The sequence below is a fragment of the Novimethylophilus sp. genome, from assembly GCF_036504375.1.
Lineage (GTDB): Bacteria > Pseudomonadota > Gammaproteobacteria > Burkholderiales > Methylophilaceae > Novimethylophilus.
Window position 1 is genome coordinate 1 of sequence record NZ_DASXVH010000084.1, and the last position, 55084, is coordinate 55084.

Below are 55084 nucleotides of genomic sequence, written 5' to 3' on the forward strand. Positions count from 1 at the left end.
AACTGCCCAGCGTGCAGCAGTTGCGCCAGGCGCGCCAGCATGCCCATGGCGTGATCGAGCCCATTCCCGGCAAGGGGTTGTATTTGCGCGTGCTGGCACCGGTCAATACTTTCGATCTGCGCGGTGAATCGCGCATCCTGCAGCTGATGCGGCCTGTACCCAAAACGCTCTCCGACACTGCAGAATCGGTGCAGGCGGTGTACCAGGATTACCAGGAGCTGTCCTACGCCAGGCAATCATTGAAACAAGCCTTCGCGCTGACATTGACGCTGGTGCTGATGCTGGCGATGTTGTCCGCGGTGGCGTTCGCCTTCGTGCTGAGCCGGCGCCTGTCGGCCCCGCTGGGCTTGCTGGCAGAAGGTACGCGCGCAATTGCCAGCGGCGATTACGGCAAAGTGTTGCCAGCACATGGCAAGGACGAACTGGGCATCCTGGTGCGCTCTTTCAATAGCATGACGCGGCAATTGCACGAGGCCACGCAAGCCACGGAACGCCACCGCGCCCAAGTAGAGGCGGCGCGCGGCTATCTCGCGGCCATCCTGTCGCATCTGTCCTCAGGCGTGCTGGCGCTGGACGAGAATTTTTGCTTGCGCACCTGCAATCCGGCTGCGGCACAGATTCTCGGCGTGGACCTGAATGACGCGCTCTCCAAACCGCTGGTGCAGCTAGCCGAGATCCATTCCGGCTTGATGCCGTTGGTACAGGCAGTGCTGGCGCGCTTCCAGGAGCGGGAAACCGGGGAATGGCGGCAGCAGCTGGAACTGACCGGGCGCCAGGGCGCGCAAGTGCTGCTGGTACGCGGTACCCGCCTGCCGGCAGGCAGCGATAGCGGTTATGTCGCGGTGTTCGACGATATTACGCGGCTGATCCAGGCGCAGCGCGATGCTGCCTGGGGCGAAGTGGCACGCCGGCTGGCACACGAAATCAAGAATCCACTGACGCCGATCCAGCTTTCCGCCGAGCGCCTGGAGCGCAAGCTGACCGATAAGTTGCAGGCATCCGATGCCGAGGTGCTGCGCCGAGCAACGCACACCATCGTCAGCCAAGTGACGGCGATGAAAAGCATGGTCAACGAATTTAGCGAATACGCCCGGGCACCGGCGGTCAACCTGACCGAACTCGATTTGAATGTCGTGATGCGCGAGGTGCTGGCGCTGTACGAGCCGCCGGACATCAAGCTGGTGATCGATCTGGTCAAGGAGCCGGTCCAAGTCCGGGGAGATGCTACGATGCTGCGCCAGGTGCTGCATAATCTGCTGCAGAACGCGCAGGATGCGCTGGATGGGCGCCCCGAGCCGGCGATCTACGTGAGCAGTCGGCTGGAAAACGGTATGATACGGTTTGCCGTGTGCGACAACGGCAGCGGATTTCCGGAAGAGCTCATCGCACGCGCTTTCGAACCCTATGTAACTACCAAGCGTCACGGCACCGGACTAGGACTGGCCATCGTCAAGAAAATCGTGGAAGAACACAGAGGCAGCATTATTATCGAAAACCGTGCCGAAGGCGGTGCCTGCGTATCCATCGCACTACCTGTACTGGAGTCGGCAACATGACGGCGCGGCATGTATTGGTCGTCGATGACGAAATCGGCATCCGCGAACTACTGCGCGACATCCTGGAAGACGAGGGCTACCACGTCCAATTGGCGGAGAATGCCGCCCAGGCCCGCCATTTACGCCAGCAGGCACGGCCGGACCTGGTGCTGCTGGATATCTGGATGCCGGATTGCGATGGGGTCACGCTGCTCAAGGAATGGGGAAACGGTGGGTTATTGACGATGCCGGTGGTGATGATGTCCGGCCACGCAACCGTAGATACCGCGGTGGAAGCCACGCGCATCGGCGCCTATGATTTCCTGGAAAAGCCCATAGCGCTGCAGAAGCTGCTCAAGACCGTGGGTTCCGCGCTCAAGCACGGCGAGCGCCAGCCGCGGCAGGCAATGAATCTGATAAGCTTGGGAAAGAGCGCGTCGATTGTCGAATTGCGCCAGCGCCTGGAGCAGGTGGCGCGCTTGAGCTCTCCGCTGTTGCTGGTGGGTACCAAAGGCTGCGGCAGCGAATTGTGCGCCCGTTCGCTGCATAAGCCGGATACTCCCTGGTTGATGCTGGATCAGCCCGAAAAACTGGCGCAGGCCCCGCTCGAATTGCTGGAGCAAATGCGGGAAGGGGTATTGTTCATCGCAGAAGTGGCCGATCTTGGCCGCATCGAACAGAAGGGATTGCTGCTGCTGGTGCAAAGGGCGGAGAAGTACGGAGTGCGCGTGGTATGCGCTACGTCGCGCGCGCTGCCGCAATTGGCAACGGAAGGTCAGTTCGACGAGAGCCTGCTGCATGCGATCGGCAGCGTCACGATCCGCCTGCCCGCGCTCAACGACCATAAGGAAGATATCCCCGAGCTTGTCAGCACGCTGCTCGCGCATGCCAGCGAATGCGGCACGGTGCCGTACCGTGAATTCGACACCGCGGCGTTGAATGCGCTGAGAAACGCCAGTTGGCCCGGCGGCCTGGCCGAGCTTGAAGGGGCGGTGAAGCGCCTGGCCTTGACCAGCCTAGGGGAAACGATAGGCCTGGAGGATGTCGGGCGCTTGCTGCAGGAGTACGAAGGCTTGGAACCGGAAACGGCGCCCGCGGGCCAGATGCCGATTTCGCTCGATCAGCCTATGCGCGAGGCCAGGGATGCTTTCGAGCGCATGTATTTCGAGCACCACATTGCGAAATCGGGCGGCAATATGAGCAAGGTGGCAGAGGTTGTCGGGCTGGAGCGTACGCATTTATACCGCAAGCTGAAACAACTTGGCATCCATAAAAGCCAATAGCATTCACTTGCCGACGCCGTTTTCAGCAGCTATCGCGACAATGCCGGCATGCTTACCGTCATGCGCGTGCCTTGCCCTTGCGGCCCTTCGCTGACCGAAATCTCCGCCAGGTGCGCCTGCGCAATTTCACGCACGATGGCCAGCCCCAATCCGCATCCCTCGCTGGCACTGTCTGCCAGCCGATGAAAACGCTCGAATATCTGGTCGCGTTCATCAGAAGGAATTCCGGGACCGTTGTCTTCCACCATCAGCAATGCCTTCTCTGCTTGCAGAGCAACGGCCACAGTGATTTTTCCGTGCGACGGTGTGTAACGTATGGCATTGTCCAGCAGGTTGGACAGCATTTCGTGCAGCATCAGCGGGTTGCCGCTTATCGAGATGGAAGCGGCGTCCGCTTGGAACCCAAGGTCGATATGCTTGGCAAACGCAGCCGTCACCCATTGCGCGGTGGTTTCGCGCGCCAGCAATACCAGGTCCACTGTCTGCAGTTGTGCTTCCCACCCTGAACCAGGCTCGACCCGTGCCAGCGCCAGCAACTGGCTGAGCAGATGCGACAGCCGCACCGTGCTGGCCCGTATCCAGTCCAGCGCATGGCGTATCTTGGCAGGGTCAGTTTCACGCAGCGCCATTTCGGCCTGCGTCTGCAGCCCGGCGAGAGGCGTGCGCAACTGGTGCGAGGCATCCGCGGTGAAACGCTGCTGGCGTGCGATGCTTTCGCGCAGGCGTTGCAGCAAATCGTTCATCGCGCGCAGCAGGGGCTGGACCTCACGCGGCGCGTCTTCATACGGTACTGCGCTGAGATCGCGGTCGGAACGCTGTTCGACCGCATGCTGTAGCCGGTCGAGCGGCACCAGCCCGCGCCGCACGCCGTAGTGCACGAGAGCACCCGCCAGCAATACGATCAGCAGCTGGGGCACCATCATCGCGGTGATGATTTCTCCCGCGAGATTGTCGCGCTTGGACTTGGTTTCCGCCACCTGCACCAGGGCAATGCCCTGCGCGCTGGTGCCTTGCAGAGGCAGCGAGAACGCTACCACCCTCACCGACTTGTCGCCCAGCATTGCGTCGTAATAAATATGCCCACCGGGCGGCGGCGGGGCTGGCGGCAAGGGCAGTCCGGGTTCGCCGGTGACGATTTCTCCTTGTGGGTCGGTCACACGGTAATAAATCCAGTCGTCCTTATCGTATTCCAGCAGGTCGAGCGCTTTCTGCGGCAGATCCACCAATACCTTACCGCGGATGACGAATACCTGGTCCGCCAAGGCCAGGGCGGCGCGGAACAGCGAACGGTCATAGGCCAGATTGGAAAAATGATAAGCGCGCGAATAGGAGTTGATCCCGCCGATGATCAGCAGCGGGATCAACAGCACCAGCAGCCAGATCAAGAGCTGGCGCCGCAGCGAACGCGCCTTAGTTTTCATTGGTTTCCAGCAGATAACCCAGGCCGCGGATCGTGCGGATACGGGTGCCGGAGGATTCAAGTTTCTTGCGCAGGCGGTGAATGTAAACCTCGATCGCGTTGTCGCCCAAGTCCTCGTCCCAGTTGCACAGCGCTTCCATGATCTGTTCCTTGTTCACCACCTTGCCTTGACGCAGCATGAGCACTTCCAGTACGCCCAGTTCGCGGGATGACAACTCCAGCGGGACGTCCCCGCATGAAGCACGGCGCCCGGAGGGGTCGAACACCAGCCGCCCGCAGTTGAGCGAGGCGTTGCTGCCCAACTGGCCGCGGCGGATCAGCGCACGCACGCGCGCTTCCAGTTCCACCAGGTTGAACGGTTTGGTCAGGTAATCGTCCGCGCCCAGATCCAGCCCCTGCACGCGGTCTTCTACCGCATCGCGTGCTGTCAGGATCAGTACCGGCGTCCGTCCGCCGCGCTGACGCAATCGTCTGAGCACCTCGGTACCGTCGAGCTTGGGCAGCCCCAGATCCAGGATCGCCAGATCGTAGACCGCATCTTTCAGCATGGTGTTAGCCTGTTCGCCGTTGCCTGCGCAATCGACGGCATAACCCAATTGCTCCAGCGAGCGCAGCAGGCCGTCGGCCAGGGCGGGGTCGTCTTCAACGATCAGGATGCGCATTCAACTATTCAACCAGTAAGGTTCGGGTAAGGTTGGCAGGGTATTGTCCTGCTCACGGCAAGCGAGCCGAATGTGTTGTAACGTTTCTCAAGTGTAAGTCTTTTTTTTATTAAAGGAAAACCATGAACAAGTTGTTAGCTGCTCTGATCGCCGGCCTCTTCGCCGTTTCCGTAAACGCTTTCGCTGCTGACGCTGCCAAGGCCGACGCTGCTGCTCCTGCCGCCAAGGTTGAGGCCGCCGCTCCTGCTGCCAAGGCCGACGCTGCTGCTCCTGCCGCCGACGCTGGCAAGGAAAAGCCGGCTGCTCCTGCCAAGAAGGCCAAGAAGGCCAAGAAGGCCAAGGCTGAAAAGAAGGCTGAAGAAGCCAAGCCGGCTGACGCTGCTGCTCCTGCTGCCAAGTAATAACGGCACTGTTAGCGACAAAAAAGCGGGGGTTTCCCCGCTTTTTTGTTGCCTCAACATTTGCATTACAGGTCGTAAATAATTGTCAGCGGCGCGTGGCCGGAGAACCGCTCATCCTTGTAACTGGAGCTGCTCGCCGCCTTGGCAGCGATGCCGGGTGTGACGACCTGGTAGTTACTCGCACAAATTGCCTACTGTCCCGTTCCGGACAGTTGACCTTCTCATAAGAAGGCATCCAAAGTTACACAATAATGGACGAATATCCCTTGACACGACACATACTGCAACTATAATACAAGAACGATCATTCTGAATTACAGTTAATTATGGCGCGTATTCGAGAATTCAACCCTGACGAAGCCCTTGATAAAGCCATGAGAGTTTTTTGGCAAAAGGGTTACGCCAACACCTCTATCGAAGACTTGGTGAGCGCCACTGGTGTAAACCGCTATGGGCTATATGATGAATTTGAAAATAAGCACGGATTGTTTCTTGCAGCCCTTGATCATTACCAAAACGCCGTTGCGGGGGCGCTATTCGAGATAGTAGAACGGCCGGGAGCATCGCTGACAGACATTCGGACTTATTTTGCAAAGCTGGTAGAGCTTTCTTCATCTGAGATGGGGAAATTGGGATGCCTGATGGCGAATAGCGCAAGTGAAGTGGCTCCCCATGACGAACGTGCAGCAAATATGGTTGAGAAGTTCAGGACAAGGTGTCAACACGGTTTCAAGAATGCCCTGTCTAATGCAAAAGTTGCTGGCGAGCTTCCGACTCGGTGTGATGTCGAGGCGATAGCAGATTTCTTGACTGGTGTCATGCAGGGCCTGTCAGTGATGGCAAGGTCGCGTGCAAACTCAAGGATGATGGTAAACGTGGTGGAGGTGGCGCTTTCTCACCTGCAATAATTTTTTTACCAATAACAGAACAATCGTTCTGTTATTGGTGTTTACACAGCAGTAGTTCCAACCTTAATGACAAAGGAGTCCAAAATGAATCAAGTTGCATCGGTCGATAAATGGTTACAGGCAAATTTACCAACAGCACACAATAGTTCGATAACCGGTTCTCTCGCACCGCTTCGGTTTGAAGGTGTCGGCTATTACGACGTGCCGCCAGAGCGGATGTTTGCCGCCATTTCCGATCCTGATGCGATGAGCAAGTGGCTCCCGATGCTCAAATCGCTGCATATAAGCCATGATGCTTCCGAAAACGGACCGGTCGCGTGCGGCGTCGGCTCGGAACGTAGCTGCTCGTTCAGCATGATGGGCAACGTGACCGAGCGAGTGATCTGGTGGAACCCGCCACACGGCTATGCCTTCACCTTCCAGCCGACAAACAAGATGATGGTACCGACGCAGAACCATGCGGTGGTTTTCTTGGTCGAGCCCGATGGCAACGGGGGCAGCAAGTTCATTTTCCGGACGCACTTCGACTGGCTGCCCGGCATGATGCGCTTCATGGCTGCGCGCATGATGCCGATGATGCTCAACATGGGGTTTGCAAATCTGAAGAAGCAACTAGGTGGCAAGGGCGGCAACTTTCGCCGGATCGCATGAGCAATTGATAGCTCGTGACAAGCAAATGAACCAAACTAAGGATACCAACATGACAACCTTAACCGAAGAAATACGCCAATTCACAGCGGGTGCCTATGAGAGACTTCCTGCTGGCTATATCGATTCATTCAGGAACCTGATCGAGCGGCTTATCGAGGAGAGTTTTGCGTCCAATGCTCCAAAGGCCGGGGATGCATTTCCAGATTTTATCCTGCAGGACAACGAGTCGAAAATGATCAAGGCAAGCGAGTACTGGCACGATAAAAATCTCATTGTGAAATTCTATCGAGGAGGCTGGTGTCCGTATTGCCATCTTGAACTTGTTGCACTGGAGAGATATGCGCAGGAATTCGCAGCCGAGAATACCCGGCTGTTCGCGATTGCTCCGGAAAAACCATCATTCCAGCTGGAAACAAAGAAGGCAGCTAACGCAAATTTCAAATTCCTGTGGGACGAAAATAATAGACTTGCCCGGCAACTTGGGATTGCCTTTGCAGTAGATGGGAATGTCAGGAATGTCTACCTGAAGCTGAACCTTGACCTGGATTCGGTTAACGGCGAATGGGTATTGCCAGTCCCTGCAACCTTCATTATCAAGAACGGAATCGTCAGCTACAGCTTCCTCGATGCGGATTACATGAGGAGGCAGGAGCCCGCTGATCTTCTGGCCGCAATCCGCACAATCGGTCACTGAACTCGCACTGCATCCGGAGAGAAAATGATGATTGCAAGCACCAGCGAAATTAAAAAAGGCGATAGCGCTCTGTCGCATGGCGAAAAATCATTTACGAAGTTGGTATCGTTTTACGCCACACCCCATACCGAATACCCGGTTGAGCGGGCAACGCTATTCGGGTTTGACTGTTTGCGGATCAATGGCAAGGTCTTCGCTAAACTGCACAACGGTCATCTTGTCATGAAGCTTCCCGCTAATCGCATCACGGCTTTGGTTGAATCCGGCCAAGCCAGTTCTTACGAGCTGCGGGGCCGTTTGATGAAGGAGTGGGGGGTTATTTCAACAAGCAAAGACATCGTCTCTCTGGCCGAGGAGGCCAGAGCCTTCACTGAGAGCGGAAAATCGTAGGACTAGACAAGTATTTGGACTGAAGACCGTTTAAACCGTCCGTAAAACTTAAGGGAAAATAATCAATGCATTGAGCCAGAGACACGACTGTCCGTTCTTGGCCGCCGATATCAGCCATTGATATTGGCATTACCAAATTCAGGAATTGAAGTCGTAATCGACAATCAACGGGGCGTGGTCTGAAAATCGCTCGGATTTATAAATCTCCGCTTTCTTTACCGTAGCAGCTATTCCACAAGTCGCAATTTGATAGTCGATACGCCACCCCACGTTCTTGGCCCAGGCCTGCCCGCGATTGCTCCACCAGGTATAGCAGGCGTCGGTGGCATCAGGGTAGAGGCTGCGGTAGGTATCCATCCAGCCATCGTTCAGCACCTGCGTCATCCAGGCACGCTCTTCCGGCAGAAAACCCGAATTCTTCTGATTGCCTTTCCAGTTCTTGAGGTCGATGGCTTGGTGGGCAATATTCCAGTCGCCGCAAATGATGGCTTCACGACCGCTGTTGCGCAGTTTCTGCAGGTGCGGGTAAAAGCGCTCCAGAAAGCTGAACTTGACTGCCTGCCGCTCCTCGCCGCTGGAGCCGGAGGGCAGATAGACCGAAACCACGCTTAAATTTCCGAACTGCGCTTCGATATAGCGTCCTTCGGCGTCGATATCCGGGATGCCCAGCCCTTCGATAATGGCATCCGGCTGTTTTTTGCTGTAGATGCCGACCCCGCTGTAACCCTTCTTTTCCGCGTAATGGAAATAGCCGAACAGATTGCCCGGCTGCAGCATTTCGCGCGTCATATCGGGCGCCTGCGCCTTAAGTTCCTGCGTGCAGATGATGTCGGCATCCTGTTTTTCCAGCCACCGGAAGAGCCCTTTGCGGGTGGCGGAGCGGATACCATTGAGGTTAAGGCTGATGATTTTTAGCATATAGTATTTGAGTCTTAGGCTATAGTTTGTTGCAAAGTGGAATAAAATCTCGCCATGGCATTGCTTAGACTTTTAGCGCTGGCGCTGTTTGTACCGTTCACTGCGGCGGCTGTGGATTACGGCCAGTTCGCTGCGTCCTCGTTCCTGATCTTCGCCGATGGCTATCACCACGAGGCGCTGGGTTCCGGCATGCAGCTCGCACCGGGTAAAATCGTCACCAACTGCCATGTGTTCCGCGACGCCAAACAATATACCAAAGACAGCATGCGCGTCGCCAATGTGCAAACGCGCGAAGTTTTTGCGGTGCAGAAATACGCCTACGACGAAGACCACGATATTTGCCTGTTGTATGCGCCGTCGGCCAAGGGCAAATCGGTCGCGCTGGCGGGCAGGTCGGAGCTGGACGCGGCTGCGAGGGCATATTCCATCGGTTTTCCCGCCGGCCGGCTGACGGCCTCGGATGGATTTTTTCTGCGCAAGGCCCCCTTGCACGGCGAGGATGCGTTGTTTACTACCAACTACTGCCAGCCCGGCTCGTCCGGCGGCGGGCTGTTCGACGATCAGGGCCGCCTCATCGGCATCGTTTTCGGTACCGCACCATCCGCGCAAGGGAATGTATGCCTGGCGGTGCCGATCGAAATCGTGCGCAACATCCTCAGTGCACCTACTACCTATATCCGGCTGGTGCGCAACGCCAGCAAATATATTCCAGACAAAGAGTAATCAGGATTTTCATTAGGATTTTTCATGAGCGATTTCAGCAGCGAGTTCATCCGCTTTGCCGTCCAGAAACAAGTGCTTCGCTTCGGCGAATTCAAGACCAAGGCCGGGCGCCTGAGCCCGTATTTTTTCAATGCCGGGCTGTTCAACGACGGCGATAGCCTGCTCAGGCTGGGCGAGTTTTACACTGCCGCGATTCTCGAATCCGGTGTGCAATTCGACATGCTGTTCGGTCCGGCCTACAAGGGCATCGCGCTCGCCGCCAGCATCGCCATTGCGTTGGCGCGCCGGGGCCGCAACGTGCCCTACGCCTACAACCGCAAGGAAGCCAAGGACCACGGCGAAGGCGGCACCATCGTCGGCGCGCCGTTGCAGGGCCGGGTGCTGATCGTGGACGACGTGATTTCGGCCGGCACCTCGGTGCGCGAATCGGTGGAGCTGATCCGCGCCAGCGGTGCCGTGCCCTGCGCCGTCGCCATCGCGCTGGACCGGCAGGAGCGCGGCCAGGGCGCCCTGTCGGCGGTGCAGGAAGTGCAGCAGCAATACGGCATTCCGGTCGTCAACATCGCCGGGTTGGCGGATTTGATCCGCTATCTGGACGGTGCGCCGCAGCTGGCGGAATTCAAGCCCGCGATCGAGCAATACCGCGCCGCCTACGGAGTCTGAGCGCGAAGGCATGATCGTCCGCAGTTTCGCGCCGGTGGCGCGCGCCGACGCCAAGGTGCTGATCCTGGGCTCCATGCCCGGCAAGATCTCGCTCGCCCGGCGGCAATACTACGCCCATCCGCACAACCTGTTCTGGCGCATCATGGGCGAACTGTTCGGCGCCGGCCCCGAGCTGCCTTATGACGCGCGTTTGCTGACGCTGCAGGAAAACGGCGTGGCGTTATGGGACGTGCTGAAAGAGTGCTACCGGGAAAGTGCGCTGGATGCGGATATCGTCGAAGCCTCCATCATTGCTAACGATTTCGCCGGTTTCTTCGCCCGGCATCGGCAAATCAGCCGGGTTTATTTTAACGGCGCCAAAGCCGAACAGGCTTTCCGCAGGTATGCGTTGCCAGGTCTGAGTTTGGGGAGTGTAAATTTACAGGGTGTCGAACTGGCGAGGCTGCCTTCGACCAGCCCGGCCAACGCAGCGATTACGGCCGATAAAAAGCTGGCGGCGTGGCGCAGTATCAGGCCAGTTTCTTCTTGAGAATCTCGTTGACCTGGGCCGGGTTCGCCTTGCCCTTGCTGGCTTTCATCACCTGGCCCACCAGACCGTTGAACGCCTTTTCCTTGCCGGCCTTGTACTCGGCCACCATGGCGGCACTGGCCGCCAGCACCTGGTCGACGATGCTCTCGATGGCGCCGGAATCGGAAATCTGCTTCAAGCCTTTTTGCTCGATGATGCTATCGGTGTCGCCTTCACCCGCCCAGATCGCGTCGAACACTTCCTTGGCAATTTTGCCGGAGATGGTGCCGTCCTGAATGCGCTTGAGCAGCCCGGCCAGTTGATTCGGCGTTAGCGGCGAAGCGGCGATGTCCTCGCCTTCTTCGTTCAGTTTGGCGGCTAGCGTGCCCATCACCCAGTTGGCCACCAGCTTGGCCTCGCCACCGAATGCAGCGGTTGCGGCAACGAAATAATCGGCCATTGCGCGCGAAGCGGTAATCGTGCCGGCGTCATAGGCGGAGAGGCCGTATTCCTGCTCGAAGCGCGCCTTCATTGCTTCCGGTAGTTCCGGCATGGTGCGCTTTACTTCCGCGATGTAATCTTCCGTCACCTCCAGCGGCAGCAGGTCGGGATCCGGAAAGTAGCGGTAGTCGTTGGCTTCTTCCTTGCTGCGCATGGCGCGGGTTTCGCCGGTGTCGGGGTCGAACAGCACGGTGGCCTGCTGGATCGTGCCGCCGTCTTCCAGCGTTTCGATCTGCCAGCGCGTTTCGTATTCAATGGCCTGCTGCAGAAAACGGAAGGAGTTGAGATTCTTGATTTCGCGCCGTGTGCCCAATTTGTCCGAGCCCTTGGGACGCACCGAGACGTTGGCGTCGCAGCGGAACGAGCCCTCCTGCATGTTGCCGTCGCAAATACCTATCCATTGCACCAGTTCGTGCAGTTTCCTGGCATAGGCCACGGCCTCGGCAGCGGAGCGCATATCGGGCTCGGTGACGATTTCCAGGAGCGGCGTGCCGGCGCGATTGAGGTCGATGCCGGTCATGCCGTGGAAATCCTCGTGCAGGGATTTTCCGGCATCTTCTTCCAGATGGGCGCGGGTGATGCGGATAGTTTTTTCGGCATCGCCGACCTGTATGGTCAGCGAGCCCTTACCCACAACCGGCAGCTCGTATTGGCTGATCTGGTAGCCCTTGGGCAGGTCGGGGTAGAAGTAGTTCTTGCGGGCGAACACCGAGCGCGGCGCGATTTCGGCATTGATCGCCAGCCCGAACTTGACGGCGCAGCGCACCGCTTCCTTGTTCAGCACCGGCAGCACTCCGGGCAGTGCGATGCTCACCACGCAGGCTTGGGTATTGGGGGCTGCGCCGAATGCGGTGGAGGCGCCGGAAAAAATCTTGGTATTGGTTTGAAGCTGGGTATGCGTTTCCAGCCCGATGACGACTTCCCACTGCATGTTTTGATTAACCTAATGAGCTATCGGCTCAGCGTAAGTAAGATAAAAATGGAAATTCCCCGCTGGTGCCGTCCGTACCCGTATCCTGAACGCTAGGCGTCAGGGGGTCGCGACCGGAGCACTTCAGGCACGCCCGCTGGGGGCACGCACAACAGCGCTCGAAGTGGCCACAACCGATTGCTTAATATTGGTTCAAGGAATCTGGGCCGTAACGAACACCGCAGGGAAAACTTTGGCGGAATTATTCTCGCCGAAACCTTTAAAACAGCTTTTCCTGATCCAGCAACGCCTGATCAAGCTGTTCCTGCATGGCACCGATTCTACGCTTGAAGTCACCGATGTCAAATCCGCCGCTGCGGGTGGTGAGAAGTTCATGGGCGATATTGAGGGCTGCCATGATGGCGATGCGCTCGACGCCGATCACTTTTCCGGAATCGCGGATCTCGCGCATCTTGCGGTCGAGATACGACACCGAAGCCAGCAGCTCTTCCTGCTCGTCCTCCGGGCACGCCACGCGGAATTCGCGCCCCATGATGGAAACATCCAGGCCTTTGACTTCACTCATAGCGACCCTTCAGGCAATTGCTCGATAATGTTTTGCAATCGATTCTGGGCTTGTGCCATATTGTCCTTCAGCAAACGGGTATCGCTTTGCGCCTGGGCAAGCTCCTGGCGAAGTTGATGATTCTCGCTCTTGAGATGCTGGCAAAGGGCGATAAACTGCGCCAGTTTGCTTTCCAGAGCTTTCAAATCGGTTTCCATGGCGCAACTATAAGTGGGAAAAGCCAGTCAGGTCAACCGTTAACGATAATTTTTGAAAGTATTACAGTACGTTACTGAGGAAGTTTAATTTGCTCTTCAGCCCTGCCTAACTTACAATTCGGTCACGTTGTCAGGTGTCTTAATCTTCGTTCAGAAGAAAAAGATGAAACGGGAAACAGGTTGAATGCCTGTGCTGCCCCCGCAACGGTAAGTGAGTGCGGATTCATCACATGCCACTGGGCTGAAAAAGCTTGGGAAGGCGATGAATCAAAACTCGCGAGCCCGGAGACCGGCCTGCCGACCACGTTGGAAATACCGCGGGGTGACGGTGTTCAGGCCGGGAAGGTGCATGTCAGCCATTTCCTCCCTTGATCCCTTTCCCTTTGGTGTTTCCGTTTTTGATTTGGCATGCGGGGTCGCATGCCCAAAGGGAGTTCCCATGAAAAAAACTACTTTGGTAAGCCTGATCGGCTTGCTGGCATCTTTTCCGCTTTACGCTCACGAAACCATCTATTCCGATGACGTTGTCGTCACCGCCAGTCGCGTTCCGCAATCACGCGAGAGCGTGGTGGCGGATGTTTCGGTGATCGAGCGCGAAGAAATAGAACATGCGGGCCAATCGACGCTGGTCGAGTTGCTGAGCACCATGCCTGGCGTCGAAATCGAATCCAATGGTGGACCGGGCGCCACTGCCAATGTGCATTTGCGCGGCACCAGTTCACAAGCAGTAGTGGTACTGATTGACGGCATGCGCTTAGGATCTGCCACTCTTGGCACCACTGCTTTCAACCAGATTTCTCCGGAACAGATCGAGCGCATCGAAATCGTGCGCGGCGCGGTTTCTAGCCTGTATGGCTCGGATGCCGTGGGTGGCGTGATCCAGATTTTTACCCGGCAAGGGGCAGGCAAGCCGCACCTCAGCGCCTATGCCGGGTATGGCAGTTACAACACGCGAGAAGGAGCGGCCAGTCTGAGCGGGGCCGCTGACAATACCCGCTTCGCACTCAATGTGAGTTCGCTGGCCACGGACGGGATTTCCTCGCTGCGGACCAAAATCGGACGCGATGCGGACGACGATGGTTACCGCAACCTGACGGTTTCCGGCCACCTGACGCAAACATTGGCGCTAGGGCATGAAATCGGACTGCAATTTTTCCGCAGCGACGGCCACAGCGATTTCGACGACAACAATTTCACCGCTTTCCAGGACATGAAGCAGCACAGTTTTGCCGTCACCAGCAAAAATCAGTTTATGGCCGGCTGGTTGAGTCAGCTCAAGCTGGGCGAAAGCATGGATGATCTGGTGAGCGTGGGTAGTTTCGGCACCTCCGCTCTGCGTACCTACCAGCGCCAGTATTCATGGCAGAACGATCTGTCCTTGCCGCTGGGCGTGCTGGCTTTGGCTTATGACCGCCTCGAAGATCATGTGGTCGGCAATACCGCATTTTCCAAGAACCGCCGCCGCAACAACGGTTGGCTAGCGAGCTATTTGCTGGAACAAGGGCCGCACGCGTTCCATGCCGGCATCCGCCGCGATGATAACTCGCAGTTCGGCCGGCACGACACCGGCAATATTGGTTATGGATACAAGTTCAACCAGTTCTGGCGCGTGACGGGTAACTACGGCACAGCTTTCCGCGCGCCGACCTTCAACGACCTGTACTGGCCGTTTCAGGATTTCGGCTTCGGCTTTTCCTATCGGGGCAACCCCAATCTCAAGCCGGAAACCTCGCGCAACAAGGAAATCTCGGTGGTGTTCGATCAGGGCCATCACCGCGTTTCGGCTACCGCTTATCGCAACGAAATCAGCAATCTGCTGGTGTGCTGCCAGGGGTTGCCTGCGGATTTCCCCACCAATGTCGGATCGGCCACCATCCAGGGCTTGACCATAGCTTACGAGGGCTGGTTTGATAGTTATCACCTGCGGGCCAATGTCGACTTTCAGGATCCGAAAGACGATGATACCGGCAAGCAACTGGTGCGCCGGGCACGCCAGCACGCAGCCCTTTGGCTGGGCAAGACCATGGGCCAGGCGGAGGTGGCCGGTGAAGTGGTTGCCAGCGGCAAGCGTTACAACGATGCCGCCAATGCTTTCAAGCTCGACGGATATGCGCTGGTCAATCTCACCGCCGCCTATAAGCTGGGAGACGACTGGTCGATCAATGCCAGACTCAACAACCTGTTCGACCGCAAATACGCACTCGCCACCACCGCCAACAGCTTCGCCCCGAACGCGCCGGATTTCAACACGCCGGGAACCAACCTGTTCGTCGGCCTGCGTTACGCGCCAAAATGATATGATTCATCAATGAACCTTCCCGCCCGGTCAGGGCGGGTTCAATCAAAGGAGAGAGCCCCCATGTTTTACCAAGCCAGAAAACCGCTAGCCATTGCCGCAATACTGCTGATCCTGATGGTGCTCACGCGCGGCAGCCACGTCGACACCGGTTCCAGTCTGCCGGATGCGACATTGGCTTGCATGCTGCTGGGCGGTATTTTCCTGCGGCGGGGCGCCTGGTTTGCGCTGATGATGATGACCGCGGTGGCGGTCGATGCCTATGCCATTGGGGTGGACGGTGTGTCCAGCTATTGCCTGTCGCCCGCTTACTGGGCATTGCTGCCGACCTATGCGACCTTGTGGATGGGTGGACGCTGGCTGGCGAAACGTGCCAATGCCTTTGCGCCGCTGGCATATGCCGGCGTGGCATTCCTGACTACCACGATGGCGTTCCTGATTTCGACCGATAGCTTCTACCTGTTCTCCGGCCGCTACCCGCAAGCTTCGCTGTGGGAAGTCATGCAGCACGGCTGGGAATACTATCCGGCTTATCTTGGCTATACCCTGATGTACCTGGCCGTGGCCTGGGCGGCGCAACATGCGCTGATGCTGATCGCCGGCCAGTATCAAGCGCGCAACGCTTGAGCGGCACCGATCTCAACCGGCGCCATGCTGCCCGCATGGCACGCAAAAAAGCGCTGATCGACAGCAAGATCGAAGCTGCCAATATCGAGCGTGGCCTGTTGCTGGTGAATACCGGCAACGGCAAGGGCAAATCCACCGCCGCCTTCGGGTTGCTGGCCCGTGCGCTGGGGCATGGCATGAAAACCGCCGTGGTGCAGTTCGTCAAAGGCCGCTCCGATACCGGTGAGGAAGCCTTCTTCAAGCAAAACCCCAGCGTCGATTGGCACGTGATGGGCGAAGGTTTTACCTGGGAAACGCAAAACCGCGAGCGCGACATTGCCGCGGCGCAGCAAGGCTGGGAAGTTGCCAGGACGCACTTGCAAGACACGGCGATTGGTCTGGTCGTACTGGACGAACTGAATATCGTCCTGAAATCCAAATACCTGGACCTCGATACCGTGCTGGACGATTTGGTGGCGCGACCGTCCATGCAGCACGTGGTGGTCACCGGGCGGGCGGCGCCGGCGGAGCTGGTTGCGCTGGCGGATACCGTCACCGACATGACGCCTATCAAGCATGCGTTTGAAGCGGGGGTGCAGGCGATGCCCGGAGTGGAATGGTAAAGCTATGAGAGAACTCATTCTCGGAGGCGCCCGCTCCGGCAAAAGCGCTTATGCCGAAAGGCTGGCGATATGCACAGGCCTGCCTGTTACCTATATCGCCACCGCTCAGGTGTGGGATGATGAAATGGCCGCGCGGGTACGGCATCATCAGGAACGCCGCCCGGACCACTGGCGCATTGTCGAGGAGCCCTTTCACCTGGCCGATACTCTCAAAGCACATGCCAAGTCCGGCCAATGCGTGGTCGTCGATTGCCTCACGCTGTGGCTGGCGCAATGGATATGCCCGGACTGCAAATCGCCGCAGGAAGGAAGCTGGACGGCGGAGCGGGCTTTGCTGCTGGAACTGTTGCCGACCTTTGCCGGGAAAATTGTCCTGGTGAGCAATGAAGTCGGCATGGGCATCGTGCCGCTGGGGGAAATCAACCGCCGCTTCCAGGATGAGCAGGGCCGGTTGAATCAGGCCGTGGCTGCTGCGTGCGAGCATGTGACCTTTATCGCTGCAGGCTTGCCGCTACAGCTCAAAGGCTAAGCAACTGCAGAATGCGGGGCATGTCGAGGTGCGTTTCCACTGCCTGCGCCAGACGATCCAGTTCATCCAGTCTATGCTGCCGGTAATCCGTGCTTTCGGCCTCGGCCAATCCTGCCCAGCGCAACAAGCCCCGGCAGGCTTCGGGGTGGTCGAACAAGCCGTGCAGATAGGTGCCGATAATCTGCTCATCTTCAGACACTGCGCCGTCGCAGCCATGCTCCAAATGTACCAGAGGCCGTTCCAGCGCCGGACCTTCGCTCACGCCCAGATGAATCTCGTAGCCTTCCACCGTTTCCCCGCCGGGCTGCAACATGCCCTGCACGCGCCGCAGCTGTTTTTCCGGCATCAAGGTGGTTTGCATGTCCAGCCAGCCCAGCCCGGCTGTCGTGCCGGGCGAATTTTCCAGCCCTTGCGGATCGTGCAGTTGCACGCCCAGCATCTGGAAGCCACCGCAAATCCCCAGCAGTTTTCCGCCATAGCGCAAATGGCGCTGAATGGCGATATCCCAGCCCTGTTCGCGCAGGAAGGCCAGATCGGCCTGTACATTTTTACTGCCGGGCAGGATGATGAGATCGGCCTCCGACATGGCTGCGCCGGGACCGACAAAGCGCAGGCCCACCTGCGGATGCAGGCGCAGCGCATCGAAATCGGTATGGTTGCTGATGCGCGGCCATACCGGCACGGCAATTTTCAGCGCGGCCTGCGGCTTGGCGAGATTGGGCCCGGCAGCGATGGCGTCTTCGGCTTCAAGATGCAAGCCATGCAGGTACGGCAGCACGCCCAGCACCGGCTTGCCGGTATAGGCTTCCAGCCAGTCGAGGCCGGGCTGCAGCAAAGCGATGTCGCCGCGAAAGCGGTTGATGACGAAACCCTTGATCCGCGCCTGTTCCGACTCGGACAGCAACGCCAAGGTGCCCACCAAGTGCGCGAATACGCCGCCGCGGTCGATGTCCGCGACGAGGATGACCGGACAGTCGGCCACTTCGGCAAAGCCCATGTTGGCGATGTCGCCCTCGCGCAGGTTGATTTCGGCCGGGCTGCCCGCACCTTCCACCAGCAGGCAATCGTATCGCGCCGTCAGCCGCTGCCAGGAATCTATTACCGCCCGCATCGCCAGCGGTTTGTAGTCGAGGTAAGCGCCCGCTTCCAGATTGCAGGCAACGCGGCCTTGCAGGATAATCTGTGCGCCGGTGTCGCTGCTGGGCTTCAGCAGTACCGGGTTCATGTCGGAATGCGGCTCGAGGCCGCAAGCCATCGCCTGTACCGCCTGCGCCCGGCCGATTTCGCCGCCATCGGCGGTGACCGCGGAATTCAGCGCCATGTTCTGCGGCTTGAACGGCGCCACCCGCACGCCGCGCCGGTACAGCGCCCGGCACAGGCCCGCTACCAGCGTACTTTTGCCGGCATCGGAGGTGGTGCCTTGCACCATCAGGCTCGCGTATGTCATTGAGCAATTATCCCACAGCCCCGCTGGTCCTGTTTGCCGCCGTCATGCTGGATTTCTGGCTGGGCGAGCCGCGCCGTTTTCATCCACTGGTTGGCTTCGGCAATATCGTCAACCGCATGGAAGTCGGGCTTAACCCGCCATCCAGGCAGGCGCACCGCTTGCAACGCATCACCGGCTTGCTCGCCGTTGCCATGCTATTGCTGCCGGCAGTCCTGTTCGCCGCCTGGCTGGGAAAGCAGCCATTGCTTGGACCGGTGACGGATATGCTGTTGCTTTATTTCGCCATCGGCCATAAGAGCCTGCATGATCATGCCAACGCCGTTGCCAAAGCGCTGGCTGCGGGCGACGAGGCCGGCGCGCGCCACCGCGCCAGCATGATGGTGAGCCGCGACTCCGCCGCAATCGACCCGGTGCCCGCCGCTACCGAATCGGTACTGGAGAATGGCAACGACGGCGTATTCGGCGCCATTTTCTGGTTTCTCGTCGCCGGCGGCGCAGGCGCATTGATGTTCCGGCTGGCCAACACGCTGGACGCGATGTGGGGCTACCGCACGCCGCGCTTGCTGTATTTCGGCTGGGCGGCAGCGCGCTTCGACGATGCGTTGAACTACGTTCCGGCGCGGCTGACCGCACTGACCTATGCCTTGCTGGGCGAGACCCGTCTTGCGCTCACTTGCTGGCGGCGGCAGGCGCCGGCCTGGGACAGCCCCAACGCCGGGCCGGTGATGGCAGCGGGGGCCGGAGCGCTTGGCGTGCGCTTGGGCGGTGCGGCGCGCTATCAGGGTGAATGGCACGAACGGCCGGTGCTGGGCGCCGGACCAGCGCCGATTGCGGACGATATCGGTCGAGCCTTGCGTCTGGTTCGCCATGGCGTATGGCTGTGGCTTGCGCTGGCCTTGCTGGCAGGAGGGCTGCTGTATGCTTGAGCACGGCGGGCGGCTGATCGCCGCAGCGCAAACATACGGTATTCCGCCGGCGGACTGGCTCGATCTTTCCACCGGCATCAATCCCCAAGGCTGGCCGGTGCCCGGCTTGCCGCTGGACGTCTGGCGCCAATTGCCGGAAGACGAAGACGGCCTGCTGCCGGCCGCCGTTGCCTACTACGGCGCGGCCGGCCTGATTGCGACAGCGGGTTCGCAACAGGCGATTCAGGCTTTGCCGTATTTGCGCCCGCCGGGCCGCGTCGGTTTGCTTACCCCGACCTATGCCGAGCACGGCCGGGCGTGGCAGCGTGCCGGCCATGCCATCGTGGAACTGGATGGTGGCATGCTTACTGATGATGTCGGCAGCGATGTCGATGTCGTCGTGCTGGTCAACCCCAACAATCCCACCGGTAGGCTGTTTCCGGCCGCTACGCTGATGTCGTGGCATGTCGCTTTGGCGGCGCGCGGCGGCTGGCTGGTGGTGGACGAGGCATTCGTGGATGTCGCGCCGGAACATAGCCTGGCGGGGCAGGCCGGATTGCCGGGGCTGGTGATTCTGCGTTCGCTGGGCAAGTTCTTCGGGCTGGCCGGCATACGCGCCGGGTTTGTGCTGGCCTGGCCCGGTCTGATGCAATCGCTGCAAACCGCACTGGGCCCCTGGCCGTTGGCCAACCCCAGCCGCTGGGCCGCCCGCGAGGCATTGCAAGACCGGGCATGGCAGCAGCGGGCACGTTTCCAGCTCAAGCAAAGCTCGACGCGGTTGGCCGCGTTGTTGGGCCGGCATGGCCTGCAACCCGCGGGCGGCACCGCCCTGTTTCAGTATGTTCCCGCTGCCGGCGCGGCAAAAATACACGCACAGTTCGCCCGGCAGGGCGTACTTGTCCGGCTGTTCACCGCCCCGGCAGCGCTGCGTTTCGGCCTGCCAGGCACCGAGCCCGAATGGGTGCGGCTGGCAGCGGCACTTTCTCAACTGGAACTCAAGCCCAACTGAAATTCAAACCATGGCTATTACCTACCCTGAACGCATCGTCTGCCTTACCGAAGAAACCACCGAAACGCTGTATCTGCTGGGCGAGCAGGATCGCATCGTCGGCATCTCCGGTTTCACCGTGCGGCCGCCACAGGCACGCAAGGAAAAGCCCAAAGTCTCCGCGTTCACCAGCGCGAAGATTGATGCCATCCTCGATCTTGAGCCGGACCTGGTGCTGGGTTTTTCCAATCTGCAGGCCGACATTGCCCGCGATCTGGTCAAGGCGGGTGTCGAGGTCTATGTGTTCAACCATCGTGGCGTGGACGGCATCCTGCGCATGGTGGCGACGCTAGGTGCGCTGGTGGGCGAGCCGGAAAAAGGTCGGCAATTGGCGCAACAGCTGGCAGAGCGCGTGGGGGCGATAAAAACAGCCTCTGCCAAATTGCCGCGCAGGCCAAAAGTGTATTTCGAGGAATGGGACGAACCGATGATTTCCGCCATTCGCTGGGTGTCGGAATTAATCGCGATCGCCGGCGGCGAAGATTGTTTCGCCGAACTCGCGCAACGGCCGCTGGCCGGCGACCGCATCATTGCCGACCCGCAGGAAGTGGTGAGGCGCCAGCCGGATATCATCGTCGGTTCCTGGTGCGGCAAGAAATTCCAGCCCCGGCAGGTTGCGGCAAGACCGGGCTGGGAGGCTATCCCGGCGGTGAAAAACGGGCAGGTGTTCGAGGTGAAGTCGCCGCTGATACTGCAGCCCGGCCCGGCGGCGCTGACGGATGGCCTGGATACGCTGGTTAAAATTATCCGCGAGTGGTGGTAAGTTACTTTTCTTCCACGCCGCTCCAGCCGTTCTCCGACACCATCGCCTGCAATGGCTTGCGCTGCGCCCAGCCTTCCTGTTCCAGCATCGGGCGCGGATAAAAAGCTTCCACGTGGCCGATGCAGAGCACGGCGCATGGCTTGGCATCGGGCGGCATATGCAGCAATGCGGCCAGTCGCTGCGGATCGAACAGCGAGACCCAGCCCGCCCCCAGCCCTTCGGCGCGCGCCGCGAGCCATAAATTCTGGATCGCGCAGGCCATCGAGGCCAGATCCATTTCCGGCAGCGTGCGGCGCCCGAAGATGTGCTGTTCGCGCTGGTCCGGCAGCGCCGCAACGAGCAGCTCGCCGCAATCAAGTATGCCTTCCACCTTGAGACGCATGAATTCGTCTTCGCGCTCGGCCAGCGCCTGTGCGGTGGCGATGCGTTCTTCTTCAACCAGCGCGTGGATCCGGTGTCGCAAAGCGCTGTCGGTGATGCGAATGAAGCGCCACGGCTGCATCAGACCCACGCTGGGAGCCATGTGCGCGGCGGCGAGCAGGCGTTGCAGCACGCTGGCATCTATCGGATCGGGCTTGAAGTGGCGCATGTCGCGGCGTTCGGCGATGACGCGGTAGATAGCGGCTTTGTCGTTGTCGCTGAAATCGCTCATGGTAGGAACAGCGCGGCCGCGGCTTGGGGGTTGGAGGGCCAGTAAGTGTGCAGGTAAGACGCCGTCAGGCGGCCACGGCGATACACCGCTTCGCCCTCGGTACCGGATTGTTTAACGGCGGTGACGAGCGGAGCCAGGGACGTTTCAGTCGTCGAATAATGGAAGGTATGGCCGCGCAGCGTCCCCTCCGGCAGGCCGATACTTTGCAGGCCCAAGCCGCCCAAGCGCGCCTGCATTTTGACTTCGCCGGGCAGCAAGCCCCATGCCGGCCTGCGACGCCCTTCGATATCGGTAATCGCGTCGAACAGCGCCATCATGCCGCCGCATTCGGCCAGGATGGGCTTGCCTGTGGCATGGGCGGCACGCAGGTTGTCTCGCAGGCCGGTGTTTGCTGACAAACCATCCAGATGCAGCTCCGGATAACCGCCGGGAAAATAGTAGGCATCGGCTTGCGGCAGCCGGCTGTCCGCCAGCGGCGAAAAGAATTCCAGCGTCGCACCCAGCGCGCTCAGCAGGTCGAGGTTGGCGCGGTAGATAAAAGCGAAGGCTTGATCGCGCGCAATCGCGATATGCCTGCCTTGCAGCAGCAACGGCGGGGCAGCGATATCCGGGACGGCGAATCTTGCCGGCGCAGGCTGCAGTGCGTCATCCAGCACCAGTGCGCCGGCCAGTTGGTCAAGCTTGGCGTTGAGATCGTGCTGTTCATCCGCCAGCACCAGCCCAAGATGGCGCTCGGGCAAACCGGCTTCGCGCTCATGTGGCATCCAGCCCAACCATTGGATGGTGCCCGGCAGGCTGGTTTTCAGCATGTCGGCATGGCCGGGGCCGCCGACGCGGTTCGCCAGCACGCCGGCGAAAGGCAGCCCGGAGCGGTAGCTCGCCAGGCCCCAGGCCAGGGCGCCGAAAGTCTGCGCCTGGGCGGAAGCGTCGATCACCGCCAGCACCGGGATGCCGAAATGTGCTGCCAGATCGGCGCTGCTCGGCGTGCCGTCGAACAGGCCCATCGCGCCCTCGATCAGGATCAGGTCGGCTGCGCGCGCGGCTGCGGCCAACAGCCGCCGGCATTCCATCTCGCCCACCATCCATAAATCAAGCTGGTACACCGGCGCGCCGCTGGCGCATTCGAGAATGCCTGGGTCGATGAAGTCCGGCCCGGTCTTGAACACCCGTACGCGCTTGCCTTGATGTGCAAAATGCCGCGCCAGAGCGGCGGTGACGCTGGTTTTGCCTGAGCCGGAGGAGGGCGCGGCGACCAGCAGCGCGGGGCAATCAACGGTTGACATAGGCGACTTTGATGTAGGGGGCGGACATCATCAGCTTGGTGACGCCGCCGAAATCCAGGTGAAAGTTGGGCACGTGCTGCAACGGCAGGTTGAGCGCATGTGCCAGCAGCGAGCGGATGACGCCGGCATGGGTCACGGCCACCACCGGCCCGCGATGCCGGGCGGCGCACTCGGCAAAAAAGGCGCTGGCGCGGCGGTAGAGGTCGTTGAACGATTCGCCGCCGGGCGGCGCCTCTTCCACGAAACGGCTGCCCCAGCGGTCGAGCGCAGCGCGCGGTATCGCATCCCAAGGCTGCATTTCCCATTCGCCGAAATGCATTTCCTTGAGCCGGTCGTCGGCTTGCGGCTCGCCGAACGCCAGCGCTTCGGCCAGTTTTCGGCAGCGCAGTTGTGGGCTGGTGTAAAACGCGGTCGGCGCAAGGCCCGCCAATTTGCCGCGCACTGCTTCGGCCTCGCGCTGAAAACCGGCGCACACATCGAGTTCCGCATGGCCGTAACAGATGCCTGTGACAACATCCGGCGTGGTGTGGCGCACCAGGTAGAGTTCCATCAGGCGCTCAACCCCAGCAGCCCCAGATAAAAAGCCAGCTCGCACAACTGTTGCATCGCGCCCAGGCAATCGCCGGTATAGCCGCCCAGCCGTCGTTGCAGTAATCTGCCAAACCATACCCAGACCAGCAACACCGGCACCAATGCCCACCACAGGTACGGCGGCAGCAAGGCCAGCGGCAGCGTGCCGCAGATGGCGGCCAGCGCCAATTCGCCAATCGACAGCTTTGTCGCCAGCGGCTTGGCCTTGCCGTGGCTGCGCACATACGACTGTGTGGAAATCACCAATACCGCGCACAAGCGGCTCAAAGCGTGGCCGGCGATCAAGGCCGCGGGAACCAGCGCGGGGGCGAGATGGATCAGGGTTTCGTATTTGGTCAGCAAGCCCATGAACAGGGCCACCGCGCCAAAGCTGCCGAGGCGCGAATCCTGCATGATGGTGAGCGCCTGCTGTTGCGTCCAGCCTCCGCCCAGGCCGTCTGCGGCATCGGCCAGACCGTCTTCGTGAAAGGCGCCGGTGAGCCATAAGGTGGCGGCCATCGCGGCGATCACGGCCAGTTCCTGCGGCCATGCCAGCCGTGCGGCGAGATAGGCCCCCGCTGCGGCAAGGCCCATGACCACCCCTACCAGCGGAAAATAGCGCGCGGCATGGTTGAGGTCTTCCGCCCCCTGGCCTGCCCATGCCGTGCAGGGAATACGCGTGAAAAAGCTCAGCGCGGTAAAAAACAGGCGCAGCTCGCGTTTCATGCCTGGCTGCGCTCGCTGACTCCGGCCGACTCGAACGAGGCCATTTCATTGAGGAAGTTGGCCGCGGCCAGCACGATGGGGTAGGCCAGCGCGGCGCCGGTGCCTTCTCCCAGGCGCAGGCCGAGGTCGAGCAGCGGTGCGGCCTGCAGTTCATCCAGCAGCCTGGCATGGCCCGCCTCGCCGGAGCGGTGCGAAAATACGCAGTAGTCGAGGATCGCCGGATACATGCGGCAGGCTACCAGCAGCGCGGAGGTCGTGATGAATCCGTCGATCAGCAGCAAGGCGCCGCGCTCGGCCGCGCCCAGCATCGCGCCCACCATCATCGCGATCTCGAAGCCGCCCAGCGCCGCCAGCACCCGCAGCGGGTCGGTCGCATCCAGACGATGGAAGGCTAGCGCCTGCTCCAGCACTTGGCGCTTGCGTTCTACACCGGCGGCGTCCAGGCCGGTGCCGCGCCCGGTGCTCAATCCGGGCGCGAGTCCGCACAGCGCGCTCATCAGCGCCGCGGCGCTGGTGGTATTGCCTATGCCCATTTCGCCGAAACCCAGCACATTGCTGCCGGCGGCGATTTCGGCGGCGGCCAGCTCTGCACCGCGGGCGATGGCCGCATGGCATTGCGCATCGCTCATCGCCGCGCCGCGCAGGAAATTGGCGGTGCCGTGCGCGATTTTCGCATCGACCAGATCCGGGTGGGTGGCAAATTCGCCCTTCACCCCGGCATCCACCACCCTGAGCAGCATGCCGTTCTGGCGCGCAAACACGTTGATCGCCGCGCCGCCGGCGAGGAAGTTCAACACCATTTGATACGTGACTTCCTGCGGAAACAGGCTGACGCCTTCTTCCACGATGCCGTGATCGCCGGCAAATACCAGGATGGCCGGGCGCGTCAGCCGGGGGGAGAGCGATTGCTGGATGGCGCCGATTTTTACGGCCAGCGCTTCCAGCTGGCCGAGTGCGCCATGCGGTTTGGTCTTGGTGTCGACTTTGGACTGCAATAATGTTGTTATTGCCTGGTCAGGCGCGTCGATGCGAAAGAAAGGGTGGGGTGACATAAGGGTTCGTAAAAAATGAAATTTATTTGCCGATGCTAATTTTAACGCGACGTTGCACTACGCCGGTGCCGTGCGGGTCAAATACTTAACAAAAAAAGTGATGTTGAAAATGCGGGAGCTTTGCTATAATGCCCCGCTTTCGGCAGCCGTGTCCGGTTGTCGCGGTTGGCTAGGTAGCTCAGTTGGTAGAGCAGCGGATTGAAAATCCGCGTGTCGGCAGTTCGATTCTGCCCCTGGCCACCATCTCCTTCTTCCCAAGAGCTATCCGCACGATTACCATAACGTCATGGCCGGATACAAAGAAATCGACCCTTCCGAATTGCAGGCAATGCTCGCGCAAGGCCAGATACTGCTGGTGGACGTCCGCAACGGCGACGAGGTGGCGCGCGGTATGATCGGCGGCGCGCGGCATATTCCATTGCCCATGCTGCCGGCGATGCAGAACGAACTGGCCGATGACCTCGCGGTGGTGTTTTATTGCCACAGCGGCATACGCTCAGCCCACGCCTGCGCGTTCATAGCCAATCAGGGGCGCGACAATTTATTCAATCTTCGCGGTGGCGTCATGGCCTGGGGCAATGCGGGTTATCCGTTTGCCGCCAGGAATTGATGGGACAACAGCATGGAATTCGATAAGGAACTGAATGCGCGCGGGCTCAATTGCCCATTGCCTATTCTTCGCTGCAAGAAAGCGCTGGCCGAAATCAATGGCGGCCAGGTGCTGAAGGTGGTAGCTACCGACGCCGGATCGGTCAAGGATTTTCAGGCGTTCTGCAAGCAGACCGGTAACGATTTGCTGTCCTTCAATGAAGGCGAAGGCGAGTACACGTTCTTTATCCGCAAGCGCACCTGATTTTCTGCCGACATCCGACGTTGGCCTGTTCGTGTAGTCGCCTTCAACTGATTTTCGCACCCAGGAAATTGCCGATAAAATAAGTGGCTGCTCCCGCCAGGCTGCCGATCAACAGCATCCTCAAACCTCCCCACAGCGCGTCTCTGCCGGTGAATAGCGACAAGGTCGCGCCGACGACGAACAGGGCTATGCAAGACAGCGTAACGGCGATCAGCAGAGGGTGGCGCTCAAGTTCGAGCAAGAACGGCAGCAGCGGAATCAGCCCGCCGAAGATGAAGGAAAAGAACGAGAACACCGCCGCCTGCCAGGGCGAGCCGAGTTCGTCCGGGTTCAAGCCCAGCTCTTCGCGCGCCAGCGTGTCCAGCCCCAGCTCCGGGTCGGCGATCATGCGTTTGGCCATAGCGTAGGCTTCTTCCCGGTTCATGCCGCGCGCCTGGTAGATCAGCGCCAGTTCCTCGGTTTCCTCGGCGGGATATTGCGCCAGCTCGTCCCGTTCCAGCCCGATCTGGTATTCGAACATTTCCCGCTGCGAACGCATCGATATCCATTCGCCGGCGGCCATCGAGATCGCGCCCGCCAAGAGCCCGGCTACACCGGTAAGCAGAATCGTCGCGCTCGCGCTGGTGGCGCCGGCTATCCCCATGATCAATAACGCGATGGAAACCAGGCCGTCGTTGACGCCGAATACCGCTGCGCGCAGTCCGCCGGAGGTGCCTTTGCCGCGGTGACTCGCGCCGACATCGTCTACGGACAGCGGCATCGGATGGTTCATCGGCCGTCGGCTGGAATAAACGGCCATGCCACGGATTTTCATCGCCGCCAGCACCGGTTTGATGCGGCGCGGCCCCAGCCTGCGTATCAGCCAGGCTACGGTTTTGACGCGCCTGCCGGGAATATAGCGTGCCGGCACCGCATGGCCTGACTTGCGTATTTCCTTGGCCCATAGCTCCGACTGCTCATCTGCCTCATGCGCCAACTCCAGGAACAGCAACTGACGTGCGGTGCCGGATTCGCTATCCGACAGGATGCGATACAGGTAAGCCGAGTTTTTTTCTTCCTTCCAGCTTTCGAGTTCGTGCATGATCTGCTCCCGAATGGATGGAGTCGATGCCGACTAGCTGTTTTTGTCAAAGCGCCGATATTGCACGGCTTCCGCGATATGCGCCGCGCTGATGCCGTCTGCCCCCGCAATATCGGCGATGGTGCGGCCGACTTTCAGGATGCGATGGTAGGCGCGCGCAGACAGGTCCAGCCTGGTGATGGCCTGCTTGAGCAAGGCTTCTCCGGCCGCGTCAGTGGTGCAATATGCCTCGATTTCCTTGGTGGAAAGTTGCGCGTTGGGCTGGTTCTGGCGCTGCATTTGCCGCTGTCGTGCGTTTTCCACGCGGATGCGAATCACTGCGCTCGATTCGCCATTTGCCGCCGCGGTCAACTCGGATTCGGGCAGCGCGGGCACTTCGATTTGCAGGTCTATGCGATCCAGCAGCGGGCCGGAAATCCTGGAGCGGTAACGCGCGACCTGGTCCGGCGTGCAGCGGCACTTGGCATTATGGTGGCCGAGGTAGCCGCAGGGGCAGGGATTCATCGCTGCGATCAATTGAAACCGCGCCGGAAAATCCTCCTGGCGCGCAGCACGCGAGATCGTGATGCGGCCGGATTCCAGCGGCTCGCGCAGCACTTCCAGCACGGAGCGGGAAAACTCCGGCAGCTCGTCCAGAAACAGCACGCCGTGATGCGCCAGCGATATCTCCCCCGGCCGTGGATTACTGCCGCCGCCGACCAGGGCTACGCCGGATGCGGTGTGGTGCGGGGCGCGATAGGGGCGGCGCTTCCAATGCTCCAGCCGGAAGCCGCCAGTGAGCGAAGCGATGGCCGCAGACTCCAACGCCTCATCGTCTGTCATTTCCGGTAGGATGCCGGAGAAGCGTGCAGCCAGCATGGATTTTCCGGTACCGGGCGGCCCGGACATCAATACGCTGTGGTTGCCGGCGGCGGCGATTTCCAGTGCGCGCTTGGCTTGCGCCTGCCCCTTCACCTCGCTGAAATCCGGGTAATGCCGGAAACCACTCTCCGGTTCCACCGTGTGGCGCGCCAACAACTGCTGTCCGGCCAGGTGCGCGCAAACTTCGAGCAGCGTTGCCGCCGGATAGATCGCGGCATTCTGCACCAGCGCTGCCTCGGACGCACTGTTTTGGGGTAGCACGAATGCCCGACCGTCGCGACAGGCCTTCAGCGTCATCGCCAGTGCGCCGCGAACCGGCCGCAGTTCTCCGGTGAGCGCGAGTTCGCCGGCAAATTCGTAGCTTGAAAGCTGGTCGGAGGGAATCTGCCCGGAAGCGGCGAGGATGCCCAGCGCAATGGGCAGATCAAAGCGGCCGCTCTCCTTGGGCAGGTCGGCAGGGGCCAGGTTGACGGTGATGCGTCGTGCCGGGAATTCGTAGTGGGCGTTCTGCAACGCGGCGCGCACGCGGTCCTTGCTTTCCTTTACCTCGGCTTCGGGCAGGCCGACGATGGTGAAGTTAGGCAGGCCGTTGGCCAGGTGCACTTCCACCGTCACCGGCGGCGCATCCATTCCGGCCAGCCCGCGGCTGTGCAGTACGGCAAGCCCCATCGCAGGCTAATCCTTACCAGCCAGCCTTGCTTCCAACTCTTTCACCTTGAGCTCCAGAGCACTGAGCTGCTCACGCGCCCGCAGCAGCACTTGGGACTGGGCGTCGAATTCCTCTCGGGTGACCAGGTCCAGCCTGAAAAACAGGCTTTGCAGTAACGAACGCAGGTTCTTTTCCAGGTCGCCGGCGGGAGTTTCGGAGACCAGCTTGTTGATCCTGCCGCCGATCTCATCAAGGATTTTCGTATCCAGCATGCTGTTCCTCCAAAAAGGCCAGTTTATCAGAGTTGCTTTCCCCTTAATGTATAAAGAGGTACTTCCACGCCTATCCACCGTCACGCCTGTCGCCATTGCACGCACCATCGGAGACTATCAAGCTCCAAAGCGGTGCGGGATTCATGCTTGCAGCAAGGGCAGATTCAGGCAGGTAAGTTTGTAACAAATTGATTTGATAATAAAAGATTTCATGGCATAGCGATTGCTTACAGTATTACCGGAATTATTTTCAGTAATACCATTGAAAGGAGATGTGTCATGGCTTTTACCGGTAAGCGTGGTTTTTTCAAACAAGTGTTGATCGCTGCCTCCTTGCCGCTGGCGCTATTGTCCGCCAGCGCCGCGTGGGCAGGCGCACCCCTTAGATCGGTTATAGCGACTGGCCAGGCTGGGTGGCCTGGCAGGTGGCGATCGAGAAGGGCTGGTTCAAGGAAGCGGGTGTTGACGTGCAGTTCGACTGGTTCGACTACTCGGCCTCCATGGACGCCTTTTCTGCCGGGAAGATTGACGCCGTGACCGTCACCAACGGCGACGCGCTGGTGATGGCTTCAGGCGGCGCCAAGAACGTGATGATCATGCTCACCGATTATTCCAACGGCAACGACATGATCGTCGGCAAGCCGGGCATCAAGAGCCTGAAAGACCTGAAAGGCAAGAAGGTTGGCCTGGAAACCGGTCTGGTGGAGCACCTGCTGCTGCTGAACGGTCTGGAAAAGGCCGGCCTGAAGGAATCCGACCTTATCATCGTCAACACCAAGACCAACGAAACGCCGCAAACCCTGGCAGCCGGCGACCTGGCGGCGATCGGCGCCTGGCAGCCGAACTCCGGCGAGGCCATGAAGCGCGTGCCCGGCGCCAAGCCGGTCTACACCTCCGCCGACGAACCGGGGCTGATCTACGACGTGCTGACCGTGAACCCGTCCAGCCTGTCCGGCCTGTCCGGCCTGTCCGGCCGTCGCGCCGACTGGCAGAAGGTGGTGAAGGTGTGGGGCAAGGTAGTGAGCTACATCAACGACCCCAGGACGCAGCCGGATGCCGTCAAGATCATGGCTACCCGGGTCGGACTCAAGCCAGAGGCCTATCTGCTCCTGCTCAAGGGTACCAGGCTGTTGAGTCTGGAAGAAGGCAAGAAGGTATTCGCCAAGGCCGATGGTTTCAAATCGCTGTACGGCTCCAGCAAGATCGCCGACAGCTTCAACGTCAAGTATGGCGTTTACAAGCAGCCGCAGGATCTGACCAAGGCCATCGATCCTTCCCTGGCCGCCAAGTAAGCGGCACAACGGAAAGGCGCGGGAATGAACCTGTCATCATGGTTTGCGGTGCGCAGGGAACTGTCGCCGCGCAAGAAGACCATGCTGGGCATCGGTTCGTTCCTGCTGCCTTTGCTGATCTGGTGCCTGGTCAGTTATGTGCCCTTCGTCTGGCACCCGATGATGCTGGTCAGCCAGCCGGGCGATGTGGATTATTTCCAGGCCGGCATGCTGGTAGACAAGGCCGTTTACCGGGAGGAACTAGCCAACATGCAGGCCCAGGGCAAGGTTGCGCCGCAAGGCAAGCCGGCCAACCCCATCTACCTGCCCGCCCCACATGAAGTAGCGAAAGCGTTTTATACCGCCTTCACCACTCCCCCGGAACAACGCGATGGCCAATGGCTGCACCAGAGCCTGTGGCACAGTATCCGGATCATCTTCTGGGGCTTCGTGCTGTCCTCGCTGATCGGCGTGCCGCTGGGCATCCTGTGCGGCACCTATAGCGCGATTTCGCGCCTCAACGAGCCGTTCGTCGAGTTTTTCCGCTACCTGCCGGCACCGGCTTTCGGTGCGCTGGCGGTGGCGATCCTGGGAATTTACGACGGCCCCAAGATCAGCATCATCGTCATCGGTACGCTGTTCCAGCAGGTGCTGATCATCGCCAACACCACGCGCAAGCTCGATTACGCGTTGCTGGAAGCTGCCCTGACGCTGGGCACCAGGCGTTTCAAGCTGCTGTTCCACGTCATCATTCCGGGCATCCTGCCGGAACTGTACCGCGACCAGCGCATCCTGCTGGGCTGGGCGTGGACTTACCTGATCGTCGCCGAACTGATCGGCACCTCTTCCGGCATCACCTGGTTCATCACCCAGCAGGCGCGCTACCAGCATTTTGATAACGTTTACGCTGCCATCATCATCATCGGCCTGCTGGGCTTGGGCGGCGATATGCTGCTGGCCGCGTTGGGACGACGGCTGTTTCCCTGGGATCGCCCCGCCAACAAGGAATAGCAAGGAATGGATGTGAACAACCCCATCAGCCTGCCGAGCTACCTCACGCAATCCGAAGCTGTCAGGAGCCGCTTCGAGCGACTGAAAGCGCGCGAGGTCATCCTGGAGGTGAAGCAGCTCGGCAAGGTCTACAAAACCACCAAGGGTGATGTTACGGCGCTGCGGGACATCAATTTCAGGACTCACCGCCGCGAGTTCGTCTGCGTTATCGGCCCGTCCGGCTGCGGCAAGTCCACCCTGATTCGCATCCTGGCCGGGCTGGAATCACACACTTCCGGCGACGTGCTGCTGGACGGCAAGCCGGTCACCGGCCCCGGCCGCGATCGCGGCATGGTGTTCCAGGGCTATACGCTGTTCCCTTGGCTGACGGTGAAGAAAAACGTCATGTTTGGCCTGGAAATGAACAACATGGGGGCCTCCGAAGCGGCGCGCGAAGCCGAGCTGTGGCTGGAACTGATCGGGCTGGAAAAGTTCGCCAATGCCTATCCGCACGAGTTGTCGGGCGGCATGAAGCAGCGCGTGGCGATTGCCCGGGCGCTGGTCAACCAGCCGCGCATTTTGTTGATGGACGAACCGTTCGGCGCGCTGGATGCGCAATCGCGCGCCAGGATGCAGGCGCACCTGCTGGAAATCTGGCGCAACATCGACATTACCGTCGTGTTCATCACGCACGACCTGGACGAGGCCATCTTCTTGGCCGACCGCATCCTGGTGCTGAAGGCGCATCCCGGCGAGGTGCAGGAGTTGATCGAAGTGCCGGCACCGCGTCCGCGCAGCGCCGGGCAATTTACCAGCCCGGAATTCCTGGCGACCAAGGCGCGGCTGGAGGCACTGATCCACCCGCCGCAACCGGTGGCGGAAGAGGAAGAAGAAGTGAAACCGCACATGATCCGCTTCGTCAATGTGGCGGATAACGTCGAATAGAAAATCGTCCATGTCAGCGAACCGATCCGGCGCGGCCTACGGGAAAAACCACCGCTGCCGCACTCTTGGTTTTGAAGTCTGTTAAGAGAAGAACCCGATGAAAACAAACGAAGAAATTGCCACCATGATGCCCAAGCCGTTCGCCGACAAGACCGGCAGCAACCTGTTTGCCTGCGATCCCGCCGCCGACCCGCGCGGCTTTGGCCTGACCCAACCCGGCTACCAGTTCATCGCCGGCATCCTCAGGCACGGCCCGGCGTTGTGCGTCGCCTTCGCGCCCAGCGTGGATAACCTGCATGCGATCAAAGCATGAACCAGAAACAGAAAAACCGGCCGGTCAATCGCATCAGTATTTCGCTGCCGGACGATTTGCAGGCCGATGTGGATGAGATGGTGGCGAGGCGCGGCTTCGACAGCCGCTCGCAGGCCATCAACGACATGCTGCACCAGCATGTTGCCGAACATCAACAAAAAATCGGCGACGAGGTCATGGTCGGGACGATCACCATTCTCTACAACAATGCCACGTGCGGCTTGCAGAAAACCCTGGCGGATATGCAGTACAAACATCTGGATGAGGTCATCAGCTCGCTGCACGTGCACTTGATGAACAACCAGACCATGGAAGTGATCCTGGTGCAGGGACCGGCGCAAAAAGTGCAGGCCATCGCCGACGAAATCGTCACCCTGCGCGGCGTCATCACCGGCAAGTTGCAGCTGATGGCGGCGGTCATTCCGCCGGTGCACCCAGCAACGGGCAAACAAGATCAAGGAGCTGATACATGAACAACATCCTGTGGGAAGAAACCGTCCCCGGCGGCAACCACTGGTCCGGCGTGCTGCGGCGCGACACCGCGCTGCGCCTGACCGACCTGGAAGGCGGTGCCAACGTCGCGGCGCTGTTCTACAACCGCGAGGAAAAGCTGGAGCGCTACAACATGCCGGACACGCTGAAGGCGCAGCACACCGCTTTCCTCACCGCCGGCAACGTGTGCTACTCCGACATGGGGCGCGTGCTGTGCTCCATCATCGGCGACAGTGTGGGCTGGCACGACACCCTGAGCGGCGTGTCGGATGCTGCGCTGGTGGCGGAAAAGTACGGCACGGTCAATTTCCAGACCCACCGCAACGATATGGTCCGCAGCGGCAGGGACGGCCTGCTGATTGAGCTGGGCAAGTGGGGCCTGGGCAAGCGCGACCTAGTGGCCAACGTCAATTTCTTCAGCAAGGTGACGGCCGATGCCGACGGCAACCTGCACTTCCAGCCCCGCCACAGCAAGGCCGGCGACACCGTCGAACTGCGTTTCGACATGGACGTGCTGGTGGTGCTTTCCACCGCGCCGCACCCGCTCGATCCCGTATCGCAATACAAACCGGCGGCCGTCAAGCTTACTGCTTGGCATGCCGGAACTGCCGCAGTCGACGACGTGTGCCGCAACGCCTGTCCGCAAAACCAGCGCGGCTTCATCAACACCGAACGTTTTTACGCGGGCTCGGGGAGGAGATCATGCTGACGACAAGCAACCTGATTCCGGGCAACGCCGTGCTGGACGAGATTTGCGCCGCCGGCGAGCCGTGGATGGGCATGGTAAAACAAGGCCAGATATTCCGCATCCTCGATCTGGAAGGCAACCAGGCGGTGGATACGCTGTTCTACAACGCCGCCGACCCCGAGGAGCGCTATAGCGCGGTGGATACCATCCGGCGGCAGGGTAATCTGTACCTGACCACGGGTTCGGTGCTCTATAGCGGCGAGGGGCGCCCGATGTTGAAAATCATTGCCGACACCTGCGGCCGCCACGACACGCTGGGTGGTGCCTGCGCAGCGGAAAGCAACACCGTCAGATACGCATTGGAAAAACGTCCCATGCACAGCTGCCGCGACAACTTCATGCATGCGTTGGCGCATTGCGACTGTGCCCGCCACCGCCACATGACCAAGCGCGATATCACCGCCAACGTCAATTTCTTCATGAACGTGCCGGTGACGCCGGAAGGCGGGCTGACTTTCGCCGACGGCATTTCGGCACCGGGCAAGTACGTCGAGATGCGCGCCGAGATGGACGTGGTGGTGTTGATCTCCAACTGCCCGCAGCTCAACAACCCGTGCAACGCTTACAACCCGACGCCGATCCGGTTGCTGGTGTGGGATGCACATCGCTAAGCATTGTGCCGGGACGGCCCGGCGCGAAGCGCAACGAGACGGGACGACCCGCCCACGGATTTTCGGGAGAATCAGATGTTCAATAAGGTATTGATCGCCAACCGTGGCGAAATCGCCTGCCGCATCATGCGCACCCTCAAGCAGATGGGAGTGGGTTCGGTCGCCGTCCATTCCGAGGCGGACGCCAACGCCCGCCACGTGCTGGAAGCGGACGAGGCGGTATGCGTCGGTCCGGCGCCGGCGGCGGAAAGCTACCTCGATGTCGAGCGCATCCTGGCTGTCGCCAGGCAGACCGGCGCGCAGGCCATCCATCCGGGCTATGGCTTCCTGTCGGAGAACCCGGCCTTCGCCGAGGCCTGCGAGGCGGCCGGCATCACCTTCATCGGGCCGACCCCCGAACAAATGCGCGGCTTCGGCCTCAAACATGCCGCGCGCGAACTGGCCGAGGCCAATGGCGTGCCGCTGCTGCCGGGTACCGGCCTGCTGGCCGACGCGGTGCACGCACAGGCCGAAGCCGCGCGCATCGGCTATCCGGTGATGCTGAAGAGCACGGCGGGCGGCGGCGGCATCGGCATGCAGCTGCTCTGGAGCGCCGACCAGCTGGCGGCGGCGTTCGAAACGGTGCAGCGCCTGTCGCGCGCCAATTTCAAGGAGAGCGGCATCTACCTGGAGAAATACGTGCAGGCGGCACGCCACATCGAGGTGCAGATTTTCGGCGACGGCAGGGGGCACGTCATCGCCCTGGGCGAGCGTGATTGCTCGGTACAGCGCCGCAACCAGAAGGTGATCGAGGAAACGCCGGCGCCAAACATTTCCGACAGCGTGCGCAGCCGCCTGTGGCAGACTGCCGAAAAGCTGGGGCGTGCCATTGCCTACCGTTCCGCCGGCACCGTGGAATTCGTCTACGACAACGACAGCGGCGAGTTTTATTTTCTTGAGGTCAATACCCGCCTGCAGGTAGAGCACGGCGTCACCGAGCTGGTGAGCGGCATCGACCTGGTGGAGTGGATGGTGCGGCTGGCCGCCGGCGAAACGCCGCCGCTGGCGGGCTACACCCACCAGCCGCAAGGCCACGCCATCCAGGTGCGCGTGTATGCCGAAGACCCCAACAAGAATTTCCAGCCGTGCAGCGGCGTGCTGACCGAGGTGCGGTTTCCCGGCGACGCGCGCATCGACACCTGGGTGGAGAGGGGTAGCGAGGTTTCGCCGTTCTACGACCCGCTGGTGGCCAAGGTGCTGGTGCATGCCGCCGACCGGGACAAGGCGGTGGCCAAGCTGCGCGGTGTGCTGGCCGAGGCCCGGCTGGCCGGCATCGAAACCAACCTGGAATATCTGCGCCAGGTGCTGGCCGACAGCGTGTTCCCGGCCGGCAGGCAGGTCACGCGCTATCTCAATAGCTTCCATTACCACCCGGCGACTGTCGATGTCCTTGAACCCGGCGTGCAGAGCACGGTGCAGGATTACCCCGGACGTCTCGGCTACTGGGCGGTGGGCGTACCGCCTTCCGGCCCGATGGACCACCTGGCGTTTCGCCTCGCCAACCGGCTGGCCGGCAACGAGGAAGGCACGGCTGCGCTGGAATTGACGCTGATCGGCCCCACCCTCAAATTCAACTGCGACGCGGTGATCGCGCTGGCCGGCGCGCCCATGCAGGCCGAGTTGGATGGTCAGCCGCTGGCGTTGTGGCAATCGCACCACGTCAAGGCGGGCAGCCTGCTCAAGTTGGGCAGCATTCAGGGCGCCGGCTGCCGCAGCTACCTGGCGGTGCAGGGCGGCTTTGACGTGCCGGATTACCTCGGGAGTCGTTCTACATTTACCCTCGGCCAGTTCGGTGGACATGGCGGACGCACGCTGCGGGTAGGCGACGTACTGCACCTCAACCGCGGCGAGCCGGCGGACCTGGCGCAGAAAACCCTGCCTGCGGCGCTGGTGCCAGATTACAGCCATGTCTGGGAAATCGGCGTGCTGTACGGCCCGCACGGCGCACCGGATTTCTTCACCGGGTCCGACATCGCCATGTTCTTCGCTACCGACTGGGAGGTGCACTACAACTCCAACCGCACCGGCGTGCGCCTGATCGGGCCCAAGCCGGAATGGGCGCGCAAGGACGGCGGCGAGGCCGGGCTGCATCCTTCCAACATCCACGACAATGCCTACGCCATCGGCACCGTCGATTTTACCGGCGACATGCCGGTCATCCTCGGCCCGGACGGCCCCAGTCTGGGAGGCTTCGTCTGCCCGGCGACCATCGTGCAGGCCGAACTGTGGAAAATGGGGCAGTTCAAGCCGGGCGACACGGTGCGCTTCAAGCGCCTGACGCAGGCGGAGGCAAAAGTTTTCGAGCAACGGCAGGACAGCCGGATCGCCAGCCTGCAGGCGAGCATAGCGCCCGCCCCGGACTTCGCGGCTTATGCCGACACGCCGTTGCTGGACCGAATCGCCGCCAGCAACAGCCGGATTGCCGTCGCCTACCGGCAGGCCGGCGACAGGAATGTGCTGGTGGAATACGGCCCGCTGGTGCTCGACCTCAACTTGCGCTTCCGCGTCCATGCCTTGATGCAGTGGCTGGAGAAGCAGGCCATTCCCGGCATCCTCGACCTGACGCCCGGCATCCGCTCGCTGCAGGTGCATTACGACAGCCGCCGGCTGCCGGTGGAGCGTTTGCTCGACATCCTGGCGCAGGCCGAGCGCGAACTGCCGGCCTGCGCGGACATGGAAGTGCCGACCCGCATCGTGCATCTGCCGCTGTCCTGGGACGACGCGGCGACGCAGCTGGCCATCGAAAAATACATGCAGTCGGTGCGCAAGGAGGCGCCGTGGTGCCCGAGCAATATCGAGTTCATTCGCCGCATCAACGGCCTGGAAAGCATTGAGCACGTGAAGCGTATCGTGTTCGACGCCAGTTATTTAACCTTGGGCCTGGGCGACGTCTATCTGGGTGCGCCGGTGGCTACGCCGGTCGATCCGCGCCACCGCCTGGTCACCACCAAATACAACCCGGCGCGCACCTGGACGCCGGAGAACGCGGTCGGCATCGGCGGCGCCTATATGTGCGTATACGGCATGGAAGGCCCCGGCGGCTACCAGTTCGTCGGCCGCACCGTACAGATGTGGAACCGCTGGCGCCAGACTGCCGACTTCACCGACGGCAAGCCCTGGCTGCTGCGTTTCTTCGACCAGGTCTGCTTCTATCCGGTGTCCGCCGAAGATCTGCTGCAAATGCGCGAGGATTTCCCGCGCGGCAAGTTCAAGCTCAGGATCGAGGAGAAAACTTTCAGGCTCAAGGACTACAACGCTTTCCTCAGCGACAACGCCGCTTCCATCGCCGCCTTCAAGACCGCGCAGCAGGCCGCGTTCGAGGCCGAGCGCGAGCGCTGGGTAGCCAGCGGGCAGGCACACTACTCCAGCGATCAGGATGTGGCGGAAGCCGCAACCGACAGCGAACTGGACCTGCCGCCCAACAGCCGCGCCGTCGCTTCTCATGTCTCCGGCAACCTGTGGCAAATCAAGGCCAAGGTAGGCGACACGGTAAAACAAGGCGAAGCGGTGGTCATCGTCGAATCCATGAAGATGGAAATCAGCGTCGCCGCGCCAACTGACGGAAAAATTACCCACGTGTTCTGCCAGGAAGGCAGCCAGGTCGCTGCCGGGCAGGATTTATTGGTCATTCAAACGGAACAATGACATGAAGCTCCCAACAAAACTGGATATTGCCATCCTGCGCCGGCAGTACCTTGGCGGCAGCCTGACCCCGAGCGCGCTGGTCGAACAACTGGACATTCGTATCGGCACGGAAGACCCGCGCCACATCTGGATCTGTCGTCTGACGCGCGATGAGATGCTGGCGTATGCGCAGAAACTGGAAGGCCACGATCCGGCCAGCCTGCCTTTGTACGGTATCCCGTTCGCCATCAAGGACAACATAGACCTGGCTGGCATCCCCACCACCGCAGCCTGTCCGGACTATGCCTATACGCCGGAGAAAAGCGCCGCCGTGGTGCAGAAGCTGATAGACGCCGGGGCGATTCCGGTGGGCAAAACCAACCTTGACCAGTTCGCTACCGGACTGGTAGGTGCTCGCTCGCCTTACGGGGCAGGTCGCAATGCATTTAACCCGGATTACATTTCCGGCGGTTCCAGTGCCGGCTCTGCGGTGTCGGTCGCGCTGGGCATGGCAAGCTTCAGCCTGGGCACGGATACCGCCGGCTCCGGGCGGGTGCCGGCGGCATTCAACAATCTGGTCGGCCACAAGCCCACCTGCGGCCTGCTCAGCACATCCGGCGTGGTGCCCGCCTGCCGCACGCTGGATTGCGTTTCCATTTTCGCGCTCAGCGCAGATGATGCGGCCAGTGTGCTGGAAGCAGCGCAGGGCTATGATGGCGGCGATCCCTACTCGCGCCGCCCCGCTGCGGGGCGGGCGGTATTGGGCGGCAGTTTCAGCTTTGGTGTGCCGCGCGACGACCAGCTCGAATTTTTCGGCAACCCGGACACGCCGCAGTTGTTCCGCGCTGCGGTGCAGCGCTTGCGATTGCTGGGCGGCCAGCCGGTCACCATCGACTTTGCGCCGTTCCTGGAAACCGCGTGCCTGCTGTACGAGGGACCGTGGGTGGCTGAGCGCTATGCCGCCATCCGCCAGTTCATCGAAACCAAGCCCGATGCCCTGTTCCCGGTGACGCGCCAGATCATCGGCGGCGCCACGCGCTTTTCCGCTGCCGATACCTATGCCGCACTGTATCGCCTCAAGGCGTTGCAGCGGCAGAGTGAAGCAATATGGGACGACATCGAGGTGCTGCTCACCCCCACTGCCGGCACCATCTACACCGTGGCGGAAGTGGAGGCCGAGCCGGTGCGCTGCAACAACAGTCTGGGCTATTACACCAACTTCATGAACCTGCTCGATCTTTCCGCCATTGCGGTGCCCGCCGGCTTCCAGTCGGACCGGCTGCCGTTCGGCGTGACTTTGTGCGCACCGGCATTCAGCGACGCCATGCTGCTCAATCTTGGTGCGCGCATGCAACGCAATCTTGAATCATGACCACGGATGGAATGGTAAAAGTCGCGGTATGCGGCGCGCACATGAGCGGCCTGCCGCTGAATGGACAACTGATCGTCCTAGGCGGCAAGCTGCTCAAGCAGACCACCACCACTCCACACTACCGGCTCTACCAACTGCAGGATTTTGTGCCGCCGCGTCCTGGTCTGGTGCGGATGGCCGAAGGCGGCGCCAAAATCGAGGTAGAGGTATGGGAGCTGCCCTTGCGCCACTACGGTACCTTCGTCGCCGCCATCCCCGCCCCGCTCGGCATCGGTACCCTGGAGCTTGTTGACCACGAATCGGTGCAAGGCTTTTTATGCGAGGCCTATGCCACGACCCAGGCACTCGACATTTCGGCTTATGGCGGCTGGCGCAACTACGTAACCTCCATTTCTTGAGCAGGGATAGTCAAAAAAAGCGCATTGTCGCAATGTGTTTTATAACATTTACGAACATTTACGCAGCCCATGATTTTTTCATTAAATTTCTATCCTGGTTTGTTCTGGCGTGGCAAATGCGCCCTGTAATAGTGCGTACCCACATACCACTTACCAAGTGCTATCGAATATTTCAATATATTGATTTTAATGGATATGGTGGCGATTTCTCATGTCATGGCCGCTATTTTCTCTAGCCAGTCCCATTTTCGCGGCGATTTCTTTTTAAAAATGGCACCACCAGGGTGCAGAAAACCCATAGTGCACTATTTTGAAACCATAAATCATGCAGATTGCTATGTGAAAAAACTTTCCATAACATCATAACCACATGATTTTTATGTTGATATTATTTTGGCATGGGTGTTGCTTATAACTGGATGCTCATTTAGTTTTTTATTAAGAAAGGAAATGCAAATGCGCAAATTTCTAATGATTACCGGTTTGCTTGGCGCGGGATTCACCCTGTCGGCAACCGTCATGGCGGAAGATGCTGCCAAGGCCGCTCCGGCCGAAGCTGCTCCCGCTGCGGCCGCGCCGGCACCGAACTGGACTTTCCCGGGTTCGATTTCCGTAGTGAGCGACTATATCTGGCGCGGCCAAACCCAAACCTGGGGCAAGCCGGCGGCCCAATTGGGTATTGAAGCCGATCATGCTTCCGGCGCCTATGCCGGTTTCTGGGGGTCCAATGTTTCCAGCCATTGGCTGCCGAACGCCAATGTGGAAATGGACTTCTACGGCGGTATCCGCAATTCGTTCGCCACCGATTTCAAGTATGACGTGGGTTTGATTTATGTTTATTACCCGGATGCCAACTTTGACAAGGCTCCGGCATTCCAGCCGCCGCTAGGGAAATATAAGTCTTCCAAGCTCAACACCGCCGAGCTGTACGGTAGCCTGGGCTGGAAATGGTTCTCGGTAAAAGCCGGAACCACGCTGACCAAGTTTTATGGCTGGAATGTTGATAACTCAGGCAGTGCGACCGCGGTAGGTGTGGGCAATGCACCTAGCTTTTTCGGTTCTAGGGCAGGCGTCGATACTAAGGGTAGTACGCGTTATTCCACCTATGTTCAGGGCAATGTCAGCTATGACGTCGCACCGGGGTGGAATGTTGCTGGTGAAATTGGCCATCAAATGATTGCTGACAGTACCGGACTGGATTGGACCTGGTACAAGGTTGGCGCCACCAAAAGCTGGGATGGCGGTTGGTCGGTCAACGGCGCGGTTTCCGGTACTTCCGGTTCAAACGCTTACAGTAACTTTGCATCATTTGACAACGCGAATAACCACAAGGAAATTGACAAGACCAAGTTCCTTCTGACGCTCACCAAGAGCTTCTAAGGGATCGTCGGGTTATTTGAAGTAGCGTACTATCCGGCGGGCTGGACGAGCAACCCGGCCTATCGGTTTCCAAACACCCAAACCAGGAGACATTCATGAAATTCGTCACTGCCATCATCAAGCCGTTCAAGCTTGACGAGGTGCGTGAGGCTCTCTCCGCCATCGGCGTGCAGGGCATTACTGTTACCGAAGTCAAGGGGTTCGGCCGGCAAAAGGGGCACACGGAACTTTATCGTGGCGCGGAGTATGTCGTCGACTTTCTGCCTAAAGTTAAGCTGGAAGCGGCTATTGACGACAATATGCTGGACCAGGTTATCGAAACCATCGAAAAGGCTGCCAGCACAGGGAAGATCGGCGACGGCAAGGTTTTCGTTTTCGATCTAGAACAAGTTTTCCGCATCCGCACCGGTGAATCCGGTTCGGACGCGTTATAAGGGGCACGCCATGAAGCGCTTTCTTTCTGCTCTCTTGATCGCAGGTACATTAGGTTTTGGTGGTATGTCATTTGCTGAGGATGCCGCCCCTGCTGCGGCACCCGCAGCGACTGGAGCAGCGGCTTCTGCTGCGGCTGCACCAGCCGCGATGCCTGCGGCTCCTGCCGTCGCGCCAACTGCAGCGGCTCCGGCGCCTGTGCCGAACAAGGGCGACACTGCCTGGATGATCGTCGCCACCGTGCTGGTGCTGATGATGTGCGTCCCTGGCCTGGGTCTGTTTTACGGCGGCATGGTGCGCAGCAAAAACATGCTGTCGGTGCTGATGCAGACGTTCATGATCACCTGTGTGCTCGGCGTGCTGTGGGCGATTTACGGTTACAGCGTCGCCTTCACGCAAGGCAGCACGCCGTTCTTCGGTGGATTTGACCGCTTGTTCCTGCACGGGATGACGCCGGATTCGACGGCGGCTACCTTCAGCAAGGGCGTCGTCATTCCGGAATATATCTATATGGTGTTCCAGCTGACTTTCGCCGTCATCACCCCGGCGCTCATCGTCGGTGCATTCGCCGAGCGCATGAAGTTTTCCGCCATGCTGCTGTTCATGATCCTGTGGTTCACTTTCTCCTATCTGCCGGTTGCGCACATGGTTTGGTTCTGGGCGGGTCCGGATGCTTATACCGATGGCAAGGCTGCGGAAGCCGCAAATGCACTGGCTGGGTTTGTGTTCCAGAAAGGTGCGCTGGACTTCGCGGGCGGGACCGTGGTGCATATCAATGCGGGTATTGCCGGCCTGGTTGGCGCTCTTGTGCTCGGCAAGCGTATCGGCTACGGCAAGGAAGCCATGGCGCCGCACAGCGTTACCATGACCATGATCGGCGCTTCGCTGCTGTGGGTGGGCTGGTTCGGCTTTAACGTCGGTTCCAACCTGGAAGCCAATGGCGCTGCCAGCCTGGTGTTTGCCAATACGCTGTTGGCCACCTGCGCCGCAGCCGCTTCCTGGATGTTCACGGAATGGGCGATCAAGGGCAAGCCATCCATGCTGGGCGCCGCTTCCGGGGCAATTGCCGGCTTGGTGGCGATTACCCCGGCTTGCGGCTTCGTCGGTCCGATGGGCGCTATCGTGCAAGGCCTGATCGTTTCACCGCTGTGCTTCACGTTCGTGACCTGGGTCAAGGGTAAGCTGGGCTATGACGACTCGCTGGACGTATTCGGCGTGCACTGCATCGGCGGTATCTTCGGCGCACTTTCCACCGGCGTGCTGGTCAGTCCGGCACTGGGCGGCACCGGCGTGTACGACTACGTGGCCAACAAGGTCGGCGACTTCGACATGATGGCGCAACTCACCAGCCAGGCTTGGGGCGTAGGCACCACGCTGGTATGGTCTGGCGTGGTCGCCTTCATCGCCTACAAGGTCGTTGACCTGGTGATCGGCCTGCGCGTGAGCGAAGAAGTCGAGCGCGAAGGTCTGGATACCACGGAGCATGGCGAACGCGCTTACCACTACTAATCCTCCGGAATAGTAACGGTATACGGGCACGAAAGTGCCCGTTTTTTTATCGTCCAACACTAAGCTGGCTTACAGAAATATCCTGCGCGCGGCCAGCCGGCTGCTCTCCCAGCCCAGATGGCCGTAGTAGCGAAGCGCTGGCGCATTATCCAGATCAACCAGCAACTGGGCGCGGGTTGCACCCCTGTCCCTGGCCCAATCAAGCGCTGCGGCAAGCAAAACACGACCGATTCCCCGCGTGCGCCAACTCCGGCTCACTACCATGTCCTCGACCCACGCCGAAGGCGCGCCTTCGGCCGTGGAAATCACCAACTGTGCGCTGACCATGCCGATGACATCGCCTGCCTGGGTGCGCGCGACCTTGATGACGCCGCGATCCGGCGCCGCCATCAGCAATCGCAGGCCACGCGCTTGCTTATCGGTATCCGGCTGAAAATCCTGTTCGATGCTGAATAACTCGGCCAATAAAGAAACCAGCGTAGGCACGTCTTTTTCTGCGGCGTCGGAAATGGAAATACTTTCAGGGTTCATTCAGCGGCCTCGACCGGATTTGATGCAATGGATAAGTGCTGTAGTGAATAATGCCATACCGATAATAGGAATTGCTTTTTTCAGATGGCAGCCGGAGCGTGATTTTCAGGCAGGCAAAATACTTGCCAACACCTATTGAGCGTTCATCCACCGATGGAGGCATGCGCCTGAAATCGGGGACGGCCGATGCGGTGCATCGCGCCCGGCATCAGTGCGTCTTTTAAGCATGTCGGTACCGAATTTCGCTGCAAGAGACTGTATTTAAAAACATTTCTATGGTTGGCACGGACGGTGCTTAAAGAAAAGCGACAGCAGTAACGATTTTTAATGCTCTTGCCCCGATTAATCTCCTCCCTCCGCGGGCCCAACGGCCCGCTTTTTTTTTGCCTAAATGTTGCGTGTTACAATCGCACGCTATGGTACCTCATCTCACTACAGCCCAAACTGGCCCTCTCCTGGCTCTCGAACAGCACATCCTGGATGCCATGCCACGCATCGAGCACTGGCTGCGCCAGCAATGGCTGGAGCATGGCGCACCGTTCTATGCTTCGGTGGATTTGCGCAATAGCGGCTTCAAGCTGGCGCCGGTCGATACCAATCTGTTCCCCGGTGGATTCAATAACCTGAGCCCGGATTTCCTGCCGCTTTGCGTGCAGGCAGCGATGGCTGCCGTAGAGAAAATCTGCCCGGAAGCGCAGCGCTTTATGCTGATTCCGGAGAATCACACGCGCAATACCTTCTATTTGCAGAACGTCGCCGCATTGGCAATCATTTTGCGCCAGGCGGGACTCGATGTCCGTATCGGCAGTTTATTGCCGGATTTGGCGGAGCCCATGACGCTGGAACTGCCGAACGGCGGCAACCTGACGCTGGAGCCGGTACGGCGCCAAGGCAATCGTCTGGTACTCGATGGTTTCAATCCGTGTGCTATCGTGCTGAACAACGACCTTTCCGGCGGTATACCGGATATCCTCAAGAATCTTGAGCAATCGGTTATACCCCCCTTGCACGCAGGTTGGGCAGTGCGTAGAAAATCCAATCATTTCGCCGCCTACAACCAGGTGGCCGACAATTTCGCCGATCTGCTGGGCATCGATCAATGGCTGCTTAATCCCTATTTTTCCACTTGCGGGGAAATCAATTTCCATGAACGCACAGGCGAGGAGTGCCTGGTGGCCAAAGTGGATGACCTGCTGACGCGCATCCGTGCCAAATACCGCGAATACGATATCGAACATGAGCCGTTTGTCATCGTTAAAGCGGATGCGGGAACCTATGGCATGGGCATTATGACGGTCAAAAGCCCGGACGATGTGCGCGGCCTGAACCGCAAGCAGCGCAACAAGATGTCGGTGGTGAAAGAGGGCCTGGAAGTCAATGAAGTCATGATTCAGGAAGGCATTTACACCTTCGAGAATATCAATGAGGCCGTAGCCGAACCAGTGGTATATATGATCGATCACTACGTAGTGGGCGGTTTTTATCGGGTTCATACCGGACGCGGAGTTGACGAAAATCTCAACGCGCCGGGCATGCATTTCGAACCGCTGGCGTTCGAGACGCCCTGCTCGCTGCCTGACTGTGCCGGCAAGCCGGATGCGTTGCCCAACCGGTTCTATGCCTATGGCGTAGTAGCACGCCTGGCCTTGCTGGCGGCCGCTATCGAGCTGGAGGCGGAGGAAGCAACAGCTTGAAGATCGCGCTGATCCTCGATCCGCTGGACGAGCTGAAGCCTTATAAAGACTCTTCGATCGCAATAATGCGTGAGGCTGCTCGGCGCGGACATGTGCTGTTCGTGCTGGAGCAGAGCGACATCCGGCTGCGCGAGCACGGAATCAGATTAAATGCGCAGCGCCTTAAGTTCCGGGATGGTGCGCCATGGTATGAGGCGGAAAATAAGCAAGAATATGCGGCCGAGGATTTTGACGCGATATTGATGCGCAAGGACCCGCCGTTCGACATGGAATATGTCTATAGCACATACCTGTTGGAACTGGCCGAGCAGCAGGGCGCACTGGTGCTGAATCGCCCGCAGGCCATCCGGGACTTTAATGAAAAACTATCGGTAGCGCGCTTTCCGCAATTTGCCCCGCCATTCCTGGTGACGCGGCAAATGGCCTTGATCCGGGAGTTTCTCGCCGAGCATGGCGATATTGTCGTCAAGCCGCTGGATGGCATGGGCGGCAGCGGTATATTCCGGCTGCATCGCGAAGACCACAATATTGGCGTGATTCTCGAAACCATCACGCACTATGAACGTCGCACGGTGATGGCGCAGCGCTATTTGCCCGCCATCAGGCAGGGCGACAAGCGCATACTGTTGATCGATGGGGTGCCGCTGCCTTATGCACTGGCGCGTATTCCGCAGCAAGGTGAAACGCGCGGCAACCTTGCTGCCGGTGGCACGGGCGTGGCACAGCCGCTTTCCGTACGTGACAGGGAAATTGCCGAAACAGTCGGCAACGAACTCCGCAAACTGGGGCTATTCCTGGTCGGGCTGGATGTAATCGGCGATTACCTTACCGAAATTAACGTAACCAGCCCCACCTGCATGGTCGAGATTGCGGCACAGACCGATTGCAATCCGGCGGCGTTATTCATTGATGCCCTGGAACGGCGGGTTTAGCCACAAGACTGCCGGCAGCACACAGGAAAACCATTCATGACGCGCCATTCCCTATGGACTCTGCTCATTCTCTGGCTGTTGGCTTTCCTCGTTACCGGTTGCGGCCGCGAGCCGTTGTATCAAAATCAGGCTTATGTGTTCGGCACCCTGGTAGACATCAGCATCTACGGGGAAAACGAGGCTCGTGCCCAGCAGTTGTCTGCACATGTTCTGCAGGAATTCCAGCGGCTGCATGACAGTCTGCACGCATGGAAGCCGGGCAGCGAACTCGACCGGCTAAACATGGCAATTGCCGCCGGCAAACAGGTTCGGATAACGCCGGAATTAGCCGGCATCCTGACCGATGCGGCAAAATTGTCTGCCCAATCCGATGGCTTGTTCAATCCTGCCATTGGGCATCTCATCGGTTTGTGGGGATTCCAGCGCGATGAGTTTACCCCGGTGCATCCCGCCCCTGCCGAAATACGAAAATGGGTCGAAGCCAATCCCCGCATGGCCGATATCACTGTAACCCGGCAATATGCCAGCAGCCGTAACCCATCCGTCAAACTGGACTTGGGCGGCTATGCCAAAGGTTATGCGCTGGATCTTGCCAGCAATTATCTACGCAACGAGAAGGTAAAAGGGGCGCTGGTCAATATCGGCGGCAATATCATCGCCATCGGTGCGCACGGCGAACGGCCATGGCGGGTAGGCATCCAGCATCCGCGCCAGGCCGGGCCGATCGCCACACTGGATCTGCCCGACGGCTGGGCCATAGGCACATCGGGCGATTACCAGCGGTATTTCGAGATTGACGGCAAACGTTATTGCCATATTATCGATCCGCGTACAGGTTTTCCTTCCGCGGCCATGCAGGCGGTCACTGTGCTGATACCGCCTGTGCCCCATGCCGGCACGTTGTCGGATGTCGCTTCCAAGCCCTTGTTCATTTCGGGCGTTGCAGGATGGCAGGAGGCGGCGCGCAAAATGAACATAGAAAATGCGCTGATGATAGATCCGTCGGGAGCGGTGCATCTCACGCCCGGCATGCGACAGCGCCTGCGCTTCGAAGACAAGGGTGTGAAGATTGAAGAGTAGGCTGCTGCCGGGAGACCTGCTGACGTTCGTGTTGGGTGCGGTCCTGGTCGGATGGCTGTTCGCTGCTTTTTGGCAGGGCGGGTCGGCCGGCAAGGTGCGCATACGCACCGGCGATACGGTTTTTGCCACTTTCAGCCTGAATCAGGAGCGCACGATAGAAGTGCCTGGCCCGCTGGGCATCAGCCGCATCGTCATCCACAACCACCAGGCACGTTTCCAGAGTTCGCCTTGTCGCAATCAATACTGCGTGCATCAAGGTTGGCTGGCCCATGCCGGACAGGTTGCAGTTTGCCTGCCCAACCGCGTCAGTCTGGAACTGGTCGGCGACAAGGGCTATGACTCCCTTAACTATTAAGACCACGCTACGCGACCACCAGGTGGCCCGTCTGGCGGCGTTTGCCATCGTGCTGCATCTGGCGGAGGCGGTGATGCCCGCCCCGCTGCCGGGGGTGAAGCCGGGGATTGCCAATATCATTACGCTGTATGTATTACACCGCTACGACTTCGCCACTGCCGCGTGGGTGTCGTTGCTGCGGGTATTTGCCGTCAGCCTGCTGTTTGGCAGCTTCTTGACGCCGACATTCGCGCTAAGTCTTACCGGTGCCTTGGCAAGCCTGTTCACCCTTGCGCTTGCCATGCATTTGCCTAAACGCCTGTTTGGCCCGGTCAGCCACAGCATATTCGCCGCGTTTGCGCATATTGCCGGACAACTGCTGGTGGTGCGCCTTTGGCTCATTCCCCATGCAGGCCTGGCCTACCTGGTGCCGGTATTCGCCGTGTTTGCGTTGTTGTTCGGCACACTTAATGGTTTGATTGCGGCAAAATTGCTCGCAGCGGATTTAAAAGAGGAAAAGGGATGAGAAAAATAGTATGGCTGCTCGTCATGCTGATCAGTCAGCCTATATACGCCGCCGAATGGGCGCTGCTGCCGGATGCGGGCTTGGCAGACCAGTATTTTTACGACAAAAGCAAACTTGTCATCAAGGATGAGGAAGTCACCTACTGGAAAAAAGTCCTGTTTAAAACACCTCAGTCGATAAAAGGCAAAGAAGCCGTTTCCGGCATGCTGCGCGAGCGCATCCATTGCGGAGAACATACAGCCAAGCTGCTCAGCTATTTGTATTACGCCGGCAACGGAGAAACTCTGGATTACGTTGCACAGGATGACTCGGCATCAGTGCCTATCATTCCCGACACGGTAGGCGATGCTTTCGACCGTGTACTGTGCCCCCTGGTATGGCGCAAGCAGGAGGAGCAGCGTATCAAGGCCGAGCAGGCCGGGGTAGAGGCGGAATTGAAACAGGCAGTGAAAAAAAAGGAAGAACCAAAGCCCGCGCCGGCCATGGCAACGCCTTCCATCCCGGCCCCGACCAAACCTGTTCCCCCGCAATTGCCCAATGTCCGGCTACCGGAAAAACAGCCGGCTGTACCTCAATTGCCGATGCCGCAGATCATGGAACAGCTGTATTGATCGGATAATAAAATGGATGGCAACTAATGCCATGATGAGCTTTTATATGACCAGGAACAAAGTTTCGATATATCGCATCCTGGTAGCATTGATACTCTCATCAGTATTGCATGGGCTGCTTCTGACCTATTTAAGCCCATTGTCCCAGCATCGCCCTGGTAATAGGGTATTAGAGGTTCGATTACCCCCTTACTCTCTGACGCAAGAAAAAATAATAGAGAATTCGCATTCATTCGTTGAAGCCAGCAACAGCGCGCCATCTAGTGCAATATTAACTACTCAAGCGCAGCGCTGGCAGCAAGCACCAACCCGCTCTCAACAACTTGCAATTAACCGACAAGCCGCAGCGGATATCTCAGTGTCGAATAAATCTGAGACTGAAAATCGTATATCTGTGCCGGCCCCAGCCATTTCCCAAAGCACTGATCAGCGATCTTTGGATGCACTGCCGGCACAATCAGAAACGATTAATTTGGTAGAAGTCGAGTTTCAGATATTTGCCGGTGAAAAAAGGACATTACTAGGCTCGGCCATACAGCGCTACGAAGCTGATATGTCTGAAGGGTATCTCTTGAGTTACAGGGGACGGCTGGAAAGGCCGGGGAAGCCGGATCCAGAGAATGAATGGCAACTGCAAATCGAAGGACAAATTACTCGTAATGGCCTGATGCCGCTTACGTTTCAGCAACAAGGTAATATGGCCCGGCAGCTTATGACCTTGAGCGATGCTGAGATTGAAAATAAGTCGTCACAGAATGGCTATCGTAGCGGTCGAATGCCGGATGGCATTTTAGATAGGTTTAGCATGCTTTATCAGTTTATGAGGTCACCGCCTAAAGATGATGGTGGTACCTTATGGTTATCGGATGGAGAAAATCTGAGCGAATTCGCCTATCACATGGCGGGGATAGAGTCCGTGGAAATTAACCCGCTTGGCGTACTGAAAGCCGTGCACATAACAATATTGTCCACAAATGACAATTCGGAAACGACAGAGTTATGGCTAGTGCCGGATTTGCATTATCTACCAGTAAAAATATCCCACCGAGACATGCATGGAAACACGATTGAGCAAGTAGCGGTTTCTTTTAATATCCAATAGGCTCTAAGTGCCCTAAGCTGCATATCAGGTGTGTGACAACTCGATACATACCTCGAGTTATCACACCAGCGATCTTATTCCGATATTAATTCGCGCCATGAAACACGTCTGGTAGCTCCCGCTGCGTTTCCGATGGGGACGTTGGAGGTCACAGTCGTACCATCCGACAGCCGAGTCAGTTCGACGATCGTATTGTTTGGCAAGCGCACATACACTGGCCGGGTGGCAAGGGCATTGCCCAATTTCGCGGCTACCACCTTTGTTGTGGAGGTAGAAACAGCGGCACCTGTCCGGTAATCAAGAAAATATCTGTAGCTATAACCGCCTACCGTACATGCGCTTGAATTGGGAACATTCGTTGTGAAGCCCAACGTGCCCAGTCCTAGCGTAGGATCGGTATTGGCGCGTTCTCCGCTATCCGGTAAATCGAGGAACCAGCCGTTATCACTGGCAAAATTTACTACGTTACTGCTGCTGGTACGCACCAATTGGCCAGTGATGCAGATTGAAGGGGGTGAACCGGCTGGGCAGACTGTATTAGTCTGGGTTTGCTGGACAAAGCCACCAAACGTTCGAGGAACGCCATAGATCGCCGTGCTTGGAGTCGAGGTCGCAGGCAGGGTATCTTTGAGGGCGTAAATCGATTGCATGCTTGTGTCGGTCAGATCGGCAGTCCCTAAGTAACTACCCGTACCCACGTAAATTACGAGATTCCCGCTTACATCGCCGACCTGCGGTTTGGCCGTAATTGGCTGAACATTGGAAGCGGGGCTCGGGCCTCTGAACGTCGCCAGCAACTGGGCATCATAACCGCTGGCTCCCAGGTCGCCATTGACATCGAACCGCCACAGATTGCCATACAGATCACCGCCATAGATCATTCGAACCGTATTGTCTGACGAAGTCGAGATCACGGGAGCGGCGATACGCGCCAGCCCGCTTGGACATGCGGCTGGAGCAGCCGTGGTGGCAGTGCATACGGTGGTTCCGTCAGCTGCCACCACTGAACTGGTTGAGCCGGCGGGTTTTCCTACGCCAGTAGCAATCGATCTGATAAGCGCACCGGTATTAGCGTTAAGTACATACAGGCGGCCTTGGCCATCACCGGGGGAAACATTATTGTAGCCGGAGGTCACAAACACTGCCCATGTGCCATCCTTGAGCTTGCCGATTTTGGGATTGCCGTAGGTAAACCCCATGTTGGTATCGGTAAATTCCCACAGCGCCTTAGGCGAGGCAGGGTTGGTTATGTCGAGTGCATAATAGCCGCGCCCACCGCCATTTAATCCACCAACAAGAATTGTTTTCCAGACGGCTGCGGGAGCGCTGCTGATAGTAGTGGCGCAATCGCTGACACAAATTTCTCCGACGATGGGCGTACCATCTACAAAATACTGATGCAGACTCGAATAATTCTTGTCAGCAAGCTTATTAAGCTTTGGCAAGATTATTGATGGGATATAAGCCCACGCCTCGTTCCCGCCGACTACACCCGTAGTCGAATTTGAAGCCGCATAGAATGCATGCAGCATGCCGTCGTTAGCCGCCGCATAGACCATGCCTTGGCGTGTTGCGTTAGCCGTTTTGAAATCGCTGTATCCTCTGTCTGCAAAGTTAAACAAGGAAGCTTTCACATATACTGCTTCGGCATTCACAATGTCGCCGAGCACATGTAGGCGCAGGTGGTAATACTTGGAAGTATCGGTCGGCGTCCCCTCATTGCTGCGATCGCCTCGCAAGAAGTTCACCAGATTGGCACCGACTGCATTAGCTTGATTCGTGGCGCTCAGACAAGTAACGCCGGTCGTGCAGAACTGCGACAGGGTCACATAGGGGCTACTGAAATAGGCCTGTTCCGTGCTCGTCAAATCGGTCCATGTAAACGGTTTTAGCTTGGAAACGGTCGTGGAATCAAATGTATATATGGTGCGGGTGGTATATCCGGTTCCGGCAACTTTGGTGTCCAGACTGCTTTGTGCCGCCCAATCAATGGTAGACGAGGTTATGCCGGTCGTCAGGTCAAGCTGCTGCCGCACCAGCTCCCCATCCCATTCCTGAGTAGTGAAGGTGGAGCTGAACACGAAGTTATCGCCTGATGTTACGTTCGGGTTGCTGGTGGTCGCTGCCGCCGATGAGCCGGTACGGGCGGAGACCCCTGCAAGCGCGCTGGATAAGCCGCTGGAAAGAGAGGCTGGGTTGGTGGCGCTAAAATAAGTGCCGCGGCCATTCACCGCCGTGTGCCAAAGATCGTCGATGGTAGTCTGAGTATTGCTCACGGGTATTGGCCAGTTGCAGATGCCACTGGCTTGCCAGGAACAGATGCCTGTGTTAGCTGCGGTACCGTTTTTCACATCGAAGAAATCGCCGCTGGAGGCGGTCACATAATTAGGCGAATATTGCATATAACCAGAAGCGCCTAATCCTAGGGTGAAAGTCGTCATATGCTGCCAGCTGGCGCCATCCAGACCGCTAGTGGGCACGTTGTTATATGGATCGGGGCTGGCAGAAGAGCAAAGCGTATTACCGGTCGTTGCCGGCGGGACTACTGAGCCGGTGCAATTGCCGAGGGCCGTCGTTCGTAGATCGTTGGCATAGTAATACTCCGATACGTCCGCCAATGTATTGGAGGTGCCGTTACCGTCGAGCATCGGTCTTGGCTCTGCTGAATCCTGATTGCCGATGGCGGTAGTGCCATCCAGTTGATAGCCGCCGGGATTGGCTTCGTTCCAATAACCGTCGGTAGAGAGAATGGTGAAATTCTGCTGACAGGAATACTGTATTGGGTCAGCCACTGTGCTGCCGTTCAAAGTCGTGCCATTGAGTTTCCCTGCATACAGTCGCCCAGCCTTGGTCAGTGCTGTGCGCAATGGCGTCGAGCTGCCCGGAATGGCACTGGTGATTTTAGTGTACCAGGTATTTTTTTGAGTACCGTCAAATTTGCCGATATTCAGAAAATCAGAACTGGTGTTGTTGTTGATGCTCAAGTAGCCCACGCGGTAATTTATGTCTACCGGCGCAAAGGCAATACTGGCCGAGGTTTTCATCATTTGCATGCGAGTGTGGTAATAAGCCCACCAGTTCGCATAATTGGTCATTTCTTCTGTATAGGTACAGGTAGTGCCGACGCAATCGGTGCGTGCGGATGCCTTGGTGATGGAGCCGGGATATGGGTAGCTATTGATTGCAGAAACAATATCCGTGCGTTGATTGACGCCAGGAATACTACCGGCGCCGAAGGCCGTGGCAGTGACAGTCATGGTGCCAGATTTGGTTACAACGGGCGTGTAGCTGATGGCCCCGGGTGCCGAAATCGTGACAGTGCTTCCGGAGAGGGTTGCGCTATAACCCACAGCTTGGCAAGCGCCGGTAAGTCCTGTTGTACAGCTGTTTATATTCGTCCGAATGCTGGACGCGACCGTGCTGGAGGTCGTGGATGCGGTAGTTGCCGCAGAGAGAATTTCTAGGCCGTTGACTTTGATGCTGGTAATCGATGTACTGGATGACCCGCTAACGCTAATAGTGGCGGTGCGTGGCGAAGGATAGCGTGCATTGAGGTAAGTTGTTGTTCCTGTCTCGATTCTGACGGCTTGGCATGTGGTCAATGCAGAACTGGTGCACCAGCGTAATGTTGCTGGATAAGGATAGCTCGTGGACGGGGCGGACGCCGCAGTACAGGTTCTCAGACTGGGCTCAGCACAGTATTCGCCTGGCGCAAACGTATAAAAGTACGCATTGCCTTCCAGGTTGCTATTGGATGTGGATTGGACGCCATAGGCGTCAATAGGAACATTCGTCCAGCGCGGTGTGGCTGTGCTGCCGACGGTGCCGCCCCCCGTTGCAGCGGAAGTGCCGGTCATGCTGGGGTATCTGGTTGTATTGAGTGTGCCGTCGCTGTTATAAGAGGTTGGGGGAGTATAGGTAATCGATGGATTGTAAGCGACGCCGTTGTAACCGGCATTGCGAATTAGTGCCTGGTTGCTGCTATTCGCCCAGTCCGGCAGAAAATTCCAGCCCATGCTACCTGAGTCGTCCAGTACGAATATGATGTTGGGCAACACCGATGATGTGGATGAAGTCACCAGCGGAACTGAGGCAAGATCGGTAGTGGCAGCCTGTGAACTGGAGGCAATGGTAAGGAAAATGGCAGCGTGTCCAATGTTCCTGAGCATATTGTTAGTGATCATGACAACCCCCTGTTTTTTTACAAGGCAACAATGGTTTGAACATAACTGACGGTATTGCGAGGGCCGGCTATGCGAGAGGTAATTCGGTAATAGATTTGACTGCTGTATAACAGATCGACTGAGCCGGCATCCAGGCTGTTGCTTGCCGAGCTGGTGGACGCCGGCGAAGCGGCGCAACCCGTGCCGGGAGTAATTGGATCTCCGGGAGTGAGGCAGAGCCGTTGAATGGCATAAGCCACAGTATTGCCAGCAACATCTGTTGCCAGGGTCACCGACTGGGCGGCGAGTACCAATGACCAAAAGTTGTCCCATGATTGGCCGGGCCCCGGATCCTGGCGTCGCGCCGTATAACCACTGCCAAAATTGTCCACATGTAAAGTGGTGCCGGTATTGTTTGCTTCCAGCCATTGAATCGCCGTTTCGGTTCCAGTGTCGCCCGAGTGAATTGCCGCCTGCTGAAATGCCATGTTGCCGGCGATGACGTTGGTGGTGTCCACCGATCTTACTAGTGCAATTCCTGCCAGTGTCATCGCTACCAGCATGATCAATGCGATTAACAGAACAACCCCGCGTTGCCGAGATCGCATGTTTTTACTAACGGTAAAAGATGGATATTTCATCAGCATCCTGCCTGTACCCCCAACCATGTCACGTTTCGCAACGGTACTACAGTCTGGAAGACCCTGTAGCGATAGTTCTGCCAATTGGTGAGGCCCGTTAGCACAATAGGGTTGGCTGAAGTCCCTGCCCATGTAGGGGCCGCTGCGGTAACTGTTGCAGGATCACGCTGCGCACTGCGG

At 59.0% G+C, this 55084-nt stretch carries 58 protein-coding genes, 1 tRNA gene, 1 other RNA gene, 1 pseudogene and 1 riboswitch (1 of these 62 cut by a window edge); of the genes and pseudogenes, 40 read left to right on the plus strand and 21 right to left on the minus strand.

The genetic code is table 11. From position 1 onward, the window contains the following. Both VGK14_RS12015 and VGK14_RS12020 read left to right on the plus strand, forming a co-directional pair. Positions 1-1556, plus strand: a 1556-nt coding sequence (locus VGK14_RS12015) for a sensor histidine kinase (RefSeq protein ID WP_331509328.1), incomplete at its 5' end; no start/stop codon positions are given. After that, on the plus strand, positions 1553-2818 hold the full coding sequence (locus tag VGK14_RS12020) for a sigma-54 dependent transcriptional regulator (RefSeq protein ID WP_331509329.1): 1266 nt from the start codon (positions 1553-1555) through the stop codon (positions 2816-2818). The genes VGK14_RS12015 and VGK14_RS12020, both read left to right, overlap by 4 nt. Before the next feature lie 29 nt (positions 2819-2847). Here the strand turns inward: VGK14_RS12020 and VGK14_RS12025 are convergent, their stop codons facing one another. After that, positions 2848-4239, minus strand: coding sequence for a sensor histidine kinase (locus VGK14_RS12025; protein WP_331509330.1), 1392 nt, complete (start codon positions 4237-4239; stop codon positions 2848-2850). Beyond that, positions 4229-4900 (minus strand): response regulator, encoded by a 672-nt coding sequence (locus VGK14_RS12030; protein ID WP_331509331.1) that lies wholly within the window; start codon positions 4898-4900, stop codon positions 4229-4231. Before VGK14_RS12030 ends, VGK14_RS12025 begins: the two co-directional genes overlap by 11 nt. A 122-nt stretch (positions 4901-5022) precedes the next feature. On the opposite strand from VGK14_RS12030, the gene VGK14_RS12035 reads away from it, so the two are divergent. From VGK14_RS12035 to VGK14_RS12060, 5 genes are all read left to right on the plus strand, one after another. After that, positions 5023-5301 (plus strand): hypothetical protein, encoded by a 279-nt coding sequence (locus VGK14_RS12035; protein ID WP_331509332.1) that lies wholly within the window; start codon positions 5023-5025, stop codon positions 5299-5301. Between the two features lie 326 nt (positions 5302-5627). Then, positions 5628-6209: a helix-turn-helix domain-containing protein gene (locus VGK14_RS12045; RefSeq protein ID WP_331509333.1), complete on the plus strand. Its 582-nt coding sequence runs from the start codon at positions 5628-5630 to the stop codon at positions 6207-6209. 84 nt (positions 6210-6293) lie between these two features. Continuing rightward, positions 6294-6860, plus strand: coding sequence for an SRPBCC family protein (locus VGK14_RS12050; protein WP_331509334.1), 567 nt, complete (start codon positions 6294-6296; stop codon positions 6858-6860). A gap of 49 nt (positions 6861-6909) precedes the next feature. Continuing rightward, the gene (locus VGK14_RS12055; RefSeq protein ID WP_331509335.1) at positions 6910-7554 is read left to right on the plus strand and encodes a peroxiredoxin-like family protein; all 645 of its coding nucleotides are present in this window, start codon (positions 6910-6912) and stop codon (positions 7552-7554) included. A gap of 24 nt (positions 7555-7578) precedes the next feature. Beyond that, the gene (locus tag VGK14_RS12060; protein WP_331509336.1) at positions 7579-7944 is read left to right on the plus strand and encodes a hypothetical protein; all 366 of its coding nucleotides are present in this window, start codon (positions 7579-7581) and stop codon (positions 7942-7944) included. A 138-nt stretch (positions 7945-8082) separates the two neighbouring features. Here VGK14_RS12060 and VGK14_RS12065 read toward each other — a convergent pair whose 3' ends face one another. Beyond that, a complete protein-coding gene (locus VGK14_RS12065; protein WP_331509337.1) occupies positions 8083-8862 on the minus strand; it encodes an exodeoxyribonuclease III in 780 nt (259 codons plus the stop codon). A 54-nt stretch (positions 8863-8916) separates the two neighbouring features. Between VGK14_RS12065 and VGK14_RS12070 the strand changes: the two genes are divergently transcribed. From VGK14_RS12070 to VGK14_RS12080, 3 genes are read left to right on the plus strand one after another with little or no spacing between them, the layout of a single operon-like run. Next, positions 8917-9585 (plus strand): serine protease, encoded by a 669-nt coding sequence (locus VGK14_RS12070; protein ID WP_331509338.1) that lies wholly within the window; start codon positions 8917-8919, stop codon positions 9583-9585. A gap of 24 nt (positions 9586-9609) precedes the next feature. Next, complete coding sequence (gene pyrE / locus VGK14_RS12075; protein WP_331509339.1) at positions 9610-10248, plus strand: orotate phosphoribosyltransferase; 639 nt, start codon at positions 9610-9612, stop codon at positions 10246-10248. 10 nt (positions 10249-10258) lie between these two features. Then, complete coding sequence (locus VGK14_RS12080; RefSeq protein ID WP_331509340.1) at positions 10259-10777, plus strand: DNA-deoxyinosine glycosylase; 519 nt, start codon at positions 10259-10261, stop codon at positions 10775-10777. Here the strand turns inward: VGK14_RS12080 and gatB are convergent. From gatB to VGK14_RS12100, 4 genes are all read right to left on the minus strand, one after another. After that, on the minus strand, positions 10758-12188 hold the full coding sequence (gene gatB / locus VGK14_RS12085) for an Asp-tRNA(Asn)/Glu-tRNA(Gln) amidotransferase subunit GatB (RefSeq protein WP_331509341.1): 1431 nt from the start codon (positions 12186-12188) through the stop codon (positions 10758-10760). The two genes, VGK14_RS12080 and gatB, sit on opposite strands and share 20 nt — an antisense overlap. Before the next feature lie 52 nt (positions 12189-12240). Next, positions 12241-12418, minus strand: a non-coding RNA gene (gene ssrS, locus VGK14_RS12090) — 6S RNA. Between the two features lie 29 nt (positions 12419-12447). Beyond that, on the minus strand, positions 12448-12753 hold the full coding sequence (locus tag VGK14_RS12095; protein WP_331509342.1) for a cell division protein ZapA: 306 nt from the start codon (positions 12751-12753) through the stop codon (positions 12448-12450). Next, the gene (locus tag VGK14_RS12100) at positions 12750-12950 is read right to left on the minus strand and encodes a hypothetical protein (RefSeq protein ID WP_331509343.1); all 201 of its coding nucleotides are present in this window, start codon (positions 12948-12950) and stop codon (positions 12750-12752) included. The genes VGK14_RS12095 and VGK14_RS12100 overlap by 4 nt, the downstream gene beginning before the upstream one ends. A 115-nt stretch (positions 12951-13065) precedes the next feature. Next, a riboswitch (cobalamin riboswitch) is annotated at positions 13066-13262 on the plus strand. A gap of 127 nt (positions 13263-13389) precedes the next feature. Between VGK14_RS12100 and VGK14_RS12105 the strand changes: the two genes are divergently transcribed. The 4 genes from VGK14_RS12105 to cobU all read left to right on the plus strand — a co-directional run bounded on the left by VGK14_RS12105 (position 13390) and on the right by cobU (position 17004). Further along, entirely contained in the window at positions 13390-15246 is a 1857-nt protein-coding gene (locus VGK14_RS12105; RefSeq protein ID WP_331509344.1) for a TonB-dependent receptor domain-containing protein, read from the plus strand. Between the two features lie 63 nt (positions 15247-15309). Next, positions 15310-15873, plus strand: coding sequence for a hypothetical protein (locus VGK14_RS12110; protein ID WP_331509345.1), 564 nt, complete (start codon positions 15310-15312; stop codon positions 15871-15873). After that, entirely contained in the window at positions 15870-16475 is a 606-nt protein-coding gene (gene cobO / locus VGK14_RS12115; RefSeq protein ID WP_331509346.1) for a cob(I)yrinic acid a,c-diamide adenosyltransferase, read from the plus strand. The genes VGK14_RS12110 and cobO overlap by 4 nt, the downstream gene beginning before the upstream one ends. A 4-nt stretch (positions 16476-16479) precedes the next feature. Further along, entirely contained in the window at positions 16480-17004 is a 525-nt protein-coding gene (cobU, locus tag VGK14_RS12120) for a bifunctional adenosylcobinamide kinase/adenosylcobinamide-phosphate guanylyltransferase (protein WP_331509347.1), read from the plus strand. Here cobU and VGK14_RS12125 read toward each other — a convergent pair. Then, the gene (locus VGK14_RS12125; RefSeq protein WP_331509348.1) at positions 16994-18451 is read right to left on the minus strand and encodes a cobyric acid synthase; all 1458 of its coding nucleotides are present in this window, start codon (positions 18449-18451) and stop codon (positions 16994-16996) included. The genes cobU and VGK14_RS12125 overlap by 11 nt on opposite strands. Here VGK14_RS12125 and cbiB point away from each other — a divergent pair. Genes cbiB through VGK14_RS12140 form a run of 3 tightly spaced genes read left to right on the plus strand, consistent with a single transcriptional unit; the run spans position 18445 to position 21167 of the window. Next, a complete protein-coding gene (gene cbiB, locus VGK14_RS12130; RefSeq protein WP_331509349.1) occupies positions 18445-19377 on the plus strand; it encodes an adenosylcobinamide-phosphate synthase CbiB in 933 nt (310 codons plus the stop codon). The two genes, VGK14_RS12125 and cbiB, sit on opposite strands and share 7 nt — an antisense overlap. Continuing rightward, positions 19370-20365, plus strand: coding sequence for a threonine-phosphate decarboxylase CobD (gene cobD / locus VGK14_RS12135; RefSeq protein ID WP_331509350.1), 996 nt, complete (start codon positions 19370-19372; stop codon positions 20363-20365). The genes cbiB and cobD overlap by 8 nt, the downstream gene beginning before the upstream one ends. Positions 20366-20375: 10 nt before the next feature. Further along, complete coding sequence (locus tag VGK14_RS12140; protein ID WP_331509351.1) at positions 20376-21167, plus strand: cobalamin-binding protein; 792 nt, start codon at positions 20376-20378, stop codon at positions 21165-21167. 1 nt (position 21168) lies between these two features. Here VGK14_RS12140 and bluB read toward each other — a convergent pair whose 3' ends face one another. Genes bluB through cobT form a run of 5 tightly spaced genes read right to left on the minus strand, consistent with a single transcriptional unit; the run spans position 21169 to position 25450 of the window. Continuing rightward, the gene (gene bluB, locus VGK14_RS12145) at positions 21169-21819 is read right to left on the minus strand and encodes a 5,6-dimethylbenzimidazole synthase (protein ID WP_331509352.1); all 651 of its coding nucleotides are present in this window, start codon (positions 21817-21819) and stop codon (positions 21169-21171) included. Beyond that, positions 21816-23102 carry a cobyrinate a,c-diamide synthase gene (locus tag VGK14_RS12150; RefSeq protein WP_331509353.1) on the minus strand — a complete coding sequence of 429 codons (1287 nt, stop codon included), beginning with the start codon at positions 23100-23102 and terminating at the stop codon, positions 21816-21818. Before VGK14_RS12150 ends, bluB begins: the two co-directional genes overlap by 4 nt. Further along, positions 23089-23652 (minus strand): alpha-ribazole phosphatase, encoded by a 564-nt coding sequence (gene cobC, locus VGK14_RS12155; protein WP_331509354.1) that lies wholly within the window; start codon positions 23650-23652, stop codon positions 23089-23091. The genes VGK14_RS12150 and cobC overlap by 14 nt, the downstream gene beginning before the upstream one ends. Further along, positions 23652-24398: an adenosylcobinamide-GDP ribazoletransferase gene (locus VGK14_RS12160; RefSeq protein WP_331509355.1), complete on the minus strand. Its 747-nt coding sequence runs from the start codon at positions 24396-24398 to the stop codon at positions 23652-23654. The genes cobC and VGK14_RS12160 overlap by 1 nt, the downstream gene beginning before the upstream one ends. Next, the gene (gene cobT / locus VGK14_RS12165) at positions 24395-25450 is read right to left on the minus strand and encodes a nicotinate-nucleotide--dimethylbenzimidazole phosphoribosyltransferase (RefSeq protein WP_331509356.1); all 1056 of its coding nucleotides are present in this window, start codon (positions 25448-25450) and stop codon (positions 24395-24397) included. Before cobT ends, VGK14_RS12160 begins: the two co-directional genes overlap by 4 nt. A 167-nt stretch (positions 25451-25617) precedes the next feature. Here cobT and VGK14_RS12170 point away from each other — a divergent pair. The 3 genes from VGK14_RS12170 to VGK14_RS12180 all read left to right on the plus strand — a co-directional run bounded on the left by VGK14_RS12170 (position 25618) and on the right by VGK14_RS12180 (position 26303). Then, positions 25618-25693: transfer RNA gene (locus tag VGK14_RS12170), tRNA-Phe, on the plus strand. A 43-nt stretch (positions 25694-25736) separates the two neighbouring features. Beyond that, complete coding sequence (locus VGK14_RS12175) at positions 25737-26060, plus strand: rhodanese-like domain-containing protein (RefSeq protein ID WP_331509357.1); 324 nt, start codon at positions 25737-25739, stop codon at positions 26058-26060. A gap of 12 nt (positions 26061-26072) precedes the next feature. Then, positions 26073-26303 carry a sulfurtransferase TusA family protein gene (locus tag VGK14_RS12180; protein WP_331509358.1) on the plus strand — a complete coding sequence of 77 codons (231 nt, stop codon included), beginning with the start codon at positions 26073-26075 and terminating at the stop codon, positions 26301-26303. A 43-nt stretch (positions 26304-26346) separates the two neighbouring features. Here VGK14_RS12180 and VGK14_RS12185 read toward each other — a convergent pair whose 3' ends face one another. From VGK14_RS12185 to VGK14_RS12200, 4 genes are all read right to left on the minus strand, one after another. Further along, the gene (locus VGK14_RS12185) at positions 26347-27384 is read right to left on the minus strand and encodes a VIT1/CCC1 transporter family protein (RefSeq protein WP_331509359.1); all 1038 of its coding nucleotides are present in this window, start codon (positions 27382-27384) and stop codon (positions 26347-26349) included. A gap of 33 nt (positions 27385-27417) precedes the next feature. Further along, a complete protein-coding gene (locus VGK14_RS12190; RefSeq protein WP_331509360.1) occupies positions 27418-28914 on the minus strand; it encodes a YifB family Mg chelatase-like AAA ATPase in 1497 nt (498 codons plus the stop codon). A gap of 6 nt (positions 28915-28920) precedes the next feature. Beyond that, positions 28921-29166 (minus strand): accessory factor UbiK family protein, encoded by a 246-nt coding sequence (locus tag VGK14_RS12195; protein ID WP_331509361.1) that lies wholly within the window; start codon positions 29164-29166, stop codon positions 28921-28923. Positions 29167-29307: 141 nt separating this feature from the next. Continuing rightward, entirely contained in the window at positions 29308-29481 is a 174-nt protein-coding gene (locus tag VGK14_RS12200; protein WP_331509409.1) for a hypothetical protein, read from the minus strand. On the opposite strand from VGK14_RS12200, the pseudogene VGK14_RS12205 reads away from it, so the two are divergent. The 13 genes and pseudogenes from VGK14_RS12205 (at position 29446) to VGK14_RS12265 (ending at position 43290) form a co-directional block, all read left to right on the plus strand. Further along, positions 29446-30458: pseudogene (locus VGK14_RS12205) on the plus strand (ABC transporter substrate-binding protein). The gene VGK14_RS12200 and the pseudogene VGK14_RS12205 overlap by 36 nt on opposite strands. 24 nt (positions 30459-30482) lie before the next feature. Then, entirely contained in the window at positions 30483-31448 is a 966-nt protein-coding gene (locus VGK14_RS12210) for an ABC transporter permease (protein WP_331509362.1), read from the plus strand. Positions 31449-31460: 12 nt separating this feature from the next. After that, a complete protein-coding gene (locus VGK14_RS12215) occupies positions 31461-32372 on the plus strand; it encodes an ABC transporter ATP-binding protein (protein ID WP_414691722.1) in 912 nt (303 codons plus the stop codon). A 97-nt stretch (positions 32373-32469) separates the two neighbouring features. Continuing rightward, complete coding sequence (locus VGK14_RS12220; RefSeq protein WP_331509364.1) at positions 32470-32685, plus strand: hypothetical protein; 216 nt, start codon at positions 32470-32472, stop codon at positions 32683-32685. Continuing rightward, positions 32682-33158, plus strand: a complete 477-nt coding sequence (nikR, locus tag VGK14_RS12225; protein ID WP_331509365.1) for a nickel-responsive transcriptional regulator NikR — start codon at positions 32682-32684, stop codon at positions 33156-33158. The genes VGK14_RS12220 and nikR overlap by 4 nt, the downstream gene beginning before the upstream one ends. Next, positions 33155-33886 carry an urea amidolyase associated protein UAAP1 gene (locus VGK14_RS12230; RefSeq protein ID WP_331509366.1) on the plus strand — a complete coding sequence of 244 codons (732 nt, stop codon included), beginning with the start codon at positions 33155-33157 and terminating at the stop codon, positions 33884-33886. Before nikR ends, VGK14_RS12230 begins: the two co-directional genes overlap by 4 nt. Further along, positions 33880-34536 carry an urea amidolyase associated protein UAAP2 gene (locus tag VGK14_RS12235; RefSeq protein ID WP_331509367.1) on the plus strand — a complete coding sequence of 219 codons (657 nt, stop codon included), beginning with the start codon at positions 33880-33882 and terminating at the stop codon, positions 34534-34536. Before VGK14_RS12230 ends, VGK14_RS12235 begins: the two co-directional genes overlap by 7 nt. A gap of 75 nt (positions 34537-34611) precedes the next feature. Then, a complete protein-coding gene (gene uca / locus VGK14_RS12240; RefSeq protein ID WP_331509368.1) occupies positions 34612-38220 on the plus strand; it encodes an urea carboxylase in 3609 nt (1202 codons plus the stop codon). Between the two features lies 1 nt (position 38221). Continuing rightward, complete coding sequence (gene atzF, locus VGK14_RS12245) at positions 38222-39571, plus strand: allophanate hydrolase (protein ID WP_331509369.1); 1350 nt, start codon at positions 38222-38224, stop codon at positions 39569-39571. Next, positions 39568-39969, plus strand: a complete 402-nt coding sequence (locus VGK14_RS12250) for an allophanate hydrolase-related protein (RefSeq protein ID WP_331509370.1) — start codon at positions 39568-39570, stop codon at positions 39967-39969. Before atzF ends, VGK14_RS12250 begins: the two co-directional genes overlap by 4 nt. 456 nt (positions 39970-40425) lie before the next feature. Continuing rightward, complete coding sequence (locus VGK14_RS12255) at positions 40426-41349, plus strand: TorF family putative porin (RefSeq protein ID WP_331509371.1); 924 nt, start codon at positions 40426-40428, stop codon at positions 41347-41349. Positions 41350-41444: 95 nt separating this feature from the next. Then, positions 41445-41783: a P-II family nitrogen regulator gene (gene glnK, locus VGK14_RS12260; protein WP_331509372.1), complete on the plus strand. Its 339-nt coding sequence runs from the start codon at positions 41445-41447 to the stop codon at positions 41781-41783. Positions 41784-41793: 10 nt separating this feature from the next. Further along, positions 41794-43290, plus strand: coding sequence for an ammonium transporter (locus tag VGK14_RS12265; RefSeq protein WP_331509373.1), 1497 nt, complete (start codon positions 41794-41796; stop codon positions 43288-43290). 69 nt (positions 43291-43359) lie between these two features. Here VGK14_RS12265 and VGK14_RS12270 read toward each other — a convergent pair whose 3' ends face one another. Continuing rightward, complete coding sequence (locus tag VGK14_RS12270; protein WP_331509374.1) at positions 43360-43821, minus strand: GNAT family N-acetyltransferase; 462 nt, start codon at positions 43819-43821, stop codon at positions 43360-43362. Between the two features lie 416 nt (positions 43822-44237). Between VGK14_RS12270 and gshA the strand changes: the two genes are divergently transcribed. From gshA to VGK14_RS12305, 7 genes are read left to right on the plus strand one after another with little or no spacing between them, the layout of a single operon-like run. Continuing rightward, positions 44238-45515 carry a glutamate--cysteine ligase gene (gshA, locus tag VGK14_RS12275; RefSeq protein WP_331509375.1) on the plus strand — a complete coding sequence of 426 codons (1278 nt, stop codon included), beginning with the start codon at positions 44238-44240 and terminating at the stop codon, positions 45513-45515. Continuing rightward, positions 45512-46447 (plus strand): glutathione synthase, encoded by a 936-nt coding sequence (gene gshB, locus VGK14_RS12280; protein ID WP_331509376.1) that lies wholly within the window; start codon positions 45512-45514, stop codon positions 46445-46447. Before gshA ends, gshB begins: the two co-directional genes overlap by 4 nt. Positions 46448-46483: 36 nt before the next feature. Continuing rightward, positions 46484-47527: an FAD:protein FMN transferase gene (locus tag VGK14_RS12285; RefSeq protein ID WP_331509377.1), complete on the plus strand. Its 1044-nt coding sequence runs from the start codon at positions 46484-46486 to the stop codon at positions 47525-47527. Further along, the gene (locus VGK14_RS12290) at positions 47517-47882 is read left to right on the plus strand and encodes a NusG domain II-containing protein (RefSeq protein ID WP_331509378.1); all 366 of its coding nucleotides are present in this window, start codon (positions 47517-47519) and stop codon (positions 47880-47882) included. Before VGK14_RS12285 ends, VGK14_RS12290 begins: the two co-directional genes overlap by 11 nt. Then, positions 47863-48387 (plus strand): Gx transporter family protein, encoded by a 525-nt coding sequence (locus VGK14_RS12295; protein ID WP_331509379.1) that lies wholly within the window; start codon positions 47863-47865, stop codon positions 48385-48387. Before VGK14_RS12290 ends, VGK14_RS12295 begins: the two co-directional genes overlap by 20 nt. Continuing rightward, complete coding sequence (locus VGK14_RS12300) at positions 48384-48998, plus strand: surface-adhesin E family protein (RefSeq protein WP_331509380.1); 615 nt, start codon at positions 48384-48386, stop codon at positions 48996-48998. The genes VGK14_RS12295 and VGK14_RS12300 overlap by 4 nt, the downstream gene beginning before the upstream one ends. Positions 48999-49014: 16 nt before the next feature. Next, positions 49015-50100: a DUF3108 domain-containing protein gene (locus tag VGK14_RS12305; RefSeq protein ID WP_331509381.1), complete on the plus strand. Its 1086-nt coding sequence runs from the start codon at positions 49015-49017 to the stop codon at positions 50098-50100. Between the two features lie 74 nt (positions 50101-50174). Here the strand turns inward: VGK14_RS12305 and VGK14_RS12310 are convergent, their stop codons facing one another. The 3 genes in view from VGK14_RS12310 to VGK14_RS12320 are tightly spaced (at most 17 nt apart) and all read right to left on the minus strand, a layout consistent with a single transcriptional unit that may run on beyond the window. After that, a complete protein-coding gene (locus VGK14_RS12310) occupies positions 50175-54284 on the minus strand; it encodes a pilus assembly protein (RefSeq protein ID WP_331509382.1) in 4110 nt (1369 codons plus the stop codon). 17 nt (positions 54285-54301) lie between these two features. Then, entirely contained in the window at positions 54302-54904 is a 603-nt protein-coding gene (locus VGK14_RS12315) for a hypothetical protein (protein WP_331509383.1), read from the minus strand. Further along, a protein-coding gene (locus VGK14_RS12320; RefSeq protein WP_331509384.1) for a PilW family protein crosses the window boundary here: on the minus strand, positions 54904-55084 show its 3' portion. It continues 860 nt past the right edge of the window; the window shows 181 of its 1041 coding nt (coding positions 861-1041); its start codon lies off the right edge, out of view; the stop codon is at positions 54904-54906. Before VGK14_RS12320 ends, VGK14_RS12315 begins: the two co-directional genes overlap by 1 nt.

Bases quoted from the DNA above. Each gene is read 5' to 3' on its own strand.
- VGK14_RS12020 (WP_331509329.1), top strand. From the start codon at position 1,553: ATGACGGCGCGGCATGTATTGGTCGTCGATGACGAAATCGGCATCCGC.
- VGK14_RS12025 (WP_331509330.1), bottom strand. From the start codon at position 4,239: ATGAAAACTAAGGCGCGTTCGCTGCGGCGCCAGCTCTTGATCTGGCTG.
- VGK14_RS12030 (WP_331509331.1), bottom strand. From the start codon at position 4,900: ATGCGCATCCTGATCGTTGAAGACGACCCCGCCCTGGCCGACGGCCTG.
- VGK14_RS12035 (WP_331509332.1), top strand. From the start codon at position 5,023: ATGAACAAGTTGTTAGCTGCTCTGATCGCCGGCCTCTTCGCCGTTTCC.
- VGK14_RS12045 (WP_331509333.1), top strand. From the start codon at position 5,628: ATGGCGCGTATTCGAGAATTCAACCCTGACGAAGCCCTTGATAAAGCC.
- VGK14_RS12050 (WP_331509334.1), top strand. From the start codon at position 6,294: ATGAATCAAGTTGCATCGGTCGATAAATGGTTACAGGCAAATTTACCA.
- VGK14_RS12055 (WP_331509335.1), top strand. From the start codon at position 6,910: ATGACAACCTTAACCGAAGAAATACGCCAATTCACAGCGGGTGCCTAT.
- VGK14_RS12060 (WP_331509336.1), top strand. From the start codon at position 7,579: ATGATGATTGCAAGCACCAGCGAAATTAAAAAAGGCGATAGCGCTCTG.
- VGK14_RS12065 (WP_331509337.1), bottom strand. From the start codon at position 8,862: ATGCTAAAAATCATCAGCCTTAACCTCAATGGTATCCGCTCCGCCACC.
- VGK14_RS12070 (WP_331509338.1), top strand. From the start codon at position 8,917: ATGGCATTGCTTAGACTTTTAGCGCTGGCGCTGTTTGTACCGTTCACT.
- pyrE (WP_331509339.1), top strand. From the start codon at position 9,610: ATGAGCGATTTCAGCAGCGAGTTCATCCGCTTTGCCGTCCAGAAACAA.
- VGK14_RS12080 (WP_331509340.1), top strand. From the start codon at position 10,259: ATGATCGTCCGCAGTTTCGCGCCGGTGGCGCGCGCCGACGCCAAGGTG.
- gatB (WP_331509341.1), bottom strand. From the start codon at position 12,188: ATGCAGTGGGAAGTCGTCATCGGGCTGGAAACGCATACCCAGCTTCAA.
- VGK14_RS12095 (WP_331509342.1), bottom strand. From the start codon at position 12,753: ATGAGTGAAGTCAAAGGCCTGGATGTTTCCATCATGGGGCGCGAATTC.
- VGK14_RS12100 (WP_331509343.1), bottom strand. From the start codon at position 12,950: ATGGAAACCGATTTGAAAGCTCTGGAAAGCAAACTGGCGCAGTTTATC.
- VGK14_RS12105 (WP_331509344.1), top strand. From the start codon at position 13,390: ATGAAAAAAACTACTTTGGTAAGCCTGATCGGCTTGCTGGCATCTTTT.
- VGK14_RS12110 (WP_331509345.1), top strand. From the start codon at position 15,310: ATGTTTTACCAAGCCAGAAAACCGCTAGCCATTGCCGCAATACTGCTG.
- cobU (WP_331509347.1), top strand. From the start codon at position 16,480: ATGAGAGAACTCATTCTCGGAGGCGCCCGCTCCGGCAAAAGCGCTTAT.
- cbiB (WP_331509349.1), top strand. From the start codon at position 18,445: ATGTCATTGAGCAATTATCCCACAGCCCCGCTGGTCCTGTTTGCCGCC.
- VGK14_RS12125 (WP_331509348.1), bottom strand. From the start codon at position 18,451: ATGACATACGCGAGCCTGATGGTGCAAGGCACCACCTCCGATGCCGGC.
- cobD (WP_331509350.1), top strand. From the start codon at position 19,370: ATGCTTGAGCACGGCGGGCGGCTGATCGCCGCAGCGCAAACATACGGT.
- VGK14_RS12140 (WP_331509351.1), top strand. From the start codon at position 20,376: ATGGCTATTACCTACCCTGAACGCATCGTCTGCCTTACCGAAGAAACC.
- bluB (WP_331509352.1), bottom strand. From the start codon at position 21,819: ATGAGCGATTTCAGCGACAACGACAAAGCCGCTATCTACCGCGTCATC.
- VGK14_RS12150 (WP_331509353.1), bottom strand. From the start codon at position 23,102: ATGTCAACCGTTGATTGCCCCGCGCTGCTGGTCGCCGCGCCCTCCTCC.
- cobC (WP_331509354.1), bottom strand. From the start codon at position 23,652: ATGGAACTCTACCTGGTGCGCCACACCACGCCGGATGTTGTCACAGGC.
- VGK14_RS12160 (WP_331509355.1), bottom strand. From the start codon at position 24,398: ATGAAACGCGAGCTGCGCCTGTTTTTTACCGCGCTGAGCTTTTTCACG.
- cobT (WP_331509356.1), bottom strand. From the start codon at position 25,450: ATGTCACCCCACCCTTTCTTTCGCATCGACGCGCCTGACCAGGCAATA.
- VGK14_RS12175 (WP_331509357.1), top strand. From the start codon at position 25,737: ATGGCCGGATACAAAGAAATCGACCCTTCCGAATTGCAGGCAATGCTC.
- VGK14_RS12180 (WP_331509358.1), top strand. From the start codon at position 26,073: ATGGAATTCGATAAGGAACTGAATGCGCGCGGGCTCAATTGCCCATTG.
- VGK14_RS12185 (WP_331509359.1), bottom strand. From the start codon at position 27,384: ATGCACGAACTCGAAAGCTGGAAGGAAGAAAAAAACTCGGCTTACCTG.
- VGK14_RS12190 (WP_331509360.1), bottom strand. From the start codon at position 28,914: ATGGGGCTTGCCGTACTGCACAGCCGCGGGCTGGCCGGAATGGATGCG.
- VGK14_RS12195 (WP_331509361.1), bottom strand. From the start codon at position 29,166: ATGCTGGATACGAAAATCCTTGATGAGATCGGCGGCAGGATCAACAAG.
- VGK14_RS12210 (WP_331509362.1), top strand. From the start codon at position 30,483: ATGAACCTGTCATCATGGTTTGCGGTGCGCAGGGAACTGTCGCCGCGC.
- VGK14_RS12220 (WP_331509364.1), top strand. From the start codon at position 32,470: ATGAAAACAAACGAAGAAATTGCCACCATGATGCCCAAGCCGTTCGCC.
- nikR (WP_331509365.1), top strand. From the start codon at position 32,682: ATGAACCAGAAACAGAAAAACCGGCCGGTCAATCGCATCAGTATTTCG.
- VGK14_RS12230 (WP_331509366.1), top strand. From the start codon at position 33,155: ATGAACAACATCCTGTGGGAAGAAACCGTCCCCGGCGGCAACCACTGG.
- VGK14_RS12235 (WP_331509367.1), top strand. From the start codon at position 33,880: ATGCTGACGACAAGCAACCTGATTCCGGGCAACGCCGTGCTGGACGAG.
- uca (WP_331509368.1), top strand. From the start codon at position 34,612: ATGTTCAATAAGGTATTGATCGCCAACCGTGGCGAAATCGCCTGCCGC.
- atzF (WP_331509369.1), top strand. From the start codon at position 38,222: ATGAAGCTCCCAACAAAACTGGATATTGCCATCCTGCGCCGGCAGTAC.
- VGK14_RS12250 (WP_331509370.1), top strand. From the start codon at position 39,568: ATGACCACGGATGGAATGGTAAAAGTCGCGGTATGCGGCGCGCACATG.
- VGK14_RS12255 (WP_331509371.1), top strand. From the start codon at position 40,426: ATGCGCAAATTTCTAATGATTACCGGTTTGCTTGGCGCGGGATTCACC.
- glnK (WP_331509372.1), top strand. From the start codon at position 41,445: ATGAAATTCGTCACTGCCATCATCAAGCCGTTCAAGCTTGACGAGGTG.
- VGK14_RS12265 (WP_331509373.1), top strand. From the start codon at position 41,794: ATGAAGCGCTTTCTTTCTGCTCTCTTGATCGCAGGTACATTAGGTTTT.
- VGK14_RS12270 (WP_331509374.1), bottom strand. From the start codon at position 43,821: ATGAACCCTGAAAGTATTTCCATTTCCGACGCCGCAGAAAAAGACGTG.
- gshA (WP_331509375.1), top strand. From the start codon at position 44,238: ATGGTACCTCATCTCACTACAGCCCAAACTGGCCCTCTCCTGGCTCTC.
- VGK14_RS12285 (WP_331509377.1), top strand. From the start codon at position 46,484: ATGACGCGCCATTCCCTATGGACTCTGCTCATTCTCTGGCTGTTGGCT.
- VGK14_RS12295 (WP_331509379.1), top strand. From the start codon at position 47,863: ATGACTCCCTTAACTATTAAGACCACGCTACGCGACCACCAGGTGGCC.
- VGK14_RS12300 (WP_331509380.1), top strand. From the start codon at position 48,384: ATGAGAAAAATAGTATGGCTGCTCGTCATGCTGATCAGTCAGCCTATA.
- VGK14_RS12305 (WP_331509381.1), top strand. From the start codon at position 49,015: ATGGCAACTAATGCCATGATGAGCTTTTATATGACCAGGAACAAAGTT.
- VGK14_RS12310 (WP_331509382.1), bottom strand. From the start codon at position 54,284: ATGATCACTAACAATATGCTCAGGAACATTGGACACGCTGCCATTTTC.
- VGK14_RS12315 (WP_331509383.1), bottom strand. From the start codon at position 54,904: ATGAAATATCCATCTTTTACCGTTAGTAAAAACATGCGATCTCGGCAA.